Source organism: Variovorax sp. dw_954, assembly GCF_018449755.1.
In the GTDB taxonomy this organism is placed as follows: Bacteria; Pseudomonadota; Gammaproteobacteria; order Burkholderiales; family Burkholderiaceae_C; genus Variovorax.
Map to the genome: position 1 here is coordinate 1 of NZ_JAAVVD010000013.1, position 57671 is coordinate 57671.

The 57671-nt window shown below is 61.7% G+C and carries 41 protein-coding genes, 1 tRNA gene and 13 pseudogenes (1 of these 55 running past the window's edge); 29 read left to right on the forward strand and 26 right to left on the reverse strand.

Annotation, left to right across the window (positions count from 1 at the left end; translation table 11 throughout):
* A pseudogene (locus HB681_RS20050) lies at nt 1–391 on the forward strand (carbamate kinase); the annotation flags it as partial.
* Between the two features lie 508 nt (nt 392–899).
* The gene (gene speB / locus HB681_RS20055; RefSeq protein ID WP_213956644.1) at nt 900–1847 is read left to right on the forward strand and encodes an agmatinase; all 948 of its coding nucleotides are present in this window, start codon (nt 900–902) and stop codon (nt 1845–1847) included.
* Here speB and HB681_RS38165 read toward each other — a convergent pair.
* The gene (locus HB681_RS38165) at nt 1756–1968 is read right to left on the reverse strand and encodes a glycogen/starch/alpha-glucan phosphorylase (RefSeq protein WP_256354630.1); all 213 of its coding nucleotides are present in this window, start codon (nt 1966–1968) and stop codon (nt 1756–1758) included. The two genes, speB and HB681_RS38165, sit on opposite strands and share 92 nt — an antisense overlap.
* Before the next feature lie 166 nt (nt 1969–2134).
* Between HB681_RS38165 and HB681_RS20065 the strand changes: the two genes are divergently transcribed.
* Nucleotides 2135–2512 carry a response regulator gene (locus HB681_RS20065; RefSeq protein ID WP_213956645.1) on the forward strand — a complete coding sequence of 126 codons (378 nt, stop codon included), beginning with the start codon at nt 2135–2137 and terminating at the stop codon, nt 2510–2512.
* A 613-nt stretch (nt 2513–3125) separates the two neighbouring features.
* On the opposite strand, the gene HB681_RS20070 is transcribed toward HB681_RS20065, so the two are convergent.
* Together HB681_RS20070 and HB681_RS20075 are read right to left on the reverse strand one after the other, a co-directional pair.
* Nucleotides 3126–3320: a hypothetical protein gene (locus HB681_RS20070; protein ID WP_213956646.1), complete on the reverse strand. Its 195-nt coding sequence runs from the start codon at nt 3318–3320 to the stop codon at nt 3126–3128.
* Nucleotides 3321–3594: 274 nt separating this feature from the next.
* On the reverse strand, nt 3595–4542 hold the full coding sequence (locus HB681_RS20075) for a LysR family transcriptional regulator (RefSeq protein WP_213956647.1): 948 nt from the start codon (nt 4540–4542) through the stop codon (nt 3595–3597).
* A gap of 93 nt (nt 4543–4635) precedes the next feature.
* On the opposite strand from HB681_RS20075, the gene HB681_RS20080 reads away from it, so the two are divergent.
* The 4 genes and pseudogenes from HB681_RS20080 to HB681_RS20090 all read left to right on the forward strand — a co-directional run bounded on the left by HB681_RS20080 (nt 4636) and on the right by HB681_RS20090 (nt 8286).
* Nucleotides 4636–5709 (forward strand): TauD/TfdA family dioxygenase, encoded by a 1074-nt coding sequence (locus tag HB681_RS20080; RefSeq protein ID WP_213956648.1) that lies wholly within the window; start codon nt 4636–4638, stop codon nt 5707–5709.
* A 139-nt stretch (nt 5710–5848) separates the two neighbouring features.
* Entirely contained in the window at nt 5849–6724 is an 876-nt protein-coding gene (locus HB681_RS20085; protein WP_213956649.1) for a tripartite tricarboxylate transporter substrate-binding protein, read from the forward strand.
* A 71-nt stretch (nt 6725–6795) separates the two neighbouring features.
* Nucleotides 6796–6958, forward strand: a pseudogene (locus HB681_RS38170) (IS5/IS1182 family transposase); the annotation flags it as partial.
* Nucleotides 6932–8286: pseudogene (locus tag HB681_RS20090) on the forward strand (IS1380 family transposase). The pseudogenes HB681_RS38170 and HB681_RS20090, both read left to right, overlap by 27 nt.
* A gap of 237 nt (nt 8287–8523) precedes the next feature.
* Here the strand turns inward: HB681_RS20090 and HB681_RS20095 are convergent.
* The 4 genes and pseudogenes from HB681_RS20095 to HB681_RS20110 all read right to left on the reverse strand — a co-directional run.
* Nucleotides 8524–9161, reverse strand: a pseudogene (locus tag HB681_RS20095) (DUF4158 domain-containing protein); the annotation flags it as partial.
* A 114-nt stretch (nt 9162–9275) separates the two neighbouring features.
* Nucleotides 9276–9716, reverse strand: coding sequence for a DUF126 domain-containing protein (locus HB681_RS20100; protein ID WP_213956650.1), 441 nt, complete (start codon nt 9714–9716; stop codon nt 9276–9278).
* Nucleotides 9713–10954 (reverse strand): aconitase X, encoded by a 1242-nt coding sequence (locus tag HB681_RS20105; protein ID WP_305729962.1) that lies wholly within the window; start codon nt 10952–10954, stop codon nt 9713–9715. Before HB681_RS20105 ends, HB681_RS20100 begins: the two co-directional genes overlap by 4 nt.
* Nucleotides 10955–11006: 52 nt before the next feature.
* Entirely contained in the window at nt 11007–11978 is a 972-nt protein-coding gene (locus HB681_RS20110) for a tripartite tricarboxylate transporter substrate binding protein (protein WP_213956652.1), read from the reverse strand.
* A gap of 115 nt (nt 11979–12093) precedes the next feature.
* Here HB681_RS20110 and HB681_RS20115 point away from each other — a divergent pair, with 115 nt between their 5' ends.
* Entirely contained in the window at nt 12094–13065 is a 972-nt protein-coding gene (locus tag HB681_RS20115) for a LysR substrate-binding domain-containing protein (protein ID WP_213956653.1), read from the forward strand.
* A 413-nt stretch (nt 13066–13478) separates the two neighbouring features.
* Here the strand turns inward: HB681_RS20115 and HB681_RS20120 are convergent, their stop codons facing one another.
* On the reverse strand, nt 13479–13829 hold the full coding sequence (locus tag HB681_RS20120; protein WP_213956654.1) for a DUF6788 family protein: 351 nt from the start codon (nt 13827–13829) through the stop codon (nt 13479–13481).
* Nucleotides 13830–13950: 121 nt separating this feature from the next.
* On the opposite strand from HB681_RS20120, the pseudogene HB681_RS20125 reads away from it, so the two are divergent.
* Nucleotides 13951–15211, forward strand: a pseudogene (locus tag HB681_RS20125) (IS701 family transposase).
* 161 nt (nt 15212–15372) lie between these two features.
* Nucleotides 15373–16177: pseudogene (locus tag HB681_RS20130) on the forward strand (IS5 family transposase); the annotation flags it as partial.
* On the opposite strand, the pseudogene HB681_RS20135 reads toward HB681_RS20130, so the two are convergent.
* A pseudogene (locus HB681_RS20135) lies at nt 16170–16361 on the reverse strand (IS110 family transposase); the annotation flags it as partial. The pseudogenes HB681_RS20130 and HB681_RS20135 sit on opposite strands and share 8 nt — an antisense overlap.
* A gap of 327 nt (nt 16362–16688) precedes the next feature.
* On the opposite strand from HB681_RS20135, the gene HB681_RS20140 reads away from it, so the two are divergent.
* The 12 genes from HB681_RS20140 to HB681_RS20195 all read left to right on the forward strand — a co-directional run bounded on the left by HB681_RS20140 (nt 16689) and on the right by HB681_RS20195 (nt 27227).
* Nucleotides 16689–17774 (forward strand): AraC family transcriptional regulator, encoded by a 1086-nt coding sequence (locus HB681_RS20140; protein ID WP_213956655.1) that lies wholly within the window; start codon nt 16689–16691, stop codon nt 17772–17774.
* A gap of 229 nt (nt 17775–18003) precedes the next feature.
* Nucleotides 18004–18516, forward strand: coding sequence for an NAD(P)H-dependent oxidoreductase (locus HB681_RS20145; RefSeq protein ID WP_213956656.1), 513 nt, complete (start codon nt 18004–18006; stop codon nt 18514–18516).
* Complete coding sequence (locus HB681_RS20150) at nt 18509–19078, forward strand: flavin reductase family protein (RefSeq protein ID WP_213956657.1); 570 nt, start codon at nt 18509–18511, stop codon at nt 19076–19078. Before HB681_RS20145 ends, HB681_RS20150 begins: the two co-directional genes overlap by 8 nt.
* A gap of 65 nt (nt 19079–19143) precedes the next feature.
* Nucleotides 19144–20256, forward strand: coding sequence for an LLM class flavin-dependent oxidoreductase (locus tag HB681_RS20155; protein WP_213956658.1), 1113 nt, complete (start codon nt 19144–19146; stop codon nt 20254–20256).
* Nucleotides 20253–20708, forward strand: a complete 456-nt coding sequence (locus tag HB681_RS20160) for a RidA family protein (RefSeq protein ID WP_256354631.1) — start codon at nt 20253–20255, stop codon at nt 20706–20708. The genes HB681_RS20155 and HB681_RS20160 overlap by 4 nt, the downstream gene beginning before the upstream one ends.
* Nucleotides 20705–21547 (forward strand): alpha/beta fold hydrolase, encoded by an 843-nt coding sequence (locus HB681_RS20165; RefSeq protein WP_213956659.1) that lies wholly within the window; start codon nt 20705–20707, stop codon nt 21545–21547. Before HB681_RS20160 ends, HB681_RS20165 begins: the two co-directional genes overlap by 4 nt.
* Nucleotides 21548–21570: 23 nt before the next feature.
* Complete coding sequence (locus tag HB681_RS20170) at nt 21571–22386, forward strand: ABC transporter ATP-binding protein (protein WP_213956660.1); 816 nt, start codon at nt 21571–21573, stop codon at nt 22384–22386.
* Nucleotides 22383–23204 (forward strand): ABC transporter permease, encoded by an 822-nt coding sequence (locus HB681_RS20175; protein ID WP_213956661.1) that lies wholly within the window; start codon nt 22383–22385, stop codon nt 23202–23204. Before HB681_RS20170 ends, HB681_RS20175 begins: the two co-directional genes overlap by 4 nt.
* Before the next feature lie 3 nt (nt 23205–23207).
* Nucleotides 23208–24194 (forward strand): PDR/VanB family oxidoreductase, encoded by a 987-nt coding sequence (locus tag HB681_RS20180; protein WP_213956662.1) that lies wholly within the window; start codon nt 23208–23210, stop codon nt 24192–24194.
* A gap of 11 nt (nt 24195–24205) precedes the next feature.
* A complete protein-coding gene (locus HB681_RS20185) occupies nt 24206–25261 on the forward strand; it encodes an aromatic ring-hydroxylating dioxygenase subunit alpha (protein WP_213956663.1) in 1056 nt (351 codons plus the stop codon).
* A gap of 110 nt (nt 25262–25371) precedes the next feature.
* Nucleotides 25372–26373: an ABC transporter substrate-binding protein gene (locus HB681_RS20190; RefSeq protein ID WP_213956664.1), complete on the forward strand. Its 1002-nt coding sequence runs from the start codon at nt 25372–25374 to the stop codon at nt 26371–26373.
* 47 nt (nt 26374–26420) lie between these two features.
* Nucleotides 26421–27227, forward strand: a complete 807-nt coding sequence (locus HB681_RS20195; RefSeq protein WP_213956665.1) for an outer membrane protein OmpK — start codon at nt 26421–26423, stop codon at nt 27225–27227.
* Nucleotides 27228–27380: 153 nt separating this feature from the next.
* Here the strand turns inward: HB681_RS20195 and HB681_RS38770 are convergent.
* From HB681_RS38770 to HB681_RS20205, 3 genes and pseudogenes are all read right to left on the reverse strand, one after another.
* Nucleotides 27381–27545: pseudogene (locus tag HB681_RS38770) on the reverse strand (toxin MazF); the annotation flags it as partial.
* 73 nt (nt 27546–27618) lie between these two features.
* A pseudogene (locus tag HB681_RS20200) lies at nt 27619–27830 on the reverse strand (IS701 family transposase); the annotation flags it as partial.
* A 408-nt stretch (nt 27831–28238) separates the two neighbouring features.
* Nucleotides 28239–29365 (reverse strand): IS3 family transposase gene (locus HB681_RS20205; RefSeq protein ID WP_213956666.1). Its coding sequence is split into 2 segments (ribosomal slippage): nt 28239–29119 and nt 29119–29365, totalling 1128 coding nucleotides; the frame shifts between segments, so codons are not numbered across the junction.
* A 62-nt stretch (nt 29366–29427) separates the two neighbouring features.
* Here HB681_RS20205 and HB681_RS20210 point away from each other — a divergent pair.
* Nucleotides 29428–29958 carry an SGNH hydrolase domain-containing protein gene (locus tag HB681_RS20210; protein WP_345944705.1) on the forward strand — a complete coding sequence of 177 codons (531 nt, stop codon included), beginning with the start codon at nt 29428–29430 and terminating at the stop codon, nt 29956–29958.
* Between the two features lie 13 nt (nt 29959–29971).
* Here the strand turns inward: HB681_RS20210 and HB681_RS20215 are convergent, their stop codons facing one another.
* The 6 genes and pseudogenes from HB681_RS20215 to HB681_RS20245 form a co-directional block, all read right to left on the reverse strand.
* Nucleotides 29972–31165 (reverse strand): glycosyltransferase 61 family protein, encoded by a 1194-nt coding sequence (locus HB681_RS20215; RefSeq protein ID WP_213956668.1) that lies wholly within the window; start codon nt 31163–31165, stop codon nt 29972–29974.
* Nucleotides 31162–31911 carry a methyltransferase domain-containing protein gene (locus tag HB681_RS20220; RefSeq protein ID WP_213956669.1) on the reverse strand — a complete coding sequence of 250 codons (750 nt, stop codon included), beginning with the start codon at nt 31909–31911 and terminating at the stop codon, nt 31162–31164. The genes HB681_RS20215 and HB681_RS20220 overlap by 4 nt, the downstream gene beginning before the upstream one ends.
* A 46-nt stretch (nt 31912–31957) precedes the next feature.
* A complete protein-coding gene (locus HB681_RS20225; RefSeq protein WP_213956670.1) occupies nt 31958–36766 on the reverse strand; it encodes a class I SAM-dependent methyltransferase in 4809 nt (1602 codons plus the stop codon).
* Nucleotides 36767–37329: 563 nt separating this feature from the next.
* Complete coding sequence (locus HB681_RS38175) at nt 37330–37929, reverse strand: winged helix-turn-helix domain-containing protein (RefSeq protein WP_345944713.1); 600 nt, start codon at nt 37927–37929, stop codon at nt 37330–37332.
* A pseudogene (locus HB681_RS20240) lies at nt 37915–38273 on the reverse strand (transposase); the annotation flags it as partial. The gene HB681_RS38175 and the pseudogene HB681_RS20240, both read right to left, overlap by 15 nt.
* 696 nt (nt 38274–38969) lie before the next feature.
* A pseudogene (locus tag HB681_RS20245) lies at nt 38970–39813 on the reverse strand (site-specific integrase); the annotation flags it as partial.
* 80 nt (nt 39814–39893) lie between these two features.
* Between HB681_RS20245 and HB681_RS20250 the strand changes: the two are divergent.
* Nucleotides 39894–40154 (forward strand): annotated as a pseudogene (locus tag HB681_RS20250) (IS3 family transposase); the annotation flags it as partial.
* A gap of 320 nt (nt 40155–40474) precedes the next feature.
* Here HB681_RS20250 and HB681_RS20255 read toward each other — a convergent pair.
* The 3 genes from HB681_RS20255 to HB681_RS20265 form a co-directional block, all read right to left on the reverse strand.
* The gene (locus HB681_RS20255) at nt 40475–40741 is read right to left on the reverse strand and encodes a BrnA antitoxin family protein (protein WP_213956674.1); all 267 of its coding nucleotides are present in this window, start codon (nt 40739–40741) and stop codon (nt 40475–40477) included.
* The gene (locus HB681_RS20260) at nt 40725–41024 is read right to left on the reverse strand and encodes a BrnT family toxin (protein WP_213956675.1); all 300 of its coding nucleotides are present in this window, start codon (nt 41022–41024) and stop codon (nt 40725–40727) included. The genes HB681_RS20255 and HB681_RS20260 overlap by 17 nt, the downstream gene beginning before the upstream one ends.
* 61 nt (nt 41025–41085) lie before the next feature.
* Complete coding sequence (locus HB681_RS20265; RefSeq protein ID WP_345944706.1) at nt 41086–42255, reverse strand: site-specific integrase; 1170 nt, start codon at nt 42253–42255, stop codon at nt 41086–41088.
* A gap of 157 nt (nt 42256–42412) precedes the next feature.
* On the opposite strand from HB681_RS20265, the gene HB681_RS20270 reads away from it, so the two are divergent.
* The 3 genes from HB681_RS20270 (at nt 42413) to HB681_RS20280 (ending at nt 44119) form a co-directional block, all read left to right on the forward strand.
* Nucleotides 42413–43477, forward strand: a complete 1065-nt coding sequence (locus HB681_RS20270) for a DNA-binding protein (RefSeq protein WP_213956676.1) — start codon at nt 42413–42415, stop codon at nt 43475–43477.
* Nucleotides 43478–43537: 60 nt separating this feature from the next.
* Nucleotides 43538–43885 carry an H-NS histone family protein gene (locus HB681_RS20275; protein ID WP_213956677.1) on the forward strand — a complete coding sequence of 116 codons (348 nt, stop codon included), beginning with the start codon at nt 43538–43540 and terminating at the stop codon, nt 43883–43885.
* A gap of 158 nt (nt 43886–44043) precedes the next feature.
* Nucleotides 44044–44119 (forward strand) — tRNA-Arg (locus HB681_RS20280).
* A gap of 371 nt (nt 44120–44490) precedes the next feature.
* Here HB681_RS20280 and HB681_RS20285 read toward each other — a convergent pair.
* The 4 genes from HB681_RS20285 to HB681_RS20315 form a co-directional block, all read right to left on the reverse strand.
* Nucleotides 44491–45654 (reverse strand): acyl-CoA dehydrogenase family protein, encoded by a 1164-nt coding sequence (locus tag HB681_RS20285; RefSeq protein ID WP_213956678.1) that lies wholly within the window; start codon nt 45652–45654, stop codon nt 44491–44493.
* A 1-nt stretch (nt 45655) separates the two neighbouring features.
* Nucleotides 45656–46792, reverse strand: a complete 1137-nt coding sequence (locus HB681_RS20290; RefSeq protein ID WP_213956679.1) for an aminotransferase class I/II-fold pyridoxal phosphate-dependent enzyme — start codon at nt 46790–46792, stop codon at nt 45656–45658.
* A 33-nt stretch (nt 46793–46825) separates the two neighbouring features.
* Complete coding sequence (locus tag HB681_RS20295) at nt 46826–47935, reverse strand: citrate/2-methylcitrate synthase (RefSeq protein WP_213956680.1); 1110 nt, start codon at nt 47933–47935, stop codon at nt 46826–46828.
* A gap of 4070 nt (nt 47936–52005) precedes the next feature.
* Nucleotides 52006–53190 carry an N-acetyl sugar amidotransferase gene (locus HB681_RS20315; RefSeq protein ID WP_213956684.1) on the reverse strand — a complete coding sequence of 395 codons (1185 nt, stop codon included), beginning with the start codon at nt 53188–53190 and terminating at the stop codon, nt 52006–52008.
* Between the two features lie 334 nt (nt 53191–53524).
* Between HB681_RS20315 and HB681_RS20320 the strand changes: the two are divergent.
* Nucleotides 53525–54630: pseudogene (locus HB681_RS20320) on the forward strand (IS110 family transposase).
* 644 nt (nt 54631–55274) lie between these two features.
* Nucleotides 55275–56627: a hypothetical protein gene (locus HB681_RS20325; protein WP_213956685.1), complete on the forward strand. Its 1353-nt coding sequence runs from the start codon at nt 55275–55277 to the stop codon at nt 56625–56627.
* Nucleotides 56628–56732: 105 nt separating this feature from the next.
* Here the strand turns inward: HB681_RS20325 and HB681_RS20330 are convergent, their stop codons facing one another.
* Nucleotides 56733–57671 carry the 3' portion of a cytochrome P450 gene (locus HB681_RS20330; protein WP_256735025.1) on the reverse strand. It continues 216 nt past the right edge of the window, so the window shows 939 of its 1155 coding nt (coding positions 217–1155); the start codon falls outside the window, past its right edge; its stop codon occupies nt 56733–56735.

The window sequence follows — 57671 nt, forward strand, 5'->3', positions numbered from 1 at the left end:
TGGCGGCGGCATCCCGGCGGCCTATGGGCAGGGCGCCGACCACCACAAGCTCGCCGGCATCGAGTGCGTCATCGACAAGGACCTGGCCACCGAGTTGCTGGCGCGCGAACTTGGCGCGGACATGTACGTGATGCTGACCGATGCCCCTGCGGTCTACGTCGACTGGGGCAAGCCGGGGCAGCGCGCGATCCGGCGTGCCTCGCCGGACGCGCTGTCCGCCATGACCTTTGCCGCAGGCTCGATGGGCCCCAAGGTGGAGGCGGCCTGCCGCTTCGTGCGCTCGACCGGCAAGCGGGCGGCCATCGGCGAGCTGGCGGATCTCGGCCGCATCCTGGCGGGCGAGGCCGGCACGACCATATCCGCAGGTGCCGGGGCGATCGTGTACGCCTGATCACTTTGGTCGCGTGGAGGGATTGGGCGCTGGATGTGCGTGAGAGTGCCTCGATATGCCGGCTGCGACCTCTAACCGCGCGCTCCCGTACTGCCGGGAAAGTTGGCAATAGCGTCATGCATGCGAGCAACTCGATAGCGAAGAATGTGCAAAGGCATTGACAGTCCATCTCAGGAACCGCGATTCGAGCGCGAAGTTCCTTTCTACTATCTACTGATTGCCCTGGGACGGAGCGCGCCAGACCCGGTGACGTGCGCAGCGCCGCATGGTCATTGCGACAAGCGCGCTGCCATTTGGCCGGTATTTGTAATGTGGATGTCTCGGCGAAACGCCCGCGCCCAGGACAGTGAACATTGATTGTCTCTACACTGTGTATCGAGGACCGTCGCCTACCGGGATTCGCGGAGACGACGCACGCAGCCGCTGTGCTGGGCGGGGACCATTTCGTTACGCTCAAGTAGCCGCGTCGCGCCCACACAAGACCTGATGGCCGTTGGGATGATTGACTATGACTACCTTCGCCTTTTTGTCGGACACCAGTTTTCTCAAAGTTCCGCGGCAACGCGCCGACCGTCGCTATGCCGTGGCCGGAGTCGCTTGGGACGGCGCGGTGACGAACCGTCCGGGCGCGCGCTTTGGCCCGAGCGCCGTGCGCACCGCCAGCCACATGCTCTGTGACGGTATCCACCCGCACTTCGACGTCTCCTTGCTGGATGTGCTGACGGACTTGGGCGACCTCCCTTTGCCGAACACGAGCTTGGAATCGATGCGTGCCGTTATGGAGCCGCAGGTTCAGCAGATGATCCGACAGCACCACGTGGCTTGGATCGGCGGCGACCACTCCATCACGCTTTCCCTGTTGCGGGCGTACAAGGCGTGGCTTGGTCAGCCGCTTGCCGTCATTCATTTCGATGCCCACTGCGATACGTGGAAGGACCATTTCGGTGAGCCGAGTGGGCACGGTACATGGGTCTTTGAGGCTTTCCACGAAGGTCTGGTGGTCAAGGAGTGCTTTGTCCAATTGGGGATCCGCTCGGCAGGTACGCGGGAGGCGCGCGAGTTTGTCGCCGATCAGGGCGGTCTGATTTTCACTGCGCGCGAACTGCGCGGACTGGAGAATCCGTCGCAACTCAAAGCTGTGCTGGCAGATATACGCGGCCGGCTCGCCGCGCATGGCGCGCCGCCGTTGTATATGAGCCTCGACATCGATTGTCTGGATCCAGCATTCGCGCCGGGGACGGGTACGCCCGAGCCGGGCGGACTCACTGTCAACCAGATGCTCAGCTTGCTTGAGGAGTTGGCCGATATGCCCTTCGTCGGCATGGACTGCGTCGAAGTCGCTCCCGCCTATGACCACGCCGAGCTCACGAGCTACGCCGCAGCGGCGTTTGTGTGGACTTATCTATGTGGCCAAGTATTCCACCACCGCAAGGGCCGTGAAGCAACTCAACTTTGACCCGCGCCACCTCTTCAGCGGTCAATCCGAAGAGGAAGAAGTTGTGATCGCCGACCTCCTCGCGAATTTCGACGTTGGCGCCGCCCAGCTGTGAGCCGCCTGGGCTAGTCCCATCCGACATGTGTTGGTGCGCCGCATCCCTGAGGTCGCCTTCGACATCCCGGCTAAGGGAAGGGCTACGCCCGACGGGCGGGTCATTTCAGCGCCACCGCCGGGGCGGGAATTGCCGGCCCAACTGAACCAAAGTCCAGTGCCGGACCTGCGCGCATCGGCGTAGCATATGCATGATGGACCAGCCTGAAGCTTCAATCGCCGTGGTGGACGATGAACCGTCAGTGCGCGTGGCGATCGGGCGCATGCTTCGATCCGCAAATTTCCGCGTGTGTGAATACGCGAGTGGCGAATCTTTCCTGGAATCATTGAGCGGGCACTTGCCGCTGTCTGCCCTTCTTGACCTGCAGATGCCGGGGCTGTCGGGTTTTGATGTGCTGGAGCGCATGCGGGCTGCGAACGTTGACGTGCCTGTGATCGTGATCACCGCGAGTGACGACGCGAATCCTGATCGTGCCACCCGCACAATCGGCGTCAAAGCCTTGTTACGCAAGCCTTTCACAAGCGTTGAGCTGTGCCACGCGATTGGCATCGCGAGAGCCCACGGAGCTTGATTTGCTCGCTGGCCTGACGATGGCAAACCGCGGGGACGGGTGTTTTCCTTTTCCTAGGCCGGCAGTGGCTGAACAAGGCTCTGCGATGCGGATGAACCTGCTGGTCGGCCTCCCGCCGCAAGCAACTCGACGATTTCGCCTGAGCGCCGGCTGCGCCACGGGCATCCTCGCTTGGCTTCGGCGGCAAGGCCAGGATGCACCGACTGACGGGGACGTCGAACGCATGGGGCAGCGCGTTCCTCGCGCTGAGTCCCCGCGTGGGGCTGGCGCAAGGCCACCAAGCGCGCCTCGAAGCAGCCCATCGCCAAGGCAGCGCTGCACGTTCGCGCGTTTGCGGATCCGAGGACTAGCTGGCCCCATCCGGGCCTTCTTCGCCGGGGCGGACGACTCGGCCCCTGCTCGGCCGCTCGGCGGAACCGCGCACCTTCTTCGACCAACAGCGCGGGCTGGCGCACGCATACGCCGTGCTGGGCATGGCCATGAATGAACGGGCGGACGTTAGGCGAGCCCCCAGGAGGAGCGAGGTCGCGCGCACCGACGTGGCGCAGACCACGCTGGGGTTCAGCGATCACCAGATCCGCCCGCATCTGCGATCCGGCGATGCCGGACTGCATCAGGCCATCGTGCACCCGATGGTCGACCAGCTGGCGATCGAGGCGCTGGCGCGCATCGGCGCGGACAGCTCGCGCGCAGCGACGGGCTGGAACAGGAGCGTGCGCTGCTGGCGCGCCAGGGCGGCCGGATGGCCTCGTTCACGGGCGGCGAGGACCACAGCGATGCCGGCGGGCTGGCTCTTACCGGGTTCCACGGGGAATTCCCGTGGGACGGCTGCTGCTGTTCCTGAGTTTCGATTCGCGCGCCGACGAGCGACGGTTGGCAAGATGCGGCATCATGCATCGGTGCCACCAGGTTCCGCGAGCAACTCCGCCTGATCGCCGAAGCACTGTTTATTGGCCCGATGAACAACCTTCGCCCGCTGTCCGCCGTGGACAAGCCACCTGCCCACAGGCCAAGCCTGTGGACTGTCCAGTGTCAATCAGCTTGAGAACACGCGCGCCGCCTCCACGTCCCCATGACTCGGTTCAATGGAAGACATTCGCTGGATGTTGTACCAGGCGGATGTGCTCGTTGGGTGCCAGCTTTCGAATGGCATCATTCATCGCCTGCCGCAGTGCTTGGCCAGCGGGCGGAAGGTCTCTTCCGTGCTTTGTCACGAAGTACAGATTTCGCCTGAGTACGGGGTGCTGTAGCGGGCGAAACTTCAGTCCCGCATTGATCAGAGGCTGCGCAGCCATGGCTGGCAAAGTGGCGTACCCCAGGCTACGTACCAGCAATGGAAAGAGGGACGACATGGAACCGACTTCGTACGCAGGCTCAAGGCTGCTTCGCATCAGCTTGGGATTCATTTCGATCAATGCTTGTATGCCGTTGGCACGATCAAGTTTGACCACCGTGTTCGGGTCCAGCGCACTCCACTTGATGGGCCCCGTGGAATCATTCAGACAATGGTCCGCGCTGAAGACCGCCCCATAGGCGTCCGTCAGTACTAGGCTGGCCTCTAAGCCCTCAACGTCCTGGAAGAGCGTCGTCACAGCAAAGTCTGCTTCGCCGGCCAACACGCGTCTGCAGGCGCCTGCAGTCGTCTCATCGCACAGCCGCACTCTGATGCCGGGATAGATCTCGGCCATCTGGACAACGGCTGGCGCTAGGACATAGTTGATGAACGAAGCCGCAGCGGCCACCACCACAAAACCGCGTTGCCGGTTGGCAGTGTCCTGGAGTTCTTGCAGAGACTGCGAGAGTTCGCGCAGCAGGCGGTCCGTGGCGGGAAGGAACTTCTCGCCCTGTGCCGTGAGTGCCACCTCGCGCGTGGATCGATCCAGCAGACGGCATCCGATTTCGGACTCGAGCGCCTTGATAGCCGCAGTCAACGTGGACTGGGTCACGTGAAGCTTGACGGCCGCCCTTGTGAAGCTCGCCTCCCTGGCGACGGCAGCAAATGCTCTGAGCTGCTTGATAGTGAGGTTCATCTATCGATTCTATCGATGCAACCATCGAAATTATTCGTTGTATTGATTTTGCAGGGATGAGTAGACTGCACACCCTCCACCTGAAGGAAAGAAATGACAGAAGTGATCGATTGCCCCCCTGTCGTGCCCAAATACATTGACGGGGACGCTGCATGGACAGGGTCGGAGATGGCCAGCCGAGGTGAATGGATCGAGATGCTGACAGCCGCTGAACTCCAAGAGCTCGACGAGGCAATTCGTAGATTTAAGGCCTCCGGCGCTGAGCTCGGTGACATTTCCCCCGTTACTTTTGAGTTGCCCTTGCTGGCTCCTCGGCTCAGGGGCATCCTGAATGATGTCATCAATGGTCGAGGTTTCGTGATGCTGCGCGGCTTCGACGTCGATCGACACAGTGCCGAGGAAACGGCGATTGCGTACCTTGGCATCGGGGCACATCTCGGGAGCTTCAGGTCACAGAATGCAGCGGGCCATCTGCTAGGGCATGTGAAGGACACCGGAGCGGACGTCAGCACACCCTCGGTTCGCTTCTACCAGACCAACCGCGCCCTGGAATACCACACCGATTCTTGCGATATCGTGGGCCTTCTGTGTCTCAAGACATCGCGCGCCGGCGGGGAGAGTCGCATCGTGAGTTCGATTTCCATCTACAACAAGATGATACGTATCCGACCTGACCTGGTCGAACAGCTCTTCCACGCATTTCCGACGGACCGGCGAGGCGAGGTCCCCGAAGGCAGGTTGCCGTGGTTTGATATGCCGGTCTTCAACTGGCATGCCGGCCAGCTCACGACCATCTACGTGGGGCAGTACATCCGTAGCGCGCAGAAGAACTTTCCCGCGGCTCGGCGTCTTACCGAGAAAGAGATCGAGGCACTTGAACTGCTCGATGCGCTGACCAACGATCCGGACCTGAACCTGCAGATGGAATTCAGCCCCGGTGACATGCAGTTTCTGCACAACCACCAGATCCTGCACTCGCGCACGGACTTTGAAGACTGGCCGGAGCCCGCACGCAAGCGCCATTTGATGCGGCTCTGGCTGGCACCGAGGAACGCCCGTGCACTCCCCGAGTGTTTCTCGGCGCGGTACGGGTCTCTTGCTCCCGGCGATCGGGGGGGCATCATCACCAACCAGACCAGGTTGACCTTTGCGCTGAACGTGACTTGAAGCGGCCCGGGCGCTCTCCCGTTTCTGAAGGAAGTCGATGGACCGACGTACATTTTTAGTGGCAGCAACGGCGCTCGGCGCTTCCTGGACTTCGGGTCATGCTGCAGCGTCGCCTTGGCCGCAACAACCCGTGCGGCTGGTGAATTCCTATCCGCCAGGCGGTATCGTTGACATTTTGGCCCGTGCGCTTGCGAACGATCTGGGCAAGGCCATCGGCCAGCCTGTGGTCGTGGACAACAAGGCCGGTGCTGGCGGCAACATAGGGACTGCTTTCGTGGCCAAGGCCGTGGGTGATGCACACACGCTGCTGATGGGAGCCAGTGGGCCTTTGGCCATCAACGCATCACTTTACAAGAACGTCAATTTCGATCCGCAGAAGGACTTCACGCCCATCAGCCTCTTGGCTGCGACGCCGCTTGTCCTGGTGGTGTCCAAAAAGTCGGGGTTCGCAACCGTGAACGACCTCTCGAGCCGCCTGAAGGCAGGCAATCCCATGGCTTTCTACGGCTCTGCGGGTGCGGGGACGCCCCAACATCTGGCCGCCGAACTATTCCTGCAGAAGACGAAGCTGGTATCGACGCATGTTGCCTACAAGGGCGGCGCGCCGGCCGTCTTGGCCGTGCTGGGATCGGAAGTTTTGTATGCCTTTGAAAACTTGGCGCTGGTGAACCCGCATATCGCTTCGGGGGCCTTGACGGCCCTGGCTGTGACGAGCCTTGAGCGCGTGGACCTGCTGCCTGATGTTCCTACCGTTGCTGAAAGCGGTGTGCCAGGCTTCGAAGCCCAGGGCTGGTACGGCCTTCTGGCACCTGCGGGGATTCCTGCTGAAGTGACTGAGCGGCTAACTCAAGAGACTCTCAAAATCGCGCACTCTCCGAACTTCGAGAGACTGGTCGCCACTTTTGGCTCGCGCAGCGTGGCGCAGGGCCCCGCGGCGTTCGCCAAGCTGATCGCGGCTGACTCGGAAAAGTGGCGCAAGATCATTGTGGCGGGGAATATCAAGCCAGGCATTTAGATTGGAACTTATCCGTAAATAGGTAAACTGTCGATCCGAGCCGCATCTGGGTGCGGCGATGGATCAAGATCTTGGCGAAACGTATCGAGTCGTGGGTGGTAAGCGATGAGTTCTGGCAGCGGGTGGAGCCGCTGATTCCCGCGCGCTTGGCGGCAGAGAAAATCTAGCAAGCCAGGGGCCGGCCGACCACCAAAGCCGGCTCGACCGGTGTTTGAGGCGATCAGCTACGACCTCACGCCGGTGGCCGGCCTGGCGCTGGTAGGTCATCATCTGAATCGACTCGCGCCGGTGTTCAAGCAGCTCGATGCCGCATTGCCCGTGAAGAATGGCGTTGCCAACAGTGACATCCTGCGTAGTTACCTGGGCCTGCTGGTGCAAGGCAAGTCGGACTTCGATGCGATCGAGAACTTCCGCGGCGATGCCTTCTTCAAGCAGGCGCTGGGCATCGAGCTGCTGCCTTCCAGCCCGACGCTGCGCCAGCGCATGGACGCTCGCGCGGGCGACCTGTTTGACTTCCTGCCCCCGTTGATCGAGACGCTGCTGGCCAGCGCGCGGGCCGACTATGGTGTCTTGCCATGTGGCTGGCTGGCATTGGATGTCGACACGTTCACCATGGACAACGGTGACACCGCCAAGGACGGCGTGGGTCGTACCTATACCGGGGTCGATGGCTACTGCCCGCTGGCAGCGTACCTGGGCTCGCACGGGTTCTGCCTGGAGTTGGCGCTGCGCCCAGGGCGTGCAGCACTCGGCGTCGGAGACGTAATTCAACTTCGAGCGGGTGCTCCCGATGGCCCAACGCATGAGCGCGGAGGGCCCGAAGGCGCCGATCCTGGCGCGGCTGGACTCTGGCTTCGACTCCGCGGCGCTGATGCGTGAGATCGATTCGTACAACCGTGCCGGCATGCCTCAGCTGGACTGGCTGATCAAGTGGAACCCGCGCACGACCGATGTGGCGGCGCTGGCCGAGCGGCTTGAGTCCGACGCCACCACGCACTGGGAACATCCCCGCGAGGGCAAGCGCGTGGCGCAGTGGGATCAGGCGCTCCACATCAAAAGGCATCGAGCGGCCGCTGCGCCGGGTGCTGCGCCTGTCCGAGCGCACCATCGATGCGCAGGGCCAGTTGCTGATCGAGCCCAAGCTCACGCTGGACGGCTGGACCACCAGCCTGAGCGTCAAACAGTTCGATGCGAGGGCCATCATCGCGCTGTATGCCGACCACGGCACGCACGAGCAGTTCCCTTCCGAGTTCAAGGCCGACCTGAATCTGGAGCGGCTGCCCTCGGGCAAGTTCGACACCAACTATCTGGTGTGCGAGCTCGCGGGGTTGGCGATGAATATCCTGCGCCTGATGGGCCAGGCCGGGCTGTTGGGGCCCGATGCGCCAGTGCGTCACGCGGCCAAGCGCAGGCGCCTGAAGACGGTGATGCAGGAGCTCGTCTACCGCGCCGGGCGAATCATCGAGCACGGCCGGCGCATCATCCTCGGGCTCGGTGCCAACGATCGCGCGGCCAAGGCGTTCCAGCGGTTGCACGCGGAACTCTTCGCTGCCTGCGGCTGAGTGCAGCCGGCACCCACCACTCGGCCTCACGGATTTCAGAAGATCGCACTCAAGCGACGTTGCGGCGTGGGTCTGCGCACGCAAGACCAATCGGACTCGACCATCAACCCATGATGTCGACGGCTCTATCGCGTTGATTTCGGCATTGCCACCACTCGGGCTGTCGGATTGAGTGCTTCGGTCGCAACCGAGTAGCCCCAATGGGCCCGAAGAGCATTTCGGCTCACGGATCCAGGTCCATAGCCAGCTGTGACAGTGCTGCCCATCGGGGCGTAGTGCATTCAGTGCCGATGTCCAGCGCTTGCGTGTCGCAGTAGGCACCCTCGCCAGGATACCTTGACTTGTCGCTGCTTCGAGTTCGACCGCGCGGCCGCGACCATGGCCTGAATGACGCGGTCATGCACGATGAGAAGCCGGTGGTCGTAGAGCCACTGGCGGGCAAGGACAAGTAGCCGTTCGCGGTCGGTGCAGTGCGCGACTTCGTCACGCAGCACCCGCACCAAGGCACGGCGCTGGTGCTCGGTCATCCATTTGAAGCCCAGGCACTCGCACGCCTGCTGCTGGTGATCGAACAGGGTGCGTCCACGGGCGTACAGCGCGCGCAGCGAAACCAAGTCAGGTGCGGCAATGCCCAGTTCGTGGCCAAGTTGGCGAAGCAACTTGGGCGGCACGGCCCGCACGCTGTTCAGGGGTCGGCCGCTCATGCGCGCGAAGCCGATGTGCAGCGCCAAGCCCAGCTTGAGGCTGTCGCTGCGACGTCGCGCAAGCAACTCGTGCTCGGCGGGACTGAAGCTGAAAAACGCCCGCAACTCGAATTCGCTGAGCTCGCCCGGGATGTCGCGCAGGCCCAAGTACGACGTCTGCCAGCCTTGCATGGCCGCGCTCCTTGACGATTTGGGGGCCGGACACGATACGCCTCAGCGAAGTGAACAGTAATGCTCGCGAAATCAATGACTTACCGAACGCACCCCCGCGCCGTTGCTGGGGATTCATGCTATCACTTTTGACACCGAAAACAAATCGACCCCCACTAGCGAAAGGGTCCGCGCGCGCGGTTCAACCCGCACTCGGTCGCCTGTTTTAACCGCCTGCAACGGGTCCTCCGACCAGCCCTCGCTTATGGTCATGCGGGCCAGGACGGCGCCTTGCACCATCACCGGATTGAGCTTGCCGAACACCAAAGCCTTCGGGCCGAAGCCCTGCTGCAGCATGTCGTAGAAGGCCCAGCCCCCGGCCACGCCGCCCTTGGCGGTCGGGATGACGAGGATACGATCCTTGATCGACAGGCCCTCGGCGCTGTGGCCGATGCGCGAGATGACGCCGGTGGTGCGGTCCAGGTCGTAGCGCGGGCTGAAGCCCTCGCGCATCACGATGGCTTCCCCCTCGACCGCCTCGCCGAAGGCGCGAGTGAGCGCGATGGTGCGGCTCATTTCAGCTCTCCCGTGCAGGCGATGTCCACGCACTGCGCGGTGCGTCGCAGCACCGTGTTGAAGCGGTGCGCGGTGATGGTGTTCACCAGCTTGCCGGAGTTGGAGATCAGGTTGGTCCAGCCGTTCTCCTCGCGAATCTGGCTCAGGCGCTGCAGGATGTAGAAGCACACGCCCTGCAGGATGGTCACGCCGGCTGCCTCCAGCGTGGCGACGTACCCTAGGCGCTGGGCGTCGCTGTAGACCGCGTGGTTGGTCGTGATCACCGCGCTCATGCCGGGCGCGACCTTGCGACCTTTGAACAGCTCGGCCAAGTCCTGCATCTCGAAGATCGACAATTGCGGTCCGGAGAAGACCACGATGTTGGCGCCGCCCTCGCGGTACGAGTAGCTGCGGTAGATGGCCTCGATGTCGGCGTCGGTCACCGTCATGGTCTCGCTGGACCTGTTGCCACCGAAGGCGACTTCGCGCGTGCGCGCCTCAGGCGTCACGCCGACCATGTGGAACATGCCCATCGAGCCGTAGCTTGCAAGCGCAGCGCCCAGGTGCTTGAGCGCATCCGACAGCGGAGTCGTGCGGATGCCGTCGAACACCGGCACCGCCAAGTAGTCCTGGTGCGGATGGCCGACGATCTTGCCGAGAGCCCCCCAATCCGCCAGATCCTTCATCTGCGCCTGCACATCCACCAGGAAGGAACCGCGCCGCGCCTCGTCCAAATGGAAGCCATAGGCCGGCGTGCGGCCGGTGAGCGCGGCGGCGAAGCTGGACTTGCCGGCCTCGAAGTTGGTGCGCGCGCCCAGCACCGAGTTGGCATAGATCACGGTGCCGGTGTCGCCCCAGGCCACATGCTCGCCGACCTTGGGCTGGTATACGGTCTGGTAGGGGATGCAACTGTCGGTGGTGGCTACGCGCATATCCTGCAGGTGCACGATGATCTCGCGCTCCTTGCTCAGGGCTTGCGGGTCGGGCTGCAGGTTTTTGTGATCGCCGAAGTGCATGCACTGGGCGTTGCTGGAGGTGGGCACCACGCAACGAGACTTGTGCTCGCGCATGCCGCGCAGCACGTCAAGCCCGGCGTCGCCCATCACCTCGATGTCGCCCATCACGTGCGCATTGGTGATCGGCACCAAACGCTTGGCGCCGAAGAAGCTCCCGACCTCGATCTGGAACTGGATCGCGTCCTGTACTGCGGGGCCGAGATCGCCGCGCAGCATGGCCAGCTCCTCGTTGGTCAACACCAGGGTGCCGGTGTCGAAGCGTGTCTCTTCTGCGAGTTGCATGATGTCTTTGTCCTCAATCGGCCTTGGCGCCGGATTCCTTAACGAGCTTGCTGTACTTCTGCGATTCGGCGCGCACAAAGGCGGCGAACTCGGCCGGCGGCAGCAGGTCGGGCACCGCGCCCTGCACGGTGAGTTGCTCGGCGAAGGACTTGTCGGCGGCGACGCTGGCCACTCCGTGGGCGATCGCCTGCACCACCGCAGGTGGGGTGCCGGCCGGCACGAACAGGCCTTGCCAGTTCTCGATGTTGAAGCCGGGATAGCCGGAGTCGGCTACCGTCGGAATGCCCGGCAGCAAGGCCGATGGCTTGTCGGTGGTGACAGCCAGCGCACGGAGCCTGCCGGCCTTCACCTGCGGCAGTGCGGGCGGCAGGCCGGAGAAGAAAAGGTCCACTTGGCCACCCAGCAGATCGGTAATGGCAGGTGCGCCGCCCTTATAGGGCACGTGTGTCAGCTTGGTGTCGGACATCAGCCGGAATAGCTCGCCGGCCAGGTGCTGCGGGCCGCCAGTGCCCGAAGAGGCATAGTTGAGGCCAGCCGGCGTGGCCTTGATGTTCGCCACAAGTTCCTTCACGTTCTTCGATGGCGCCTTGGCATTGACCACCAGCACCAGCGGGGCGGACGCGACCTTGGATACCGGCAGCAGGTCCTTGGCCGGGTCGTAGGGCAATTGTGCGTAGAGGTACGGGTTGATGGCGATCTCTGCCGGCGAGGCGAGCAACAGCGTGTAGCCGTTGGAGGGCGACTTGGCGACGAAGTCAGCCCCGATGTTGCCGCCGGCGCCGGTCTTGTTCTCCACTACCACCGGGTGGCCCCACAACTGACCGAGGCGCACGCCCAAGGCACGCGCCACCACGTCGGTGGCGCCGCCCGGCGAGAAGGCGACGATCAGCCGCACAGGCTTGTCGGGGTAGGCGGCGCTTGCAGCGCCGGTCGCCAGCACGGCCAAGGTCATGGCGAGGCGACGAAGGTGGAAGTTCAGTGGCATCGGGGCTCCATTTGTCTTGTGGCCCCAACTATGGCGGCTCGACGCATGCTTGCATAATCGAGAATTAGGTGCCAGTGATAAGGCACGGTTATCACCACTTGATCGGGAAATCCACATGAGGGAAGCCACACGCGCACGCCCCACCCTGGCCGCCGGTGCGCTTCAGGGGCGGCTCAAGCTGAAGCACCTAGAGCTGTTTCGCCATGTCTGCGAGCTGCAGACGCTGCGCAAGGCGGCCGACACCTCCAGCATGACGCAGCCCGCCGCCACCAAGCTGATCCAGGACCTGGAGGACATGCTGGGCGTGCAGCTCTTCGAGCGCGACCGGCGCGGTATGAAGCTCACCCAGTACGGCGTGGTGGTGCGCCGGCACATTGCCATCCTGCAGGCCGACATCGGCAACATGACGCGCGAGGTGGAGGCTGTCGCCGACGGCGCGAGCGGCCACATCCGCCTGGGCATCCTGCCGTCGCTCGCCTCCGAACTGCTGGCGCGCTCCGTGGAAAGGACGATCGTCCAATGGCCGCGCGTGCGCTTCAGCATGCAGGAGGGCGCCACCACCGAACTATTGGCCAGCCTGGCGCGCAACGACTTGGACCTGTGCTTCGGTCGGGTGCTCGACGCGACGCAGGCGAAGTCACTGCGCGTGATGAACGTCTATACCGAGTCGTTCGCCATCGTGTGCGGCACTGCCAGCCCGCTTGCAAGGCGCCGCAAGGTGGGCTGGGACGAATTGGCGCGGGGCCGCTGGGTGCTGCCGGCCGCTGGCACACCGCTGCGCGAGCTGACCGACAACTTGTTCACCCGCCAGGGGGTGCTACGGCCCGAAGTGGCGGTGGAGTCCAGCAGCTTCGAGAAGATGCGCCACGTCATCGCGCGCACCTCGCTGCTGGGTGTGTTGCCGCGTTCCATCGCGTTGCAGGGCAAAGTGGCCCGTGATCTGATGTTGCTCGGGCCCGAGTTGAGTGGCGACTTCTCGCCTATCAGCCTGCTGTTTCGCAGCGAAGTTGAACAGCCACCGCTGGTGGAGCACTTCGCGGAGATCGTGCGGGAGAGCGCGGCGCAGCTCAAGCTTCGAGTGGCTTGAGCGGCTGCGCCAGAACGCCGAAGAGTCACCTGGGTGGTAGCCGGCGGTCAGCCTTCGGAATCGTCGTCATCGGACGGCGGGTTCGCGACCGGGAGAGCATCCATTTCCTGGGGGTGTGCAGTGCAGCTTCCTTTCACAATGGCTACTGTGAAAGCGGCGCTCGCACCTCAGCGCTGAAGGGCGGATACCTCCTCTCGAAGGACTCGCGTAGCTCGTCATTCAGGAGGTTGGGTACGAACCTGAAGCAGCAGATGGGGTGAGAGCGTTCGATTTGATGTCCGCGCAAGTTGGAGTCCAGTACGATTAGTCTTACTGTGTCATTAAATTGACGTGCTCCTTATGCTTGCCAAGTGCGAGGGGCTTCACCTGGGTTTGCTCATAGGCACGGATTCTGAATCGCACGTGGCCACCGGCTATGGTTTGCGCGGCGCTTGTGCATCAAGGAGCCGTTCCGTCTCCTGCTCCCACGCCTGCATGAGCTTCTTCGCCTTGCGATGGTTGGCGATGGCGATCTCCAGGATGACGGCTTGTTCGGGCGAGACCGTGCGGTGAACCAGCTTGCCGCCCTTCATGTGCCCCCATTTGAAGTAAGGGCCGTGGCGAGCGTCCGGATCGCTGGCGCAACGGCAGCCCGGCTTTCCACAGACCTTCGTGCGTTGTAGCAACGTACCTGAGCACAGGTAGTCGATCTCGCCGAGGGTGTCCCGGATTCGCGCGATGCGCTCGCGTGCCTGCTTGATGATGGTTTCGGGTCGATGCGCCATAGGCTTTACTTTCGTCTATCTGTCGCTAGTATTAGCAACAGAATATCAATATGCAAGTTTCCTGGCCTGTATGACCTGCGCACTGCGGGCCGTGTGCATACTGCGCAGCAAAGGGCGATCGATGGAAGACCTGAAGGATTTCGAGCAGTACATGGCCCACCTGAGCGAGGGCCTGGGACATTCAGATCGCCACGCCGGGCTGCGCGGGTACACCACGGGGCTGATGTCGCCGCTGCAGCGCAAGAGCGTGGAGCCGATGGCCGCGCACATGGATCCGCTGAATGTTCGTTCGCGCCACCAGTCGTTGCACCACTTTGTGGCCGATGCGAATTGGTCGGACGAGCGCATGCTGCTGGGGGTATGCCAATGGGTCGTGCCGTTGATGAATTTCAGAGACGGCGGCTGGTGGATCATCGATGACACGGGGTTTCCCAAGCAGGGGCGGCACTCGGTGGGCGTCGCGCGCCAGTACTGCGGGATGCTGGGCAAGCAGGACAACTGCCAGGTGGCGGTGAGCGTGTCGCTGGCCTGCGCGGCGGCCAGCATTCCGGTGGCGTGGCAGCTGTACCTTCCCCAGAAATGGGCCGATGACCCGCCCCGACGCGAGAAGGCCGGCGTGCCCGAAACGCTCGAGTTCGCCACCAAGCCTCAGATCGCGCTGCAGCAGATCGAACACTTGCTGGCCCAAGGGGCGCCGAGGCACTGCGTGCTCAGCGATGCGGGCTACGGCGTGGACACCGCGTTTCGAGAACGCCTGGACGAACTGGGCCTGCCCTACGTCGTGGGCGTGACAGGCAGCGTCACGGTGTGGCCGCCCGGGCACGAGCCCCTGCCGCCCAGGCCCTACAGCGGCAGGGGCCCCATCCCCCGGCGGCTGCGCCGCGGCGACGCCAGCGCCCCCGAGCACCGGCCCCGTACGGTCAGGGACGTGGCCTTCGACATTGATCCAGACGATTGGCAGGAAGTCACCTGGCGCGAGGGCACGAACGCCGCGCTGCGCTCGCACTTCGCCCGCTGAAGTACTGGTTGTCCACGCTGCCCGAGGACACGCCGCTGGAGCGCATGGTCTACGAGGCCAAGATGCGCTGGCGAATCGAGCGCGACTACCAGGATCTCAAGCAGGACCTGGGGCTGGGACAGTACGAGGGCCGTGGCTGGCGCGGCTTTCATCACCACGCCACTCTCAGCATCGCCGCCTACGGCTTCCTGCTGGCGCAGCGGCTGCAGCACCCCGACGAGGTCGGGGGTAAAAAAACTCCGCTCGCGAGGAGCCTGCCCTACCCACGCATTACAAACCTCGGGGAAGTCCAGAGGGCGCAGCGCCACGTCCCATCCTCCATCACGAGCTTGCGATTGCGTATCGGCGCTCTATTGGCGCGTAACCTACCTCGATGTCCCTGTTGTCTTCGGCATCAGCGGGCGTCAAATATCTAACACAGTAAGACTAGCAGGGTGCTGAAAGACCTCTGCAATGGTCGACGCGTGATAGCCCTCGAACGTTTGAAGTTGATCCCCCGACAGTTGCAACCCAAGACCCCAGACGATGCGCGGAGCCGATACCTTCACCGAGAGCTTGTTCACGATGCGCCGCCTGGAGGACTTCGTACCCGCCAATCACCCGCTGCGTCCTATCCGCGCGATGGTCAATGAAGCGCTGCTCAAGATGGACGACTTGTTCGCCGGCATGTACGAGGCCGACATCAAGGGCGGGCGCCCCAGCATCGCTCCAGAGAAGCTGCTGCGCGCGATGCTGCTGCAGATCTTCTTCAGCGTTCGCTCGGAGCGCCAACTCATGGAGCAGACTCAATACAACCTCCTGTTTCGCTGGTTCATCGGCCTGGCCATGGACGATGCGGTCTGGGTTCCCAGCGTCTTTCACCAAGAACCGCGAACGCCTGATCGAGCATGACGCCATCATCGAACTGTTCAACCACATCGTCGAGACAGCTGGTCGCAAAGGCTGGCTGTCGGGAGAACATTTCAGCGTCGATGGCACCCTTATCCAGGCGTGGGCCAGCCACAGGAGCTTCGTGCGCAAGGACGGCAGCGATGATGATGCGGGCAACGACTCGACCGGCAGCACCAGCTTCAAAGGTCAGACCCGCAGCAACGAAACCCACGCCTCGCGCACCGATGGCGATGCGCGGCTGTACCGCAAGGGCAAGACCGCCAGCGAGCTGCGCTACATGGGCCATACCCTCTCGGACAACCGCCACGGCCTGATCGCCAACGCGATGGTCACACAAGCCGATGGCTTTGCCGAACGCGAAGCGGCCAAGGTCATGATCAGGGACGCCCGTCAGGCCACCACGAGTCCGGATGTCGAGGTCACGCTCGGTGCGGCCCGGCTTCATAGACCACGCTCACATGCCGCGCCGGGCCGTACTTGCGCAGCGTCTTGATCACCCCCTGCACGTCAGGCCCCAGGGTGCCGACGAAACGGCTGGGCTCTCGCCCAGCTTCACACACGGCAACCGAAATGCTGTCCTTGTGGGCATCCAAACCAACGAAGAAATTGATACTCTCGTCCATGGCTCGTCTCCATACGGTTTGCGGCTGGGAAACCCGCCGCATGTGGCTCGGCACACTCTCTGAGTGCGCAATCCACGATACCGGAGACGGGCGTTCCTTCGCCTATAGAGCGACCATCATGTCTAGCCTTTCGCCGGTCTGAATCGCGAATGTCTAATCGCGAGTGCTCGCGCCGCAGAGCAACCGTGATTGCAAAGCGCGGCATCTGGGAGAAACCTTCGCAGTCTGGCATTCGGGCACCTCCTGCTGGCTCAGGGTGGTGCGGACGGCGGACAACCGCTCTCGTTGCAGTTGGTGTTGGCGTCGGCGTAGACCCTCATCACAGGCGTGGCGCAGGAATTGCTTTATCCTGCTTGCCCAAATTGCTCACGATGGACCGCGACCCGCCTTGTGGTGGGGTTGCAGAAGCTCATGATGTTCCACAATGCATTGCGTATCGATGACACGATCGTCGCCTCAGGCTTGAATCTGCAGGCTGCGCATTCGTTTTCCGAGGCAATTTGCGGTCCGCATTCGGTGCGGGTGGCGGTGCCGAGCAAGTTCAGCCTGGTCTACAGCGGCCACCTGCTCAAGGGCATGTCGAGCACGGTCGGTTTTATCGAGCACGGGACCGAGCTTGGCGTCGGCGTCGACGCCAAGCAAATCCTGGATGTCTACAACATCAGCCTGCCGGTATCTGGCGAGCAGGAACTGCGCTCCTCGCATGGACGGGTCCGCTCTGATTCGGACTGCGCCCTCGTGGTATCGCCCGAGCAAAAGCTCCAGATCGACCTTGCGGGCAACTGTCGCAAGATCCTAGTCACAATCCCGCGCGCCTCGTTGGAGCAGATGCTGGGCGACATGCTTGGCCGTCGCGTGGATGGTCTGGTGGTCTTCTCTGAAGGCATGAGGGCGCGTGAAGGCACGTCCGCCGCCTGGTGGCGGATGGTGAAGAACTACCTCGCGGAAATCGAGGTTGGCCGCGGGTTGTACGGTTGCAGCTTCGTCAGCCAGGGGATCGAGGCGACCCTTGTCAAAGGGCTGCTGATCTCGCAGCCGAACAACTACTCGGACCGCATCCGGCAAGCGCTGGGTGCCAAGGTGCCGGAGTACATGACGCGTGCCAGGGCCTTCATCGAATTGAATTTCCGTGAACCGATCCACCTGGAAGACATCGAAGCCGCGGCCGGTGTGTCGCGCATCAAGCTCTTCGAGAGCTTTCGCAAGCACACCGCCCTGACACCGGTCGCCTACCTGAAGGACTTCCGCCTGCGCCAGGCGCGCGCCCAGTTGATGCAGGACCAGTGCAGCGCCAATGTGTCGTCGATCGCCTTGGGCGTCGGCTTCAACCACCTCGGTCGCTTCTCGCTCGACTACAAGCGCGCGTTCTCGGAAACACCTTCCGAAACCATCCAGCGACACGCGCGCCGTTAAAATTCATCCCGGGCATGCCGCGGCCACCCGCGCGGATCGACGGCCCCCCAGGACTACCAATGAGACCTGCCTCGCGGCGCGCGCCCGAGGCAGGCATTCGCGCGTCCGGAAGGCGGCCCCGACGCCGCTGCAGATTTTGTGGACAACGGTCGCCGACTAAGCGGATAGCCCAGGCGCCGCCGCGGCGATTCAATGCGTGCATGCACCAAGTACCCGAGGGCCTGCACACATGAACACCACCATCGTCGTCGGCAATCCCAAGCCGCGATCACGCACCGCAAGTGCCGCCGCCCAGCTCGCCAAGGCATTCGCCGGTCACGACGGCGCCACGCTCATCGACGTCGTCGATCTCGGCCCGGCGTTGCTGGGCTGGAATGAGCCGGTCGTCGAAGCCGCCGTGCGCCGCGTCGCGGAGTCCCGCCTCGTCATCGTCGCAAGCCCCACCTACAAGGCCACGTACACCGGCCTGCTGAAGCTGTTCCTCGACCAGTTCGCAGGCGGCACCGGCATGCAAGGCGTGGTCGCGCTTCCGCTGATGCTGGGCGCCGGGCCCGCGCACGCCATGGCGCCAGACCTACTGCTCAAGCCGGTGCTGGTCGAGCTCGGAGCCACCTGTCCCGCGCCAGGTCTCTACCTGATGGAGAGGTCCTTTGAGGACGGTGCGGCCATCCAGGCCTACGCCCACCGCTGGGCCCCCATCGTCCACACGCTCTTGTCGAAGGAGGTATCGCACCATGTCTGAGTCTTCCATCACCTGGCTGGCGGCCGATCCGCCGTTCACCCTGCTGGCAGAGCACGACGGCGAATCGGCGGGCATGCTGCGCAAGGCCTACGGCTGCTTCCCCACCGGCGTCGTGGCCGTGTGCGCGTTGTGCGACGGGCAGCCGGTTGGCATGGCGGCGAGCAGCTTCGTGCCGGTTTCCATCGACCCACCGCTGTTGTCCTTCTGCGTGCAGTGGACGTCCAACACCTGGGCGCGGCTGTCCAAGTCGACGCGCCTTGGGATCAGCTTCCTCGGTGCGAGCCACGACGCCGCGGCACGCAAGCTCGCATCGCGTGCAGAAGACAAGTTCGACGGCTTCGGCCTCGGGGCGACGCCCGGCGGTGCCGTGCTGGTCGACGGCGCCGTGGTGTGGATCGAATGCAGTGTCGAGTCGGTCGTGCCAGCGGGCGACCACGGCATCGTGCTACTGCGGATCATCGCGCTGACGATGCGCCCGCACGTCGAACCGCTGGTGTTCCATGGCAGCACTTTCCGCCAACTGCAGACGGCAATGCCCCTGAGCAGCCGGGCGCACGCTTGAATTCCGTCAACCAGGTTTCCCGACCCGTGCCGCACCGGCACTTTCCTTGAGCGAAGAGGCTAGCAATGTCCACCATCCAACGCGCCGTCGATGTCGGCGTCTTCATTCCCGTCGGCAACAACGGCTGGATCGCATCCACCAATGCACCCAAGGTCCCTGGCAGCTACGAGCACAACCTGCAGGTCACGCTGCTGGCCGAGAGGCTGGGATTCGATTTCGTCCTGAGCATGGCCAAGTGGCGCGGCTACGGCGGCCCGTCGAAACATTGGGACGTGACGCTCGAGTCGCTCACCACGATGGCAGGCCTGGCACAGGCCACCAAGACGATCGACATCTGGGGCACGGTGCACATGATGATCTTCCCGCCGGCCATCGTCGCAAAGATGGTCGCCACGCTCGATCAGATCTCGGGCGGCCGCGTGGGCCTGAACCTGGTCTCGGGCTCCAATCCGCACGACCTCGGCCAGCTCGGGCTGTGGAAGCCGCTGGACCATGCCGGCCGATACGAACTGGCCGACGAGTGGATCAGGGTGGTCAAGCGCCTCTGGAGCGAGGACCGCGTGGACCACAAGGGCACGTTCTTCGAGCTCAACGACTGCATGTCCAATCCCAAGCCGTCGAAGCGCCCGACCATCATCTGTGCAGGCGCATCGGACCGCGGCTTCCAGTTCACCATCGACAACTGCGATGCGAGCTTCTTCACGGCGAGTGACGACGACGCGTCGATTGCGCGCGGCAAGCGCGCCAAGGAACTCGCCGTCCGGGCTGGAAAGCCCGACTTCAAGTCCTATGGCCTGTTCATGGTCGTCCCGGGCCGCACGGACGCCGAAGCACAGGCACGTCTCGACCGCTTCGACGCCGGCGTCGACCGCGAGGCGCTCGCGACGCAGACGGCGGAGTACTCCTCCGACGTGAGCGCCAAGCAGAACTTCGCGGCGCAGTTCTTCATCGACCAGGGCGCGCGCGTAAGCTCGGTGCTGGGTGGCACGCTGACCGGTTCGGCCGAGTCGCTCGCCCGGCGCATGGCGCGCACCATCGTCGAAGGCGAACTCGACGGCGTCACCCTCATCGTGCCGGACTTCATCGAGGACCTGAGGTTCATGGCCGAGGAAGTGTTCCCGCGCATGGAGGAACTGGGCGTCTCGACGAAGCTCGGCAAGAGCCTGGAAACCGCATGACCATCGCAGCGCAAGACGCGAATCGCATGCGCCGCCCGGGCCCTGCGCACATCGCGCCCGTGCCGCCCGAATGGCCTTGGGAGCACGACATGCCTCCGGCGCCCGCGGTGCGCGCCGGCCGCACGGTCTACCTGTCGGGTCAGCTGGCGCTCGATGCGCAGGGACGGCTGGTCGGCAAGGGCGACCTGCAGGCCCAGGCTCGCCAATGCTTCGACAACATCGAGGCGATCCTGGCACGCGTCGGCGGGCGCATGCACGACATCGTGAAGATGACGAGCTACTTCACCTGCCAGCTCGACGCGCGCAGTTCGCAAGACTACTGGGCTGTGCGGCGCGATGTCTTCGGCGGCTACAAGCCGGCCAGCACTGGCGTACAGGTGCAGGCGCTGCTGCTGCCCGATTGCCTGCTGGAGATCGAGGCCATCGCCGTGCTGCCGGAGCCTGCGCCATGAACGCGCCCACCGCGTACTTCACCCGCGGCGGTGTGCGCATCGCGTACGACCGCGCCGGCGACGGCCCGCTGGTCGTGTTCCTGCACGGGGTGGGCGGCAACCGCACCAACTGGGTCGGTCAACTCGCACGCCTGGGCAGCGGCTTCACCTGCGTGGCATGGGACGCGCGCGGCTACGGCGCCAGCGACGACCCGGAGGAGACGCTCGTCTTCGACGATTTCGCGCGGGACCTCGAATCCCTGCTCGACCATCTAGGGGCTGAGAGGGCGCACCTGGTGGGCCTCTCGATGGGCGGCTACATCGCGCAGGATTTCCACGCGCGCTTTCCGGCGCGCGTGGCCTCGCTGACGCTGGCGTCCACCAGCGCCGGCGCCAACCTGCTGAGCGCAGCCGAGCGCGAGGACTTCCTGGCGAAGCGGTTGCGCCCGCTCGAATCGGGTGCGTCGATGGCCGACGTGGCGCGCGGGCTCGTGGATGTGCTGGCCGGCCGGCGTGCCGACGCGGCCATCCGCGCGCGCCTGCGCCAGTCGCTCGAGGCGTTGCGTCCCGACGCCTACCGGCAGACGTTGCGCGCGCTGGTCACGACCGACTTCCGCGACAGCCTCGTGCGGATCCTGGTGCCCACGCTGGTCGTCGTCGGCGAAGACGACCGCGTGCTGCCGGTGGCAGAGAGCCGCTACATCGCCGAGCGCGTCAAGCGCAGCCGCATGGTGGTCATCGAGCGGGCCGGCCATCTCTGCAACATCGAGGCGCCCGACGAATTCGACGCCGCCCTGTTGCAACTCCTTTGTGAAAACCACACGCGGGCGAGTTCGCTTGCCTGCGACCAGCCGACGTGATCCCACCCGCCCCCGACAGGACCATGAACAACCCCGCGACATCCCAGGGCGACCACGCCATCGAGTTCCACGGCGTGGGCCATCGCTTCCGCGCCTCCGACGGCAGCGTGGTACACGCGCTCCACAACGTCGACTTCACGATACGGCGCAACGAATTCGTCGTGGTCGTGGGGCCCAGCGGATGCGGCAAGTCGACGCTGCTGCGCCTCGTCGCCGGCCTGATCGCGCCGCACAGCGGGTCGGTGCGCATCTTCGGAAAGCCTGTGACCGGGCCGCGAGACGACATTGGCTTCGTGTTCCAGAAGCCAACGTTGCTGCCGTGGATGAACGTGATGGCGAACCTGACGTTCCCCGGCGTGCACCAAGGACGCAAGCTGACTGCGGCCGACACTCAGCGGGCCGAGGAACTGCTCGAACTGGTGGGGCTCAAGGACTTTCGCCGCAAATTCCCGGACGAGCTCTCCGGCGGCATGCAGCAGCGCGTGGGAATAGCGCGCGCGCTGCTCTCGAACCCGGAGATCCTGCTCATGGACGAGCCCTTTTCCGCACTTGACGCGCTCACCCGCGACGCACTGAGCCTCGAACTGATGCAGTTGTGGAGCGAGCGCAAGAGCACCGCCGTGTTCATCACGCATTCGATCGCCGAAGCCGTGCTGCTGGCGGACCGCATCGTGGTGCTGGCGTCGCGTCCTGGGCGCATCCGCGAGATCGTGCCGGTCGAGCTGGCGCGTCCCCGCTCGCTGGCGACGACGCGAGAGCCTCTCTTTCACGACTTGTCGGACCGGCTGCGCGAGCAGCTGCTGAGCGGGCACGCGCTCCACGCGGAGGCCCTGGCATGAGCACGTTCGGAGAGGCACTGCCGATGCGCGCGCTGCCTGCGGCGCGGCTGTGGCGCATGCCGCAAGCCATCCTTCCGCTGGCGGCGGTGTGCGTGATCCTGTGCGTGTGGGAAGCCGCGAGCAGGTGGCTGGGCCTGCCCGAATACCTTCTGCCAGCACCTTCGGCCATCTGGCATGCAGGCCTGGCCGTCGGTGCTGCCACCTGGATCGACCACATCCAGGCCACGCTGCGCGTCATCGTGCTGGGCTTCGCACTGGCCTTCGCCGTGAGCCTGCCGCTGGCCGGCGCACTGCACCGCTTCGAGCTCTTTCGCAAGGGCTTCTATCCGCTGCTGATCGTGGTGCAGTCCACGCCGGTCGTCGCGGTCGCGCCGATCCTCATCGTCACGCTGGGCGCCACGGACTTGGCGCGCGTGGTCATCACCGCGCTGATCAGCTTCTTCCCGCTGGTGGTGGGCATCTCGACCGGTCTGGCCCAGACACCGGCGGAGCTGATCGAGCTGAGCCGCTCGCTCAAGGCCGACGCGCGCAACGAGTACCTGCACATCCGCTTGCCCTTCGCCATGCCGTATGTGTTCTCCGCCATGCGGGTGGCCATCACGCTGGCGGTGATCGGCGCGGTGATCGCGGAGTTCGTGGCGTCGGAGAAGGGCATCGGCTACTTCATCCGCTTCTCCACCTCGTACTTCAAGGTGGCGCAGGCCTTCGCGGCGCTGGGCGTGCTGGTGCTGCTGAGCCTGGCGCTGTTCCAGTTCGTCAATGCGGCGCAGCGCCTCTTCTATTCGCGCAGCCTGCCGCGGCGCCACGGCGAGCACTGAACCATGGCTTGCACAACCCTTGCAGCCCGGCCCGGGGAGCGGTTGCGCCTCCTCGTGGAGTCGGTCCGCACAGAGGCCGAGGGCATCAAGCGATTCGAGCTGGTCTCACCCGACCGCGGTGTGTTGCCACCCTTCGAGGCCGGAGCGCACATCGACGTGCAGACCCCGGCCGGCCTGGTGCGCCAGTATTCGTTGCTCAACGACGACCGGGAGCGCCATCGCTACGTGATCGCAGTGCTGCGCGACAGCGCAGGACGGGGCGGCTCCGTCGCCATGCATGACGCGGTGCATGCCGGCATGCAACTCACGATCGGGCAGCCGCGCAATGCCTTCGCGCTGGACGAGTCGACGGCACCCGCGGTGCTGGTGGCCGGGGGCATCGGCGTGACGCCGCTGCTGTCGATGGCCCGCAAGCTCTGGTGGCAGGGACGTGGCTTCCGCATGCACTTGGCGACGCGGTCGGCTGCGCGCACGCCCTTCCCGAAGGAGATCGGCGAGTCGGCGTTCGCGCACCGGGTGTTCCTGCACCACGACGACGGGCCGCCCGCATCGCGCCTCGACGTCGGCCGCCTGGCCGATGGCCTGCCGCCGAACGCGCACCTGTATCTGTGCGGTCCGGCCGGGTTCATGGAGGCCGTGGCGGGTGCCGCTGGCAGGCGCGCCGATGTGATCGTGCACACCGAGTTCTTCGCTTCGCCCGCTGCACGGGACGAAGGTGGCGGCGCCTTCGAACTGCGGCTCGCGCGCAGCGGCACGGCCATGGTGGTGCCGCGCGGCGTGAGCATCCTCGAGATGCTGCAACGCCATGGCAGCGATGTGCCGACCAGTTGCGAACAAGGCATCTGCGGCACCTGCATGACCACTGTGCTCGACGGCGAGGTCGAGCATCGCGACCACTTTCTTTCCGCGCGCGAGAAGGCGTGCGGCAACCGAATGCTCGTGTGCGTATCGCGCGGGCGGCCGGGCACCACCCTCACTGTCGACCTCTAGGAGAAAAGTTCATGTTCCTACCCGTCAAGAACGCCGGCGCCAAGGGCCCTCGGCCCGCCCACAGCGGATTCAGCGAATCCGACTGGGGCATCCTTGCTTCGTTCTGGCATCCCGTGGCGCTGTCGAGCGAGGTGACGGACAAGCCGTGGGGTACCACGCTGCTCGATGTGCCGGTGGTGCTCTATCGAACGCCCGAGGGCGTGAGCGCGGCGCGCGACGTGTGCCCGCATCGCAGCGCCCGACTCAGCCTGGGCACTGTCAGGGATGGTCGCCTGGTGTGCGGCTTCCACGGCTTCGAGTACGCCGCAGACGGCGCCTGCACGCGCATTCCGGCGCTCGCGGCCGACACGCCGATCCCTCGGAAGCTGTGCCTGCAAGCCTATCTGTGCCAGGAGCGCTACGGCCTCGTCTGGGTCTGCCTGTCGAAGGTGCCGCGCGCGGGACTGCCCGAATGGCCGCACATCGAGGATGGTTCGGGCATCGTCGCGGTGGTGCCACCGGGCACCTGGAATGCCTCGGCTGCCCGCCACATTGAGAATTTCACCGACCTGTGCCACGTGCCCTTCATCCACACCTCCACCTTCGGCGGTCCCGAGGTGGTGATCGAGCCCTATGAAGTGCAAGTTGACGGCATGAAGCTCGCGTTCGAGGCGCCGGTGGTCGAGCGCGTGCGCTATGTCGGCGAGGACACGGGCTACGCGCAGCCGCAACTCAACCACGCGATTTACCGCTACGAGACCATCCTGCCCTTTTCCACGTCGGTCAAGGTACACCATCCCGAGAAGGGCACGACCTACCGGGTGTTCGACGTCGGCTCGCCGGTGACGGCGAGCACAACCCGCATCTTCCAGATCGTGGTCGACGAGGGTCGCACGGTGCCAGCCGAGGCGTTGATCGACTTCACGGAGCGCATCAACGGCGAAGACCTGTCGCAGGTCGTCGCCCAGTCGCCGCAGGCCTTGCCACTGGACCTGCGCGACGAGATCCACATTCCGGCCGACCGCATGTCGGTCGAGTACCGGCGTGCGCTGGCGGCGCTGGGACTGGGGGCCGACATGGCCCGCTGAAGCCCCGGTCGCACCCGATCCAACCGAAGAGCCCTTGAACGGTCCCCACACGCGCGGGGCGCCGACGGGTTTCCCTTGCCCGCAATTTCATCAACGAGGAGTAGTAGTCCATGAAGAGCCAGTGCCTGAAGTCCATGATGGTCGCCGCAGCATTGCTGCTGGGCGCCGCGAGTTCCGCGGTCGCAGCCGACAAGATCGCCTACCAGCTGGGATGGATTCCCAGCGGCGCCAACGGGATCGAATACCTTGCCAAGGCGGAGAACTACTTCGCCAAGGCCGGACTCGACGTCGAGATTCGCAACGGCAACGGCTCGGCCGATGCCATCACGCGCGTGGCCGCCGGCTCGGCCGACATGACGGCAGTAGGCATCGAGTCGGTCTACGCCGCCGTCGCCCAGCAGAAGCTGCCGATCCGCGTGATCTACAGCATCTACAGCAAGAAGCCGGATTCGATTCATCTCTGGGCCGCCATGCCCTTCACCGGCCTCAAGGACCTCGCGGGCAAGAAGATCGCGACCTCGGCCTACTCGAGCATCAACGTCGTGTGGCCGTTGTTCCTGCAGAAGAACGGCGTCGATCCGGCCAGCGTCAACCTGCTCAAGGTCGATGCGGTGGCGCTCGCGCCGCTGGTCGCTAGCGGCCAGGTCGACGGCATCCTCGAATGGGTGACGGGCGCGCCGACCGATGCGTTGGTGATGAAGTCCGCCGGCAAGGAAATGCGCGTGGTCAAGTGGTCGGACTTCGGCTACGACAGCTATGGCTACGTCATCGTTGCCAACGAGAAATTCCTCAAGGAGCGCCCCGAAGTCGCCAGGCGCTTCCTCGATGCATTCGTGAAGGCCAGCGCAGCGGCAGTCGCCAATCCTTCCGCGGTGGGCGTCGCGATGGCCAAGACCGTCTCGGGGCTCGACGCCAAGGTGTCGGGCGAGGAGTTCGGCGCCTCGGTGCCGTTGATCGACAACGAGATCTCGCGCAGGGACGGGCCAGGGCGCTTCGACGCAGAGCGCGTCAAGACCACCTGGGGCTGGGTTGCGAAGTCGCAGGGGCTGTCCGCCACCGCGCTCGACCCGATGGCAGTGATCGACCAGAGCTTCCTGCCGGGCGCCAGGTGAAGCGCCGCCACCCATTCCCCACGAACCGCAACGAGACCGACGACGCCATGCCCGATTTCAGATCGACATTCCCCCGCGCGCTCACTGCAGCAATTGCCCCGATTCTTGCCTGCTTCGGCGCCTCGGCCCAGGCGGAAGACTATTCGCAGACCAGCATCCAGCTGGCCTATACGACCAGAGACAAGAACGACTACATCATGGGAACGGGCGCCTCGGGCGGCGACCGCACGACGCTGCGTTTCGAACACTTCGGAACCTACTCGCTCGGCGACAACTACGTCATGTTCGATGCATACAACGGCCAGAAGCTCGGGGAGGGCAACAGCAACCAGCAGAACTTCTTCGTCTGGAACTCACACATGAGCCTGGGCAAGCTCACGGGCAAGGAGCTCTCGTGGGGGCCGATCAAGGACGTGCTCGGAATGCTGCGCCTGGAGGACGGCAGCTATGGCAACTACCGTGCAGGCTCGCTCGGCGCCAGCGTGTACTGGAAGCTGCCCTTCGGCGAGCAATCGCTGCTCGAGACCTCGATCCTCGCGCGTCAGAAGGACTACTCGGTCGGCCCGAGCCAGGTGCGCGAGACGCGGCCGCTGTACCGCGTCTACTTCTATGTGCCGTTCCAGGTCGCGGGAATCAGCGCGAGCTTCAGCGGCCCGGTGTACCTGAGTCCCGCCGGCGGCGGCGCGAGAGATTTCTACATGGAGCCAGAGGTCTTCGTGAGTTTCGGCCCAAAGGATGTCTATTCGATCGGCGTGCGCATCGAGTATCACCGGGTCACGGGCACGCTGGCGCTCAACTCCGCCGGCGAAAGATCTCGCACGACCACCAACTTGGCGCTGCGCTGGAACATGTGAATTTGGCCTGGAATTCGCCTTTTGGAATTCTCCGCACACTTACTTGCTTCTGCGATTGCCGCGGCGAAGGGCCATGACTCCCGAAGTCAAGTGGGTCGACGCACTTGCCGCTGTCATCCATCGTTCTCTCTGAGAAAGCCCTGGTCGCCTTGACTATGGCTTTCCGATCAGGGCGATCGCCTTGGCCCTCACTTCCGACAGTTCCGCTGCCGAGACAGTTCCTTTGCGGGTGGCCCTGCGCACGATCCAATCAAGACTTTTCACCTGATCGGCCAGCGCCGCGCCAGCTCTCGCTCCAGCAATCAGCACCTCAAAGGGGTAGCCTTTATTCTTACTGTGTTAGTAAATTTGGTCTCGCTGATGTCGTAGGCAACAGGGACACCGGGGCAGGTTACGAGCCAAGAGAGCGCCGATACGCAACCGCAAGCTCGTGATGGAGGATGGGACGTGGCGCTGCGCCCTCTGGGCTTCCTCGAGGTTTGTAATGCGTGGGTAGGGCAGGCTCCTCGCGAGCGGAGTTTTTTTACCCCCGACCTCGTCGGGATGCTGCAGGCGCTGAGCCAGCAGGAAGCCGTAGGCGGCGATGCTGAGACTGGCGTGGTGTTCTGTCTTCCTTTTTTCGCCAAAGGCGAGCTATCTCGGTTGGCGTGCCTTCATTCCCTGTGCAGGTACGTGCCTTCCGCTAGATTACGCACCGGAGTGTCTGGAAAGCGGCTTGAAACCTCTTGTCGTGCTGTGGGGGCGATTCTGGAGCGGCTTTGTTGTACCACGGGTTTCGCGCGCTTCAGAAGAAGTCATCCGGCTTTCGGATGGGTCAGCTCACGTCGTCGGGCTGCCCGCCCCTGCTGGATTTTGAAAGTGCCGCAAGGCCGGCAGAGGTGGCTCCGGTTGTCTGAACACGCTTTGACCTGAGATAAGTGGATTGGCTGCTGGTTTGATCTTTCAATCTTCAGGCCCCTGCCAGGCCGCCGGAGGCGCCCCGGTTGAGCCATGTACTCATGGTTCAACCCATCAGGCAGCCTCCTTCATCGCCGGCAGCGGGGCGAAGTAGAACTCGTCGGGTGTGCGCTTGTCCAGCGACGAGTGAGGTCGCCGGACATTGTAGAAATCGATGTAGCGCGCGATACCTGCCTTGGCCTGGGCGACCGAGTCGTAGGCGTGCAGATATACCTCTTCGTATTTCACCGACTTCCAAATTCGTTCGACGAAGATGTTGTCGCGCCATGCCCCTCGGCCATCCATGCTGATTTGCACGCCACGGGACTTCAACGCGTCGGTGAACTCATCGCTCGTGAACTGGCTGCCCTGATCGGAGTTGAATATCTCGGGCCTGCCGTACTTGCTGAAGGCCTCCTCGAGCGCCTCAACGCAGAACGATGCATCCATGCTGATGGACACCCGGTGCGAAAGCACCCGCCGGCTTGCCCAGTCCACGATCGCGCACAGATAGACCCAGCCGCATGCCATCGGGATGTACGTTATGTCGGTTGCCCACACCTGGTTGGCGCGGTCGATCTTCAGCCCACGCAGCAGGTACGGATAGACCTTATGGGTCGGGTGCCGTTTGCTCGTGTTGGGCTTGCGGTAAAGCGCCTCGATGCCCATGCGCTGCATCAGCGTTGCCACGTGCCGGCGCCCGACTTTGAAGCCCTCGCGATTGAGCATGTCGCGCAGCATCCGGCTGCCCGCGAAGGGATGCGCCAGATGGATCACGTCGATGCGCTTCATCAGGCTCTGATCGGCCTGTGAGGCGCCGCGCGGCAGGTAGTACACGTTGCCTCGGCTGATGCCCACCAAGGTGGCCTGGCGGGTGATCGGCAGGGCATGGTTGCGGTCGATCATCGCTTTGCGCTCAGCATGCCGGCCTTGGTGAGCGCGCCGGATAAAAAATCGTTCTCCAAGGCGAGCTGCCCGATCTTGGCGTGCAGCTCCTTGAGGTCGATCGCCGGCGGCGCCGACTCTGCACCGAACACGCTGGCGGCGCGTTCAAGCAACTGGGTCTTCCAGTCGACGATCTGGTTGGGGTGCACATCGTGCAGCTTGGCCAGCTCCGCCAGCGTCTTCTCGCCCTTGATGGCGTCCAGTGCCACCTTGGCCTTGAAAAGCGGTGAGTGGTTACGGCGTGGTCTCTTGCTCATGGTCTTCCTGCTTTCTCGGGCCTCGGGCCCGGGGTGATATTGCAGTTTGACCACTTATCGTTGTGTTCGGATTTCCGGCGCCACCTCTGGCATGCCGCTCGAACAACGCCCGTGTGCTGGACCTGGTTCGCATAGCAAAGCCAAGCGTGGTCGTGTTGTCGGCCATCTGGCAGTTCTACAGCGACCCAGGACTGACCGCCACAGTGGCAGCGCTCAAGGAAGCCAGCGTCGGGCGGGTCGTCGTCCTTGGGCTCGGCCTGACACGGAAAAAGGCGCCGGCGCGATTCGTCCTGCAATTGTGGCGAGAAGACCCGCTTCACCGCATGCCGTCCCCACGGCTCGACTACGGCAGGTTCGGCGTCTTCGAAGGCGCTGAGTTCCATGAGCTCTGGAGAAAGCGCGAAGCGATCGAAAATGCCATGCGCAAGAGCGCGCAGCACGCGGGCGCTCAATTTGTCTCGTTGCTTCAATTCCTCTGCAAACAGAATGACTGCCTGATGCGCGCTTCAAGCGAAAGTGGCGAATCTTTCTACATTGATACCGGCAGGATTCGCTTGCCCTTCGCCATCGTGCGCATCGCGCTCATCGAGTAGACGCGTTGAGCGCTCAACCGATCAGATCCATCAATCGGAGGGCCAGCGCGAAGTCCTCTTCGACCACTTGGAAGCGCTGCTCGATGTCGGCCTCGCCGGTCGCAGCGAGCACGTAGCCGATGCGCTGCAGTTTGACCTCGCAAAGTCCCGATTGGAGAAAGCCCGGGTGGATCGTGGTCGCTCGCAGGCCGCACACAGTGATGCCTTCTGCCGAGAAGATGCTGCCGTGCAGAGCCGATCCGTACTCACCGACGATTTGGCGGGCTTGCTGGAAGAGGGCGATCTGGTCGAGGAGGGGATGCTGTTCCGGGCAGATGACCTTGAAACCGGCTTCGGCAGCTTGCTGCTCGATCGCATCGCGGTTGAGAAGGAGCCTGCCGTCGCTGCCCGCAGCGCGGCGCGATAGGAAGAGCCGCTCGAATCCCGCGGGCGGTGTCGGAATGTCGTTCCTTGCTGCGATGCGTTCCACCAGGAATCGCAGGGCTTGCGCCATGTCCGGGTGCACCCGGCTCGAATAGCGGTACATGGTCGGAAGCAGGAGTTGACGCGCCAATACGGTTTCCTGGTAGGGATGAAAGCGCACCAAGCGGCGTGGCTCGATCCCGAGCAGTGCCAGGAGTGCTTCGACGAAGGGGGGCACTGTGGACGGCAGCAGGTACTGCATGTCTTCGATGCGAAAGCCAGCTTTGTGCAGGATGTGCAACCGCGGCAGAAAGTCGATGAGCCAATGACCCCAGATCTGATGCCCAGGGCCGGCGAGTAGAACCAGTGGCGCCTCCACGACACGGCTGGGTATTCGTGTCGCGGTGAGCTCGCCGTAAAGCGCGCACTGGCTGACGGCGTCTGGGGAGACATTGGTCTGCGGCGACACAAGGAAATGTCCATCTCGCGACACTAGGCTGTGAGAGGAAACCTCGACATCGTCCAAGTGATAAAGCCCGACCGAAGGTATATGGTGCTCGCCGTGATAGAAGCGCGCCAGGCTCGGTGAAATGCCGCCGAGCACGAACGCCGGCGCTGGCGGGCACGAAGCTACAGCGGGGCTCAGCTCCAGATACTCTGCAGGAAAGTGGTCCGGCGTAAGTGGCGCAAAGCGCGTCTGTGCCACGCTGGGCGTCTCCGGCGGTGCGGCGCGCTCGATGCTGTGGGTCTGTGCAGGCCTTTTCCAGGGGGCTCTGCGCCAGGCGTCGCGCAGCCGCTGAATCATCCGTTTGCCTTGACGAAGGACGCCAGAATATTGTCTTGCCGTGCGATGGTTTGCAGCGCCGGCAGCGCCGGCAGCGCCTCCAGGGCGTCCTTCAATGTTGCCAACGATGGGTCGAATTCCGCCTCCCAGCTGTCGGACACTTCCAGCCCCAGCATCCGAAGACCCGCCATCCGGGCGACGCGCACCAGATCCTCCGGAGAATATTCGCGAACGTGGGCGGGATCCATCAGCAACAGCTGACCATGGAGCCACTTGTGCAGAGTGATGTACGAGTTGGCATTGGGCGTGGTCAACACGACGCAGCCGCTGGGGCGAACCACCCGCGCGAGTTCGGAAAGCAACTGCAACGCACCCGAGTAGTTGAAGGCCTCGAGGTCGCCAATGGCGGAACTCTCCTTGTCCTTGATGTGTTCGATGGTCTCCGTGCACAACACGAGATCGAAGTCATCGGAGGGCAACGGCAAGGGCTCGCGCAGGTCCGTCTTGGTCTCGAAGGCTTGCCATGGCGCTGTGGTTTGCAGGTAGGCGGCGACCGGTCCAATGCCGCCGATGTCGAGCACCTGGCCGCCGGGCGCGAGGCCCTGGCGCACGACAAATGCCCAAGTCTGGAGGAAACGTTGTCGATGCAAGCGGAAATAGTCGGCCTTCGCCAGCCACTCGCTGTCATAGTATGCGACGAAGGCGTCGTCCGGTGGGTTCGCCGTCATAGTGATCGTGATGGGTCTCGCTGAAGGAAGGGTTGTCATGGCCTCGAGCCACGCACCGGTGTTGGGACGCGCCGAAGACGCGTGGTCAGTCGCGCACGGCGATGATCGAGACGAAATCCGAGACGATTCGACCTTCGGCCATCAAACGATCCTCAAGTTGGAAAAAGCGTTCCATATGGGCCGCATCCGTGGGATTGTTGGCGTCGAAATTGTGCGCGATGCCGCTCAATCCGATGCTCAACAGCCCACCGCCGAGCTCGCGGAGTTCTTGGATGCGGAAGTGGCGTCGCACGGCATCGACGATAACGGACGAGCAGACCGCTTCGGACGGATCGACCGCCACGACCTCCTCGACCGTCGGTCGGCGCAGGTGCCCACGCTCGACGCCGGAGGGCAGCTGGCGATAACGTGCGGGAAGCGAGTCCAGGAATTCATTCATGCCTTCGACCTGCGCGTCGGGCCATTGGAATCGATCGGCACCGACATACTCTTGCAGATGAAAGACGCCACCGGGGCGCAGCGCGCGACGCACCGAAGAAAACAACCGATCGAGGCCGGCGATGTGGTGGACCGAGTGGCTGGCGAACACCATGTCGTAGCCTACTTCGGGCAGATCCTCACGTTCGAGGTCCGCGACTTGGTATCGAAGACCGGACAGGCCGAGTTCGGACGCCAACCGGCGCGCTTCGATGATCGCACCCTCAGCAAGATCGAAACCATCGATGGAATTCGCGATGCCCAGCTTCGCCAGCCCTCTTTCTAGGGCCCCAAACCCGCAACCGAGTGATGCGACATGCTGCACCGGAAAACGCCAGCCGGCCGATTCAAGCACATCCATCAGGTGGTCGTAGTCGTTGCGCGCGGCATCTCCCGAAGCCTTGACGTTGAGTCGCGCCGCCACCATCGGATGCGCCATCCAGAAAAGGCCATCGGACTGCGCGCGTTGTTCAGGCGGCACGCTCCATGTGGCGACGGTTTGCTCCTTGCTGGGGTCGGGTGGCGGGGAGGCGCTTTGTGCGAGGTCGAGTTGGTCCTGGCCGTGTTCCATCTTCAGGAGACCGTTGATCGTGGCTTGGAAGCGGCGCGGGTCGCATTCCTGCGCAACGCGCGCCAGGGCGGCTTGGCGAAGCCGATCCCATTTGCCAGAATTCGTGTAGACACCGGCGCACGCTTCCGCAAAGCCCTCGCGCGTGTCGGCGCAGAGCAGTTCGATGCCGTGGCGCCAGTCCACTTGCCTTGCGATGAGCAAGCTCGACACAACGGGCAATCCCTTGCTGGCCGCCTCGTGGACCTTGTGAGCGATCCCTGCGGCGAAGCGGGTGGGGGCGACAAAGGCGCGTGCGCTGGCGTAAGCCTCATCGAGGTCGCCCACGCGGCCGTGGAAACGCACGCGTGGGCTCTCTAGCTGTGCGCGCAGCCGCGGGGCACAACTGCCCACCACACGCAACTGGTAATCAGTGCCGATCAGTCGATCGAGCTCGGGCATCACCTGCTGCACGAACCAGCGGATCGAATCGGCGTTCGGCGAATCGTCTTCTTCGAGTCGTCCGACGAAAAGGAAATCGCGCCTGCTTGCGAAATCCCCCCCCAGGGCATTGGGGGCGAGCGCGTGCCCGAGAACCCGGACATCGGCGCAGCCCTCGTTTCGAAAGCTCTGTGCCTCGGCTTCGCTGACAGCTAGCACGATGGAGGCGCTGCGCGCCAGACGCATCTCCGTCTCCAAGCTCATCGATGTCGGGTGGGGTGGCGAGGCGTGGGCACCCTGGAGCGCCTGGCGCGCACTTTCGCGTGCCGCAAAGATCGCCTCGGCATCGTAGATCACCTGCGTCGACGCCAACAACGCGGGGACCTCGCGACAGCAGTCGCGGAAGGTGATCATGTTGTGCGGTCGGCTCACGAGCACGGTGCTGTAGTAACCCACCCGGCTGCAAAGAAATTCCGTCAGGCTCGGCCGGTCCTTGCCTGCAATGAATTCCACTTCCGGCGGCAGATCGCGCCAGACGGTCGTGACGTCGAAGTCCGGGAAGTTAGTCGGGAAATGGGTGATAAACGCGCCGGCACCGTGCAGTCCATGAAGCAGCCGGCAGGCCCGGGGATTTCCCCCGCCCAGGCTCGGGATGGGAATCCGGTCGTCGATGACCAGCACGCGCTCGCCGGCATGAGGGCGCATGCGTGACAGCAGCATGCTCTCGCCATGCGGCCAATGCTGCTGGGACAGGGCAACCGCGTGCCGCTGCGCAAACAGGGCCCGATGATCTTGCATGAGGCTCGTGGCGGCCTCGGTCGAAGTCGCGCTGCCGAACTCAAAGTGGAGGATCTCGGCCATCGGCTCATAGACGATGCGATGGCCTGCCGCGCGCAGGCGCATGCACAGGTCGGTGTCTTCGTAGTACGCGGGCGCAAAGGCAGGATCGAACCCGTCAAGTGCCTCGAAGAGTTCGCGCCGGACCATCAGGAATGCGCCCGAGCAGTAGTCGACGTCGCGCCTGAAGGCAAATGCCGGATCCGCCGGATTTTCGCCGCGACCATAGCCCAGGCAGCTTCCGTCGCGCCAGATGATGGAGCCTGCTTCCTGCAGCGTGCCGTCCAGCAGCACGATCTTGGCGCCGATGGCGCCGATGTCGGCCTGCGACTCCAGCAGGCGGCACGCCGCCGACAGCGCGCCTGGTCGCACCAACGCGTCGTTGTTCAGAAACAGGAGCTGCTTGCCCTTCGCCTCGCGAGCGCCCCGGTTCGCGCCGCGCAGGAAGTGCAGGTTCTCGCTCTCGAAAACAAGTCGGCAACCGTCGACCTTTTTCATCATTGCCGGTGTGCGATCGCTGGATGCGTTGTCGACGACGATGATCTCGACGTCGATATCACAGCAGTCGCGCAGAGCCTCCAGGCAGCGGAGCGTCAGGGCGGCTTGGTTGTGCAGCACCAGAACGATCGAGACTGCCGGTCGTGCGCTGGCGGGCAGCCTAAGTCTGTCGTTGCTGGCGAGAAACCGGTCCAGACCCACTTCGCTTTGTTCCCGAAAATCCTGCTTGATCTGAAGGCTGCCGATCTTGGGGTTCGTCGGGCTGGATGCTGCAGCGGATGCCAGGGGATTCGCAAAGGGACGGCCCTGCTTGCGGCCGAAGACTTCGTAGTGATACAGCGCGTTGATGTCGAGCCGCGCCACATCCTCGTTTTGTCTCAGGTACTCGCTTGTCGAGAACCAGGGGCTTGGGTCCCGTCCTTCAGCGCCGCCGAATGCAGCGAAATGATAGGCAGCGTCCAAACCGGATCTGGCGACGTCGGAATAGTGCGACGCATACCAGCGCGCGTCGAACAGGATGGATTGACGCACGATGCGCGCGACAGGATCATGTGTCGCGCGCCAGCGGCGCAGGGCGGGTTTGAGCCAGTTGAGCAAAGCGGGGTATTGCTTTGGTGTCGGCGTGCGGCGTGGCGACGGATAGCCTGGCAACGCATCCCCGACGGTGCGTGGGCCGATGATTTCTTCATGCCGCTGCAGAAGGCTGGCCATCATCTGGCCGATCGACGCGGCGGATTCGCGCGCCTGATGTTGCAGCCGATCACACGCGGCCTTCAGTTCGCTTCGTTCGCCCAGCGCGCTTTCAAGTCGCTGCAATGCCGAACTCTCGCGTTGCCTAGCGTCGCGCTGCTGCCGATCCAGCGCGTCGTGTTGCAGTTGCATGGTACGCGCTTGTTCGACAAGGTGATCGCGCTCCTTTCGCAGAGCCCCCTGCTCGGCCCGATGCGCGCCTTCGAGGTCGGTCGAACGCGCCGTGGCCTCGCGAAGCTGCTTGGACAGCATGTCGCGTTCGGTTTGAAGCGCCTGTTTTTGGGCTAGGTGGGAGCCTTGCATCTCACCTTGACGCGCAATCAGCGCATCCCGCTCAGTCAGCACGTTGTTGAGTCTGTTTTTCAGCGCTGTCGCTTCGCCCTGCGCCATGTCTCGCTGACGGCCGAGCTCGCCCAACTGTTGTTGCGTGGCAGCGAACATTTCGGCTGATTGGCGCGGCAGGCCCGCGCTCTGCTGCTGGAACGACGCACGTGCCTCGTCTTCGCGGGCAAGTGCGCTCCAGGTGCCCCCAAGCTGCGCGAAGCGCTCCCGAATCGCGTAGATCGACGCGCCATCTGCACTGCACAGTCGAGCTACCGCGGCAGGCGTTCCTGGACCATGAGCGATCACCCCCAGCCCATGACCATGCAGGAACTCGAATGTCGCGAACTTGTCTTGGAATTCCTTGAATAGTCGGTGGACGCCAAAACCGTCGCGACGTACGTTCGTATCGTGCAGAAGCAGCACGGACTTCGCAGACAATTTCGGCTTCCAGACCTCATAGTCGTGGCGGACAGCCTCGTAGCTGTGATAGCCGTCGATGTGCAACAGGTCGATGGACCCATCGGCAAACTGTTCAACCGCCTGATCAAAGTCGCACCGGATCAGCTCGGAAAATGTCCCGTAGCGCACCTCGTTGAACTGGACCACCTCTTCATAGACACTGTCGCCCACCTCGCCGGCGTGCGGGTCGCCTTGCCAGTGATCGATGGCATAGCAGCGCGTCGGCAACGCCCCATGTACGACCCCCTCGCAAAATGCGCTGTAGGACACGCCATGGTGGGTCCCCAATTCCACCAGCAGGCAAGGCTCGCAGGCGGGGACGATCCAGGAGGCGAAGGGCACGTGCGCCCACCACCCGCTGCGCTTGCCGATGCGCTGCGGCCGCCTGAACATGCCCGCCAAGGCAGGCGAAATGATCTCGTCCAATGAGGTGGATGCCCGCGCTGAATTGGAAGCGGCCGAATTCGACGGCGCCGCGGCCGCAAGTCGCGCAGTCCGGTAGTGAACGAGGTCGCTGCCGGCAACCAGATCGTCGTCCTCAGATTCTCGTGCCTTGGCCATTTCAACTCACCCCATCTCGGAAACTACTCGATGTGCAGGGGTCGTGCCGACCACAAGCGCGTAATCGGCATTGCAGCGCACTATCCTTGTCTTGGCAAGGCCAATGGACCGGCATTGCGGGGTGCTGTGGACTGCATTGCCGCAAGCAAGCACCAAGCAACCATGTTGTGAGGTTTGCCGGCGTGACGCTTTTCTATTTCACGTGGTTCTGTGCCGGCGAAGGACACGCGATCACTGACCTCGGACGTCAAGAGTCAGCCGTTGGGCACTCAACCACGCGTCGCCGAGCCGCGCGCCACGCCACTTTGGCTTCGAACTTATGAAGCAGTCACCGGGTATCGAAGTCGGTGCACGTGCCGCACAAAGGGGTTCTCGGGGCGCGCTGACCGATACCATGGGCGGGCAGGTGCAATTGATGCTGGCCACGTTGTTACTCAGCAGTCCGTAATATAGGCGACAGATGGCATCTGGAAGAACGACCGCACCAGTCGCCGGTTCTTCTGCATTTGGCGCAGCTGTTGCTCGACTCGGATGGCCAGTTTCTCGCCGCGGCGCGCAGCGCGTTACGGGCCACGCCTGTTCGCTTGACATGACTCCACACCAGCTCGTCCGGGCTCAGGTCGGGTGCGTAGCCGGGCAAGATGTGCATGGTGAGCTTGCCATTGGTTGAAGCGATGTATTCGCGCACGTTGCCCGGGGCGCTCGACGACCGGGGTCTTGCCCCGCACCGGCCAAGTCTTGCCGTGCACCGTGTCTGCGCGAAAGCCGGACTCGTCCCAGAAGTAGACGTCGGCCTCGGTTTGCCTCGCAGCAGCAGCGATACCGGGGTAGGTCTCACGCTGCCAGCGCTCGATGGCTTGCGGGTCGCGCTGGTAGGCGCGCTGCAACGGCTTCTGCGGCGACATCCCCCAGCGCGCCAACAACCTGCCCTCAGCCGTGACGCCCAGCTTCACGCTGAACTTCTGCTCGATCAGGGTGGCGGCGATCTGGCGCGTCCACAGGCCGAAGTCCAGTCCGTACTGTCGCGGGTCGCGTCCGTTGATCCAACGAAATACTTGCTCCTGCTGCTTGATGGTGAGCTTGGCCGGCCGGCCCGTCGCCGGCGTGGACGCCAGCGCATCGACCTCGGGTGGGTTGCGGTAGCTGTCGCGGGAGAGCCCCACAAGCCTGCATGCGCGCCGCTCGCTCAGATCGCATTGATCGATCATGGTGGCGATGGCGGCACGCTTGGCCTGTGGGGCTATCGCTTTACCCCCAAGGCGGTGTTCAGCGCATGAATGTCCAGGTGGGCTTCGGCCAACAGCTTCTTGAGCTTGTTGTTCTCGGCCTCGAGTTCACGCAGCCGCCTGGCATCGGGCACATCCATGCCGCCGTACTTGGCGCGCCATTTGTAGAAGGTGGCGTCGCTGAAGCCGCCCTTGCGGCACAGCTCCTTGATCGGCAAACCGGCCTCGGCCTGCTTGATGAAACCGATGATCTGCTCTTCGGTGAATCTACTCTTTCTCATGTCCGTCATTCTCCAAGTTGACGGACTTCACTGCCATTACGCTGGTACGGCTGGGAGGGGGCAGGTCAGTCGCGCCGTGAAAGCCCGACTTGCTCGCCCCGGTGCGGTCGCTCGCGTGGTGAGCGTGATCCTTGGGATCGCAGCCCTGTCGACCTGCTGGCGCTTCGACGGCACCAATTCGCTTGGGTGCGCCGGGAGACCGGCAAGGAGTAAGTGGTGAAAGTCCACCGCAATGAAGGAATAGCGAACCGCATTGGCCCCGAGCCGTGCGCAGGCATCCGCGAGGGTGTCGGCGAAGCGTCGGTAGGGGAACGCAGCGTATGACGTCGCGTGCATTCAAGACCTATTGCACAGGCTGGCGACTATTTCTCTCTTGGGCGAGTACCAGTGGGGAATTGATGTTGGCTGTACGCAGCGTGCTGTTTGGGGTCAGGACATTGCCCGGTACAGGATGAAGCTGCCTGGGCCAGGCCGCACGCCATGGTTCACGAAGGAGTTTGTCGATCAGATCCTGCAGGAGACTCATTTGAGCTTGGCTCGAGCAGATCGGGAGGCGTGATGGGCACGGTCATCAGCTTGCCATCTCGGGGTCGCTCGGTGCTTCCCGATGATGCGCCTTGGATCCCGGGGAGCGCTCAGAAAACGCCAACAGGCAGTGACGTTCGCGACGAGCGCGAACCGGGCGCACACTACCTGTCACTCGTCGTCAAGCATCCGGCTCGCCTTGCTGCCCAGTGAGCTCTCGGCGCGGAAGTAACCCATCACGGTCGTGACGCTGTGATGCCCCGTCATCGCCATTGTTTCGGGCAGCGACATCGCCTGTCGCCCGGACTCCGTCACAAAGCCCGCCCGCAGCGAGTGCGCAGAAAAATCCCCCTCGACGCCGGCGAGCACACACCGCTCCTTGACGATATCGCGCACCGCGGCGGGTGCCAGGGGCTCGCCCAGATGCCCGCCCTTGCGGATGCGGCGGAAGAGGGCGCCTTCCTTGATCCCGCTGGCAGCCAGCCAGGCCTGCATCGCCAGCGCAGCGCTGCCCACAAGCGGCTTCACGTCTTCCGGGCGTTCGGCGCCGGTCTGGTTCGTCTTGGAGTGCCCCAGGGTGTAAACGTAGGCGATTGCGCAGGCATGGGGATTGACCCGCCGCAGGTTTTCAAAGGTCGCCCCCGCCACTTCGGAGCGACGCCGCCCGCCCGAAGCCCACGCAAACAGGAGCAGCGCGCGATCGCGCTTGCCGCGCAGGGTGTCATCACAGGTCGCCAGCACCGCCTGCAGCGGATCCTTTGTCAGCGCGCGCTGCTTGTGCGCGCGCGCGCCACGTTGCGCGTAGGCACGGCGCGTGCGGCCCAGCAGTTCCCGCACCAGGGCATCGCCGCACGGATTGTTTTCCTTCGCCAACTGATGTGCTTTCGAAAGCACCGCCACGCGGTGCACCAGCGTATTGAGCGCCGGCCACCCCCAGCTTTGCCTTGTACCCGTTGGCCACGAGCGCCTGGTCGATCTCGGGCGGCAGTTCATGCACGAGTTTGGACTTCGTTCTGGCAGCGGATTTCGAGCTCGCCGGCGTTTTCGCGTCCATCGCGTTGCCGTTACCGTCACGCGCGTACGTGGGCTGCCGGCTTCGTGCGTTGGTACAACCATGATCATCGACACAGCGGCATCCGCTACGTCAGCCCAGCGCAGCGCCACGACGGTGAAGACCAGGCCATCCTTGCTGCGCGTCACGCGCTGTACACCTGTGCCCGCGCGCTCAACCCAGCGCGCTGGTCAGGCCCCACACGCAACTGGTCGCCTATCGGCCCAGTGACCCTCAACCCCGAACGAGACTGCATCGTTCAGGCAAATGCGAGGGTGCCAGACATACAGCCGCTGGCTGCATGAATCAGGCGACAACTGCCTTGACGCGCGCCGCCCTTCAGGCGCGGCTTGTCGCACGTGATCGGCGACCGTGCTCCCTTGCCAAGCCATTGCTGCGGGGCATCCCGGTGACGCAATTCCTCTCGACGCTTGCGAACCAAATTTGTCACTTCGTCCTTGTGCGAAGCAAATCCGTCACTCTGCAAAAGCGGCGCTGGGTGCCGCCGTGTGGTGCGACCCAGTGGCGCCCAACGTTCATTGCCAAAAGTGGGGGGGTGTGAAACCTCTTCGCGCCGGGCGCGACAATCACTCAACGCATTGGGCACCCAGAGCAGGAAATTCGCTCAATGTGCGCGAAGCTTCTCCTGCAGCCAGACCTTGATCAGCGACTGGTACGGCACATCGCGGGCATTGGCCGCGACCTTGATCGAGTCCAGCAAATGCTGGGGCAACCGCAGCGAAATCGTCTTCGTCGTCGGCTTCAAATTGGGCAGGGTGACCTTCGCAGCTTTTGACCAGTCCAGGTGATCCGATGAGTCATGCTTCTCCCAGTACGCACGCTCTTGCGCTTCGCTGGTGAACTTTGGGATGGCTTTAGTCTGCTTGCTCATAGATGGCGCGCTCCTTTCGGTGCATGTCCCTTGCCGAGATGACACGGATCAACAGATTGGACTGACGCAACGTGAACGTGACATGCAATGCTCTCCCATCGTCGGTCTTTCCCAATGCGTGGAACCTAGCTTCCAGATGGCTATGGGCCACGTCTTCCAGGAGCAGCAAAGGCGCGTTGAAGAAGAGTTGCTCGGCTTCTGCCGTTGACACACCGTGCTTTTCGTTCTTGCGCGCATTGCCCTTGTCCCATTCAAACCCGATGACGGGGCCCAGCTCAATCATCTTTGTATATTACCATCATGTACAGAAATCGGGCTTTCGTCTCTGCCGGCGCGATTCATCGTCAATCCTCATCGAGCATGCGGCTCGCCTTGCTGTTGAGCGAGCTTTCAGCGCGGAAGTAGCCCATGACGGTGGCCACGCTGTGGTGCCCGGTCATCGCCATGGTCTCCGGCAATGACATGGCCTGCTTGCCGGCTTCCGTCACAAACCCCGCCCGCAACGAGTGCGCAGAAAACTCTCCTTCCACCCCCGCCAGCGCACAGCGCTCCTTCACGATGTCGCGCACGGCCGCCGGTGCCAGCGGCTCGCCCAGATGGCCACCTTTGCGGATGCGACGGAAGAGGGCGCCTTCCTTGATGCCGCTGGCGGCAAGCCACGCTTGCATCGCCAGCGCCGCGGTTCCGACCAAGGGTTTGATGTCCTCGGGACGGTCCTGGCCGGACTGGTTGGTCTTGGAGTGAGTGAGGGTGTAGACAAACGACTTGGCGTCGACGCGCCGCAGGTTCTCCAGCGTCGCGCCGGCGACCTCCGACCGACGCCTGCCACCGGTGGCCCAGGCAAACAGGAGCAGGGCGCGGTCGCGCTTTCCGCGCAGCGTCTCGTCGCAGGTGGCTAGAACGAGTTGCAACGGATCTTTCGTGAGTGCGCGTTGCTTGCGCGGGCGGGAACCGCGTTGGGCGTAGGCACGACGTGTCCTGCCAAGCAATTCGCGCACGAGCGCGTCGCCGCAGGGATTGCTTTCCTTGGCCAGCTGATGTGCTTTCGAAAGCACCGCCACCCGATGCACCAGCGTGCTGAGCGCCGGCACTCCAATTTTTGCCTTGTACCCATTGGCCACCAGCGCCTGATCGATCTCCGGCGGCAGCTCATTCACCAGCCCGCTTTTCAGATTCGCCGCTGATCTCGAATTCGTAGTTGTTTTTGCTGCTGATTTCACGTGGGCCGCTGCGCCTTCGGTGTCTGCGTTATCCGCGGAGTCCTCGTCGACGGTGTCGGCCTTGCGCGCTGCGTGATCGACGATGAACTGGATCACAACCGGAACGGGCACCGGCAATTGCAGCGCCTGACCGTAGCGCGCGGCGAACCAGGCGCACCAGTAGCGCATGGCCGAGGCATAGGAGGCACGCGTGTTGGCCGATTCACCCTGGCGCAGGAGCGCCCGCGCCGCCGCCTCGGCGGTTTGCGTAAGCCGGGTTGGCTCGAGTGCCGGGCGCCATTCGGGGGCGTTCACGAGCGAGGGGTGCGGATTGGAGGGATCGCTAGAAATATTCATACATATGACATATGATCTGCTACATCATACGCCGATAGGTCACGATAACTATCCCTTATCGAGGGTAAATATTACGGGGAAGGGCGGTCGTTCGCCTGAAAGTTGCGAGGTTCAAATGGCTGAGATTCAACAGTTTCGACGTGGTATTCAGGAAGAAGACGTGTTCGGGGCCGCGGATGCGCTCCTGGCCGAGGGCTTGAGGCCCACCATCGAGCGCGTGCGGCTCAAGATCGGGCGCGGGTCGCCCAATACCGTCAGCCCGATGCTGGAGAAATGGTTCGGCACGCTGGCGTCACGGCTGGCCGGTGGCGAGAACCCCGCGGCCAATCTCGCGGCGGGCAATGACGCGGACGGTGTGCCGGTGAGCGTGCGGAACGCGACCCGGCTACTCTGGGAGACGGCGCGGCGCGAAGCTGATGATGTTCAGCGGCAGGAGCTTGGGAGCGCCCGGGCGCAGCTCGATGAAACGGCCAATGTACTAGCGGTTGGCCAGGCCGACCTGGCGCAGCGCGAAGCTGCGTTTGAACAGGCCCGGGCCAGCCTGGACGCCGCGCTGGCCTCCTCGCAGCAGGCGCGCGCGACGCTGGAGCGACAACTGGCCGAACAGACGGCCGAGGCTGCACGGCTGCGGGCCATGTCAGAAGCGGAGATCGCCCGGCTGAACGCCCTCCTCCAGCAGTCTCACGCCAGCAAGGAACTGCTGCGGCAGGAGCACACGAAGGCGCTGGCCGAGCGGGACAAGGATGCCAAGGCGGAGCGGGAACGCCACGCCGCCTTGGAACGCCACTCGCATGAGGAGGTCGACCGTGCCCGCCAGGCCTCGAAGCAGCTGGAAGCCGGCTTGGCCCGGGAACAGCAGCAGCGCTTGCGCAGTGAAGAAGCCGCAGCCCAGACGCTGGAGGCCGGCCGCCGGATGCTGCGCGAGACACAGCAGGCGGCCCAGCAGGTCGAGCGCGAGCTTCGCGATCAACTCTCCCTGCAGGTGAGCCTGCTGGCGCTGGCGCAATCGGAAGGCTCGGCGCTCCAGCAACGACTCGACGATGCTCTGCGGCAACTCAGCGAAGAAAAGACATCACATGAGGACACTCGCGCGCTCCTGGTCGGCGCGATAGGCGCCGGGCGCAAGGTTGCCACTCGTGGATCCGGCGCTCGCTTAAAAGCCAAGCGACTTCGGGGGTAGTTGCTATTAATAGCGGCGCGATCGGATTATTATTCCACGTTGAAAAAATCAGGATAAGCAATGGCAACTCTTTCTCTCGCCGAAATCGATGCCCAGATCAAGGAGCACGAGGGGCAAATCGCGCAGCTGCAAGCCACCGCCGCGAAGCAACGCGAGGAAGAAATCGGCCGGGTCGTTCAAGAGTTGCGGCGGAAGATTGCTGAATACCGCATATCCGCGAAAGAACTCGGTTTGACCGGCAAATCGTCGGTGCCGGGTCGTCGTATCGCTCCGGCGGGCGCGACTCCCACGGGTCCCACTTATACGGGGCCGAAGGGCGAAAAATGGGTCGGTGGCTCGCGCGGGCGCAAACCGCGCTGGCTCGCTGAGCAGTTGGCAAAGGTAAAGGTCCCATCCGAGTCCACGTAGACCCATGACGCGGCCCCGGATTTGCAGCGAGGGTTCCGTCAGCGCCATCGCTTCTGCTAGGAAGCCGCATCGCCAAGACTGATGCCACGCCACCGCAAGGCTGCGGCTACCCGCGAATCGTTAATAGTCGAGGTTGTCGATCCCCTCACGTCAGACCTCTCGCCGTATTTCAATGGATCAGAAGTCGGCCCTCCGAAGGCCGAGATCCAGGTTCGAATTCTGGCGGCGGGACCATGTGCCAGTAGGTGTTGCCGGGCCGTTTAAGTAGCACCCTTTTGGTCATCAAAATGAGTTTTCGTCGCCGTCTCATTCATGGGTAATCGTCCTTTTCGTGCATGTATGGACCCCGCGCCATTTGCAAGCTCTTTTCGGGGTGATCGTCCTTTTGGTGCGGCTTGTCAAGGTTAGGGCAAAAATACCATTACGGATCAACGACTTGAGTGAAGGGCTTCTCGCGCAAATCATCCGAAATGCAAGCTGCTGATTTCAATGGCGTTTTTACTCGCCGCCCGTGGCAATCCGCACCGAAAGGACGATTACCTCACATCGAGCTGGGGCAGACCGTTACCAGCACGCGCGTGCCAAAGTCGCTACACCAAAGCTGGTCATATACGAAAAACATCAGTGTGTTCGCCAAGAAGAATCGCACCAGCAATCTTAAAGAATTCTGTTCCCACGCCGGCATGTTGCGCTAACGTCTGAACGTCGCGCAAGCGACGTTGTACCGATGCGTTCTGAAGCGCAGAGCTTCCAGCCAGTCGAAATGCTTCTCCAGCCACGTGGACCGCAACAGGCACAGCGTATGAGCTTGCCGTGCGCATACGCGCGCGTTCAATGAGCGAAAAAGACTCGCCGGACAACGCCTTCGTCCACGCCCGATTTGCGTGGTCATATACAAGCGCTCGAGCGGCGCCTAGGTTCGCATCGAGTTCACCTATGCTGTTTTGGAACAATGAAGACCGTGCTACTTTCTCGAATCCATACGCCGAAATCCTACCTTTGGACGAGATTGAGCAGAGGTCATTAAGCAACGCAGTTGCAGTTCCGAGCGCCACTGCGGCAATGAAGAGTGCAAGTGGCGCAACAGAAGGCAATTTAAATGCGGGCGCGCTTATTGATGACGTAGCGCCAAAGAGCTGGCATGTCCAGTCATCAGCGAAAAATACACTATCAGCACGGAGGTCATGGCTCGCTGTGCCCCTTAGTCCGAGGGTGTCCCAAGTTTCAACGATCGCCAGCGCTGAGGACGGGCAAATAGCAAGCCGCATTTGTGGCCTCCCATTGTCCATTAACTGATACTCCCCGCCGTGCCGAACCTTCGCCTGCACGGCGAAAATGTCACAATGGTGGCTGCCACTTGCGAACGGCCATTGACCGGAAATGGAATAGCCGCCGCTTTCAGGCACTGCGTCCCCTCTTGGTGCATGAGATCCGCCGCATATTACATCCGGTCCATTGTCGTAGATAGCTTCAAATGTCGCATGCGGCAGAAGACCTAGAACCAACACATTGCTCGCGGCGATCATCACGCACCATCCGGTCGAGGCATCCAAACTAGACAAAACCTCGATGACTTCTAAGGTTTCAGCAAGGGACATCTCTAAACCCCCGTAGAAGCGGGGAACCATCATTCTGAAACAACCCGCCTGGCGCAACTGAGCTAGCAAATCGCGGGGAATTGTGCCGCCTCGCTCGATATCAGTTGCGCGCTCCTCAATCGTCGGCGCCAGTTGGCGGATGGCATCAACAACTGATGTACGCATCGCCATATCACCTTCCGGAAGCACGCGTCTCGCGAATATTGGGAAGCACCATCGAAAACTGACTTAGAAATTCCGCCACTACTTTCTTATTTCTGGCCAATGCGATGCGAATAAGTCTCGCACCATCTTCTGGCCGTTCCCAGTAAAACTGTCGACAGGGCAGTACGTGAACTCCACGACTTGTCAAAAACTTGTACGCCTTCTCAGCCTGAAGCGAGGTCGGAAGCTGCAGCCTGCAGACACTGATACGGGCGTCGCAATCTGGGACCTTAATATCTTCGAAGCCGTCTAGGGCATCTACAATCATCTTCCGATTCTCAGCGATCAGCGCGTGCAATCTTTCGAAACCTCCTGCAGCTCCGTCAAGCGAGAATACTTCCACTAATTGCAAGAGAAACGGAGAAACAGTTAGCAGGACGTCACTGAGGCAATGGTGGACTTTCTCTCGAAAGCCCTCACTGACTGCAAGGAATCCAAGCTTTAACTCTTGGAGCGGCCACAACTTCCCCGTGTCTTCGACCAGCACGTACTCGACGCCTGTGCGCTCGAGCACCGCATAGTGATCAAACTGTGCACGAATATCGAATCCACGAAAGGACACATCAAGACACAGGACCTTCCCCTTGCGAAGGCAGTAGCAGCAAAGCCCTTCCAGAGCACTCTGAGTAAGTACCCATCCTGTTGGATTGTTCGGAGTCGTTATGAAGAGGCACGTTGCCTGCTTGTCGACCTCGTCGGAGAATCGAATCTCAGCAATTTCGCTCTCGCTCATGGACATGACCGGAACCACTTTGGAGAGAATGGCGTGGATGTTGTCGAACGTAGGATGCAGCATTGCGACACGATGGCCTCTTAGCGCGTTGGCTAGCACCATGGTAGCTACTGAAGAAGAGTACACGCTATAGACCCGGCCGGCCTGGACAGGTGCCATATGCTGCCCAAGAGCAGTAAGGAACGCGGTTTGCGCTTTGCGTTCAATCTCGGAGAAAATCTGCTGACGAGAAAACCAGAAAAGATCCGGAAATTGTGCGACCACATCACACTGTGATTTTGTCAAATCTTGGCGCGGGTGCCCGTCAGCGAGGTTGAGCTCCGCGCCGATCGCGCGCAGTTCGAGCTCGGTGAGATTGAGATCTGTTGTCATGTATACACTACTTATGCTCACCAAATCCAAAAACTAAGTGTCCTCTGGCAGGGCCGGACCAGCCCAGCTCGAGGCGGGACTCACTATGCGCCCTCCTCGGGCAATGTACTCAATCACATGTGCAGACCATCCGAGTGTTCGCGATGCTGCAAATACACAGGGGAAAAGTTCCGCCGCAATCCCGACCCCGCTCAATACGCCACCCGCAAAATAGTCCATGTTCGTAAAGTTTGGTCGGTCAGGATGTCTCCGGTTGAGCTCGCGCAGGACAACGTGTTCGACAGCAAGCGCCAATTCGTGATAAGCAGGGTTGGCAAGGCGGCAGACGTCAGCCAAAATTCTTGCTCGTGGGTCGTACTTGCGATACTCCCGATGGCCAAAGCCCATAATGCGCTCATTACGGGCGAATCTCTCAGCCACGAAAACCTCCGCGCGCTCCGGCGTACCCACTTGCTCGAGCATCCGCGTCGCCTCGGCAATCGCCCCACCATGCGCTGGTCCCTTCAGTGCACAAATTGCAGCGACGACGGAGGACCACAGATCGCTGCCCGTCGATCCAACAACTTGCGCCGTAAATGTAGAAGGGCTGAGCGCATGATCTGCAGTGACAACAAAATAGGCTTCTAGCCAACGAACCTCCGCCTCTTCGGGCTGTGTCCCGCGAAGCATATACATAAAATTCGCGACATGACCAAGTTCCGAGTGGGGAAGTACTGGAGTAAGACCAAGTCGTTGACGCTGGAACGCTGCAATTGCCGTTGCGGCTACTGCCGTAATCTGGAGGGCTTCGGACGGATTGATGTGTTTTGAGTTGCGCTCTGCTCCTTGAGCAGACAACACTGTACGCAACGCGTCCATCGGATCCGCTACCGGCGGCAGACCGGATAGGGCTAGGCGTGCTGATTTGCCTAAATGCCGCGCCTTAGCGAACTCCTCGCGAATTCGTGAAAGCTCCGAAGGATTTGGTGACCAGCCATAAAGCAGGAGAAATGCAACCTCTTCATAGCTCTTATTGACCAAAGACTCGATGGCATTGCCGCCGCGATAGATCAACCGACCATTTTCTCCATCGACGTGGCTGATTTCGGTCTCGGCGACGATGACGCCCTCAAGACCTGATCGGAACTCTGCGTTTGCTTTCATTTTTTCGCTCTATCTGCCGTTTGCAAGCAGAATTTGCCCGCCAGTAATCGTTTCTGAGAAGGAGAAGCGATATCCACGAATAATCTCAACTGGGCGAAGCAAACTCAGCTCGTCGTGCGGTGAATCAAAAAATTCAACTTCTGCAGCACCCGACCACACATTGCCAATCCGCTGATCCGTTGAGCCACCGGTTACCAATTCGTCAACTGGAAGTCTGTTCGGATCCCAAGCTGGGAAGCATCGCGAATGCACCAACGGAGCGAGCATGATGGGCGGTGGCTCGGCCTTTTCGGTGAGCGTTACACGTACTTCAGCTAGCCGTCGGTCGGTAGCAGCCAGGGTCCCTGAGAAACATGACCCCGGCCCCACGCCGGGCGAAGCGCGGCCAGAATCAAACGTGCGAGTGATTCCAATGCTTCCCATCTTCTTTGGGTATCCTTGAATTAGCCCACGAACGAGCGAAAAATCTCGGTCAACCCAACAAAAGGGGCATCGAACTACCGATTTCCCCTGCCAACGAGCCGATAAGGCAATATAAAACTCACGGTATTGGGATCGAACAGGGTCCAGAAGCTCAATGCCAGCGTCTGTGCAAGACTGCCAGTCCCCGAATATTGCTGCCGCTAAATCGGGGATCTCACCTTCCTCCAAGCCAGTTGGCAAAAACGCTTTGACTGCGTTCCGGTCCGCCCGGTACTCAACCAAAAGGACATCGCCGGAGAAGTGCCATGGCGGAGGGGGAACCAAGGACGAGCGCCCAGATGGGGATAACGGAAGCGTGTAGCCCGAGAGTTTCATGTCCATCATTTCCTCTAGAGTCACGCCTGCGGCGACAGTTAGTAAACGATTCTTGATCCTGAGGATATTCTCTGCTCGCGAGATTTACGAAGATCACGTGTGACGTTTAGTCTCAATAACCAACGGTCCTTCCCATCGTACCGAGCTCGAAACGCGTCGCGCCCATGTACCGCCCGATAGTTGTCTACGAAACAGATTTCACCAGGCTGCAGTGCATAACCTTTCAGCCCAGCAGCTACGCTACGATAGAGGGCTCCCATAGACTTTGCGGCTCTCACATCGCCGTCCAGGGGCTCCGAAAAGAACTGATCGAGCCGCATATAAGGCGAATCCGGATCGCCGAAGAGTAGCGGGACTGGATTGGAGTCAGCAATCATCTTCTCTATCGACGCCTTTGCTCTCGCAAGCAGCTGAAGCTGTTTTGCCCCCCCCTCTTTTGCGCTGTTCGCGTTTAGATGCGATTCGTCCGGCACGATTCGGAATCGAGGCTCATACAGCACGGCATCCTGCCGCACGTCGGGATGAAGGTCATGAACACAAGTGAACGTCGTCTTAGTGTTGCACGGATTGCGAAGGCACATTAATCCAACGTAGTCGGCGCGCAGTGGATGAAATGAATCCTCCGTGTGCCAAGTAAGAGTCTCGGCGCTACTTGATGCAAGTTGCTCCATTTCGTCACATGGCGTTGGCACGATAGTGTGCACTATGCGACCACCATGCTTGGTCGCCCATCCGAATGGTGAGCCAAGAAGGCACGCGCAAAGGATGAAGAACACTTCGGCAGACCGGGCGGTGTCTAAGGCGCCTCTCCAATCTGAGGGTGTCGTACCCAGCGCGTCATCGTCAATGGGAAATCCGCGCACCAAACAAATGCACGCCGGCTCTTCTAGCCGAAAGCGATTGAGTTCACTACGCAGACCTCGGGGCAGTTCCTGTGCATAAGTCTCAGTCATCCCCGGCAGCGTGTGATTCTTTTCGCTCGAGAAACTATGGACTAGCTCTTCGCAGAGCTGAACGGCTGCGTCACGTTCATCGCGCTCTAACTGAACTACGAAAAGGTGTGGCAACCGATCAATGCCCATCCCGTAACCTCCGCTCCGTTAAAGCCATAGACGTCATTTCTCTAAATTCGTTTTGCCGCGATCCGGCTGCCGAAACCCATATTCCACGATGTCATCTCTGACAAAAGAACACCCCCACCGTGGTAGAACCTAGAGTGCTATGATTCGCCAGCCGGTTTGCGCCGATATTGATTGGTGCAAAGCACCGGACGCACCATCCCCGATTCCCACTATTACACCTGGTACCCGCTGATGTGGAGCAATCGCAGCACTCACTGCCGCAGAGTTTGCCGAAGTTCGGTTCTCATAGCCGTCCGAAACGACCACAACCATCGGAGTGGCGCAGCCCTTGTACAACCATCGATTACGACAATGCAAAAGCGCTGTCGTAAGTCCTTCAAGTAGCGGGGTGCGGCCACGGGGACGCAGTCGCTGAACTAAGTCATTAATGGGCTCCGAGTATTTGCCAAACGGAATGGCCAAATGTGCGTTAACGCCTCCAGCTACGACCAGTGCGAGCCGATCACCGCGCCGGCTCTCCAAAAGAATGTGCCTTATCAGTTCGCGGGCTAGGTGAAAGGAGCCGTCCTTACCCATTGACCAAGACGCATCCAAAACAAAGACGCGTGCAATATTGGGACGGCCTTGTCGCGCTCGGCGCACTACATCGGATTCAAGTAGCTCTAGTGGCAGTAGCTTGGTGGCTAATGCACCACTTGATAGTAGGCGGAAAATGGCCGTGCGTACGGTAGCTAAGATTGCCAGGCAGCCAGGGATCCGCATAGGCAAGATTGAGGCAGCGGCTCCGCCAACTGCGCTACCCGAACATAGCGGCGCCAAATTGCTGGTGCGACCCATGCGCTCCAGCAGCCAAGGTCGGGTGGAAAGTCGAATTGCACTCGTAAGCCTGCTTATAGAACGGAGTTCCAAAACCAACGCGCGAACGGCGGGCAACTCGACTTCGGAGTGAATACTGCTCGTCGCATCGAAGCCTCCGCCAGGGTTGAATTGCTTCGAAGTGGTTCCTGAGTCATGTGACCCAGAAGGCTCACCGCTGAGGCCATCTTGAGGCCCATCGTCTGGGTCGCTGCTTTCGGCCTCATTCGCCGAGACTAGCGTTCGCCATGGCTCACCTGAGGATATTAGGAGCTTATCCAATGAGTCGAATGCATCATCCAACCCCAAACGTCTATTCACGGTTCGCAACACCTCGCGCGGATCCCGGCAGCGATGGGCCAACGCCAGGGCCGACGCTATGGCGACGTCATGGGAATTCACCTCGGTGCGTTGCGCCAGCGCAGCAATCGCCGCGGCTGAACGCAATATAACGATGTCTGCGCGGTGACTCTCCACGCCAAGCTCCGCAGTGATCGCCGCGACGCTTCTTAGCGTATCGGCTCGACGAAAGTTGACTTGTGGTAGCAATGCGCGAGCAGCTAATATCTGCTTCGATAGCACCGAATCAATCTCTCGGAGCCGGCGCGTGTTCGTGTCCCCGTCGGCGTCGAGTTGGCAGTTCATTATGTGCACTCGGAGTGTTACGTCCCTAACTCCCTCCACGTCAACACACAATCCAAAACGGTCGAGGATCTGTGGACGCAGGTGACCCTCACTTGGATTCATTGTCCCAATAAGAGAGAAGCTCGCCGGGTGGGACAACGAGAGGCCTTCCCGTTCGACGCGATGGACTCCGGAACTCGCCGCGTCTAGAAGCGCGTCAAGGAGATGGTCGGGGACAAGATTTACTTCGTCCAGGTACAGGAACCCGCGATGTGCTTGGGCGAGAAGTCCGGGTATTACTCGGCTTGTGCCATCTTTGAGAAGCGCTTGAAGGTCAACAGTTCCGAGCAGACGGTCCTCGGTCGTACCAATTGGCAATGTGATAAAGGGCGTCTTGCGCCACACCAACTCAAGCTTGCCTTCAGCGAACAGTTTCCTACAGGACTCGCAGGTGATCCCCGGATGCTCAGCATCGCAGTTATAGCTGCAACCGTCTACTGACCTAATCTCCGGCAGTAGGCGCTCGAAAGAGCGCACGGCCATTGACTTTCCGGTCCCGGGCGCACCGCGAACAAGCACCCCGCCGATGGCGGGCTCGATGCTGCTGATCAGTAACGCTGACTGTAATCTCAGTTGACCGACAATGGCACTAAACGGAATGCTGCGGCCCCGCGCACCCCCTCCCTCCATGCGATGTTCAGGCATTTCGTTCTATTTCGATCTATTTCGCGAACTGCTCCTTTGAACGAAGGATCGTCCGTCGGGCATGAGATCGGCGTCAGGAAGGGGCTCGCCTCTTTTTACGCCTTCAACATCAAAGTTTGAGCCCGGCTGTGAATGTGCGACAGCGAAGTCAAGGAATTCCTCTTCGTCAATCTCGAGGATTTCGATTACCTTATCAAGGCTTGCTGGACGACGCCCGTCACTTGATCTCCCGAGATTCAAAGCCTCTTCGCTTGACATTTTGCCCAGCCGTGCCTCAAGGGATCCGATTCGCGCGCCACGTCCATAGCCCTCTTTTATAAATCGAAGGTAGTCATGCGCACCAACCAGAAAGCAATCAAACTTTTCGTACTCGCGTCCGATCGGCACACCTTCCTGCGATGCCCCTTTCCAACCAAGCTCCTCCGCAATCACACTAGCTTGGCGCGCCTCGTCCCATAGTATGTAGTTACTAAGGAAAATGGCGCGAACGCCCGACGAGGAGATTTCGTCCATGGATGGGAACTCAAACGGCCTCAATGCGATTGGATCTAAGTCCGAAACGGCCTCGGCCATTCGATCAAAATTGATGGCAGTGACTAGTTCGTACCATTCTTGATTCACGACGTCTAGGTTGGACGGGTCGCGATACGTCCTGCCAGGATAGGCGTAGTATTCTTTCAAGCTGTGTGCATAAACGACTAATGGAATACCCCTCTCGATCGCTGTTCGAACGGGAAAGGCGGAAATCCCGGCAGTGCAGTGCCAGCATACTGTTCCCGCCAGACTCAGTCCGACTTGCATTAGTCGTTGCACAGTTCGAATCGGCGGCCGAAATGTCACTTGATCGACGCCAAGTTCATCGAGTACCCGGGCGCAGTTTTCCCACGCACTCTGTCGCAAAAATCTATTGTCGACTGTAATCGCTAAACAGCGAAGGCCAAGCACCCTTGTTAGATAGAAGAGAACATATGTGCCGTCTTTGCCTCCACCGAATGGCACTACTGCATCATAAGCGGCCTTACCTCGAACTCCTTCAACGAGATCGCGGAGTACGCGCTCCTGGGAATCCCAGTCAACTTTGCCGTTCTTGAATTCGTGGTGCCGGCATACAGAACAGATGCCATCGTTATCGAATTCAACACCGCGCCGAGTGCTTGGCAGGGCGCATCGTTTGCAGTAGGCGTTACTCATGAACTTGTTAACCCTCTCGGTGCACCTTGCGCAATTCGTTTCGTTCGTGATCCGGCGCGACTCAGAATATAGCGGCTTGAAACGGACTATTCCCCTTACACGTGCGCATCATTGGCCCCTTGGGTTGTAGTCCTTGTGGAGTCTGACATTCATCTTGAGGATACGCGGACAGTGTTTCTACCAGCCCCTCCCCCGCGGTGAAGTCTTCTACCTGATCCAGCCTCGTTGCCCAACGGTCTGCGTGCCTTGGATTGGTCTTCCAACTGGCCCAACAGTCTCACTCTGGAGGTCTGCGGCGACGACCTCCGGAAATCTCCTTACATCATGGTCGCCCGTGGCGGCGGCCGAGCCGGACCGAGCGCCGGGGTGTTTGGTAGGCAAGGTGCCGCACGACAGGAACAAGTTGTTGAAGGTGCTGGCCAAGGTCGGCACCGCGGATCAACTGCACGTCGCTTACGAGGCTGGTCCTACGGGCTTCGGGCTGCAGCGTGCCCTCGAGGCCAAGGGTTACCTTTGCGAGATGATAGCCGCGTCGCAGATTCCGCGACGACCCGGCGACCGGATCAAGACCGACTCACGCGACAGTGTCCAATTGGCCGAGTGCTCGCGCGCTGGCCAATTGAGCGCCGTGTGGATCCCCGATCCTGACGATGAAGCGTTCCGTGATTTGTCGCGTGCGCGTGAAGACGCGGTCCAGAGTCGCATGCAGGCCCGCCATCAACTCAAGGCCTTCGTGCTGCGCCATTACGTGCGCTACAAGGGCAAGACCTCCTGGTGCGGTGCCTACGACCGCTGGCTGGGGACACTGAACTTCGGCGCCGGCGCCGCCCAGACAGCGTTCACCGAATGGCAAGCCGTGACGGCAGCGGACGATCGCGTCGACCGCCTGACCGAATCACTGGAGGCCTCGATCGCTGGCTGGCGCTTCGAACCGGTGGTAGGTGCGCTGCAGGTCTTTGCGTGGCGTGGCCGCGATCACGGCGATTGGCCTGGTGGCCGAGATCGGCGACCGCGGGCGCTTTGCCCATCCGCGCAAGCTCATGGGGTATCTGGGACTGGTTCCATCTGAGAGTCCCAGCGGCGAGCGCACGAGCCGAGGCAGCATCACCAAGACAGGCAACGCGCGCACGGCGACTTCTGACCGAGGCTGCCTGGAACTATCGCTTCAAGGCACGCATCGGCAGACGGGCACAGGTGCGACAACAAGAGTTGTCCGAACCCATACGAAGAATGGGCATGACGGCGCAACTGCGGCTGACTCAGCGATTTGCAGCATTGAATGCGCGTGGCCTGCAAACCAACAAGGCCTGTGTCGCGGTCGCAAAAGAGCTGGCGGGCTTCGTCTGGGCGATCGGCATGCAGGCGCAGCGGGAGAACTGGAGGCAACCTAAAGAAGAAACCTCCGGGATCGATCTGGTGATGCGGCACGAGCAGCGATAGGGCAACCCTCGAGCCCGTTACCAGGGCACCGCAAGGATGATCCCCGACCTCAGAGCGAGGTAGGCCCGCGACGAATCGATGAAGTGCAGGTAACCAATCCGCGGATATTGAGCCTGATTCATCGTCGCTGCAAACGCTCGAGTCGCATCACCCCATCGATCCCAAAAACATGCCTGACCCCCTATAACCTGCAGTCGCTATTGACAGTGGCGACCATATGAGTCTAGGACGTGCGTCGCGGCACAGCCGAAACACCTACCAACGCACATGATGCCAACACCGCGCCATTGATGCCAGCGCATTCGTGTGTTGCGGCGATCCTGTGCGGGCGCCTGTGGCGCCTTTGGTCTTTGTTGTCCGTCCTTGACAGATCAGCTCAAGCGCTCTAAAAGCGCGTAAGAGGTGCTGAGTAGTACCGTTCGCGTAACCGACCGCCGGAGGCGACATGACAACATTGAACGAATCTATCCAAGCTCTGGTTAAAGCGCACGCGTTTAGCGTGCCTTCCGTTGGCGGCTATGTCGGTGCCGTAAGGTTTGTGGCGTCGAAGGACGCCAAGGCCTTCGCAAGCGACCTAACAAGAATTGTTGTGGCTCGAGCATCTTCAGAAAGCTAAGTTACCTGACGAAGAGTGGGGCGTAACAATGCACTCCGACCTGGCAAACTACCGTCGAGACGCGTTAACACCGACGCTGTGCAATGCGCTCCGCCACGACTATTACAAAAGCGCGTGGCATGATGCGCTCGAGCAGGGTTCCGCTGAAATAGTCGATGACCCGATGCGCTTTCTGAGTAGGTTGCCGCCGTTAGGCAAAGGGACACTTCAGACAGGTCTACCGCCGCTACTCGAGAAGAATGAAAAGATCGCGTTTGCGATACACACGACAGGCTCCACAGGCCCGGTTACTTACAGATATCGAAGCGACGCTGAGCTTCGAGAGATTGCAGGATTCTTCCAGCAAGTCGCCGAGACCATTAGAGGCGATAGGCGGCGCCCATTGGTATATATGCTTTATGGTCCCTATCATGGTAGGGATTTGTCCGGATTAGGGGGCTTTTTCCCCCAGGCTGCTCCTTATTACTTCAGTGGCGCAGTTTGGGACGACATTTTTATACGCCAAGGAATTGAACTGCTGCGAAAGCGATTTGACGTTCCAGGTCTTGACGATCGAATTAGCCAAGTACATGGCGCCGTTAGGTTGCTGCGCGTCTTCACTCAGTGCATGATTGACGCTGGAGTGCGTGCAACTGAGACAGGTGTAGAGACACTTGTATCGTTCGCTGGCTATTTGGCCTCTGAGTCTCGTAACTTCCTTCAGCGCTACTGGGGTGTAATGCCGCTGGAAATTTTTTCCTTCTCTGAAGTAATGGGCGGCGCATCAAAGTGTCCAATGTGTGGCGCGCTAAATTTTGACCCGCACTTGCTGCCGGAGGTGCTGTCCTTCACGTCTGCGCAAGCGGTCGATGAAGGCGTAGGACGACTAGTTGTAACTGAGCTTTTGCCGTTTGGAAGATCGCAGCCGCTCATTCGCTACTATAATGGCGATATTGTCCAACGTGTTAAGTCGTTGTGCCCTGTCTGTGATCAGACCGATCGAATTATTCATCTCGGTCGCGATAATGAAAGTATTATTTTGTCTGAGTCCGACAATCGCGAGGTTATCATTGGCTCAAACCAACTTCGCGAAATTGCGTATTGTTCTGAAATTGCGCGTACTGCCGAGTACCCTCACCTTCGAGCGCTGAAGGACCGCACAACGCACGTTGGAGCGCCTTTCGTTGCTTGCGAAACTATTGCAGGCATGAATGGCGGGAAGACCGAAGTACGCTTACGATTCAGGCCGCGCCAGATTGGCGGAAGTCGAAGCAATTTGGAAGACGAGGTACGTCAACGAAGCATGCAGATTGCACCAGGCCTAGGAGCGGCAGTGGAATCCGGTAAAGTTGACTTCCGCACTCATGCGGATGATTCTCTTGATTCGGTGCTCTGGAAGTAGACCTGATTCAGCCGGAGCGCGTGCCGGCTGAGTTTGATCCTATTGTGTTGAGGCCACAGGATTTTCTACTTTCCAAACATTCATTGTGGCTCTCAGTAGGCAGCTTCAATCGAGCGAGATGAGTGCTCGCTCGAACGTTGTCATTCCGAACGTTGGCCGGTACTCGCATAAGATCGTTTCGAAGCTTGGAATTAGATTGCTGAACACTTCGATTGCGCGAGCAATGGCGCGAGTCGCAATGGACGACCCAATACACGCGTGCGCACCGAATCCGAACGCCAAATGCTGCGACGAATGTGGCCACCTCCAAGGATCAAAAGTCGAGGGATTCGCATAAATTGAGGCGTCATGATTGGCAGTCAAAAGTTGAAGCTTTACAAAGTCATTCTGAGAAACATGTAAACCGTCCACAACGAAGTCGGAAGCTGCTCGTCGTGCAGCTATGTGAAAAGGTGTTGAAAAGCGGAGGCACTCATCGACTATCGACGGAACAAAGTCGGGGTTGCTCGCGATCGCTTGCAGCCTTTTGTCGCAGCCGATAGCGAGTATGGCCGTAGCCAAGCCGACCGCTACAGGCCGGTATGTGCCTGTCAAAATTTGCAGTTGTACAGCGATCAACTCGTCGTTGTCCAGCGAAGGACTCGGCCGTCGAGATTGCGTTGAGAGCTCGGAACCCATACGCAGGCTTCCGAAGCGACGAATAGCTTCCGCGGCGCTTGCAGCAGCGATTTCCGTGCCGTCAACTTTCGAAATAAAAGCCAGCACCTCTTCGCCTATGAGAAATGCTGCTTCTCGATCTTCCGGATGTATTCCTAGGATCTCGCCTGCAAGATGTCTTGCGTATGGGAGGGCCAAATCTGAATACACATCGACATTCGCCGAATTGCGTTCTGCTATAGATCTTGCGATCTCATCCGCCATACGGATCATTTCTGCGTCGATCGCTCTCCGAGATACCGCCTTCCATGCTGCAGCAAGGCGCCGACGCCGATGTTCTAGTCCTTCAGAGTACAGAGGCCATTTTCCGACGAGATCGAACATCCG

Bases quoted from the DNA above. Each gene is read 5' to 3' on its own strand.
- speB (WP_213956644.1), top strand. From the start codon at position 900: ATGACTACCTTCGCCTTTTTGTCGGACACCAGTTTTCTCAAAGTTCCG.
- HB681_RS38165 (WP_256354630.1), bottom strand. From the start codon at position 1,968: ATGTCGGATGGGACTAGCCCAGGCGGCTCACAGCTGGGCGGCGCCAAC.
- HB681_RS20065 (WP_213956645.1), top strand. From the start codon at position 2,135: ATGGACCAGCCTGAAGCTTCAATCGCCGTGGTGGACGATGAACCGTCA.
- HB681_RS20075 (WP_213956647.1), bottom strand. From the start codon at position 4,542: ATGAACCTCACTATCAAGCAGCTCAGAGCATTTGCTGCCGTCGCCAGG.
- HB681_RS20080 (WP_213956648.1), top strand. From the start codon at position 4,636: ATGACAGAAGTGATCGATTGCCCCCCTGTCGTGCCCAAATACATTGAC.
- HB681_RS20100 (WP_213956650.1), bottom strand. From the start codon at position 9,716: ATGAGCCGCACCATCGCGCTCACTCGCGCCTTCGGCGAGGCGGTCGAG.
- HB681_RS20110 (WP_213956652.1), bottom strand. From the start codon at position 11,978: ATGCCACTGAACTTCCACCTTCGTCGCCTCGCCATGACCTTGGCCGTG.
- HB681_RS20115 (WP_213956653.1), top strand. From the start codon at position 12,094: ATGAGGGAAGCCACACGCGCACGCCCCACCCTGGCCGCCGGTGCGCTT.
- HB681_RS20120 (WP_213956654.1), bottom strand. From the start codon at position 13,829: ATGGCGCATCGACCCGAAACCATCATCAAGCAGGCACGCGAGCGCATC.
- HB681_RS20145 (WP_213956656.1), top strand. From the start codon at position 18,004: ATGAACACCACCATCGTCGTCGGCAATCCCAAGCCGCGATCACGCACC.
- HB681_RS20150 (WP_213956657.1), top strand. From the start codon at position 18,509: ATGTCTGAGTCTTCCATCACCTGGCTGGCGGCCGATCCGCCGTTCACC.
- HB681_RS20155 (WP_213956658.1), top strand. From the start codon at position 19,144: ATGTCCACCATCCAACGCGCCGTCGATGTCGGCGTCTTCATTCCCGTC.
- HB681_RS20160 (WP_256354631.1), top strand. From the start codon at position 20,253: ATGACCATCGCAGCGCAAGACGCGAATCGCATGCGCCGCCCGGGCCCT.
- HB681_RS20165 (WP_213956659.1), top strand. From the start codon at position 20,705: ATGAACGCGCCCACCGCGTACTTCACCCGCGGCGGTGTGCGCATCGCG.
- HB681_RS20170 (WP_213956660.1), top strand. From the start codon at position 21,571: ATGAACAACCCCGCGACATCCCAGGGCGACCACGCCATCGAGTTCCAC.
- HB681_RS20175 (WP_213956661.1), top strand. From the start codon at position 22,383: ATGAGCACGTTCGGAGAGGCACTGCCGATGCGCGCGCTGCCTGCGGCG.
- HB681_RS20180 (WP_213956662.1), top strand. From the start codon at position 23,208: ATGGCTTGCACAACCCTTGCAGCCCGGCCCGGGGAGCGGTTGCGCCTC.
- HB681_RS20185 (WP_213956663.1), top strand. From the start codon at position 24,206: ATGTTCCTACCCGTCAAGAACGCCGGCGCCAAGGGCCCTCGGCCCGCC.
- HB681_RS20190 (WP_213956664.1), top strand. From the start codon at position 25,372: ATGAAGAGCCAGTGCCTGAAGTCCATGATGGTCGCCGCAGCATTGCTG.
- HB681_RS20195 (WP_213956665.1), top strand. From the start codon at position 26,421: ATGCCCGATTTCAGATCGACATTCCCCCGCGCGCTCACTGCAGCAATT.
- HB681_RS20215 (WP_213956668.1), bottom strand. From the start codon at position 31,165: ATGATTCAGCGGCTGCGCGACGCCTGGCGCAGAGCCCCCTGGAAAAGG.
- HB681_RS20220 (WP_213956669.1), bottom strand. From the start codon at position 31,911: ATGACAACCCTTCCTTCAGCGAGACCCATCACGATCACTATGACGGCG.
- HB681_RS20225 (WP_213956670.1), bottom strand. From the start codon at position 36,766: ATGGCCAAGGCACGAGAATCTGAGGACGACGATCTGGTTGCCGGCAGC.
- HB681_RS20255 (WP_213956674.1), bottom strand. From the start codon at position 40,741: ATGAGCAAGCAGACTAAAGCCATCCCAAAGTTCACCAGCGAAGCGCAA.
- HB681_RS20260 (WP_213956675.1), bottom strand. From the start codon at position 41,024: ATGATTGAGCTGGGCCCCGTCATCGGGTTTGAATGGGACAAGGGCAAT.
- HB681_RS20270 (WP_213956676.1), top strand. From the start codon at position 42,413: ATGGCTGAGATTCAACAGTTTCGACGTGGTATTCAGGAAGAAGACGTG.
- HB681_RS20275 (WP_213956677.1), top strand. From the start codon at position 43,538: ATGGCAACTCTTTCTCTCGCCGAAATCGATGCCCAGATCAAGGAGCAC.
- HB681_RS20285 (WP_213956678.1), bottom strand. From the start codon at position 45,654: ATGGCGATGCGTACATCAGTTGTTGATGCCATCCGCCAACTGGCGCCG.
- HB681_RS20290 (WP_213956679.1), bottom strand. From the start codon at position 46,792: ATGACAACAGATCTCAATCTCACCGAGCTCGAACTGCGCGCGATCGGC.
- HB681_RS20295 (WP_213956680.1), bottom strand. From the start codon at position 47,935: ATGAAAGCAAACGCAGAGTTCCGATCAGGTCTTGAGGGCGTCATCGTC.
- HB681_RS20315 (WP_213956684.1), bottom strand. From the start codon at position 53,190: ATGAGTAACGCCTACTGCAAACGATGCGCCCTGCCAAGCACTCGGCGC.
- HB681_RS20325 (WP_213956685.1), top strand. From the start codon at position 55,275: ATGCACTCCGACCTGGCAAACTACCGTCGAGACGCGTTAACACCGACG.